General features: G+C 71.1%; 42 protein-coding genes and 4 pseudogenes (1 of these 46 running past the window's edge). 16 read left to right on the forward strand and 30 right to left on the reverse strand.

Annotated elements, in window-relative coordinates:
- Nucleotides 1-243, reverse strand: a pseudogene (locus ACFQ79_RS18700) (hypothetical protein); the annotation flags it as partial.
- 1137 nt (nucleotides 244-1380) lie between these two features.
- Here ACFQ79_RS18700 and ACFQ79_RS18705 point away from each other — a divergent pair.
- Nucleotides 1381-2796, forward strand: a complete 1416-nt coding sequence (locus tag ACFQ79_RS18705) for a carotenoid oxygenase family protein (RefSeq protein ID WP_383584821.1) — start codon at nucleotides 1381-1383, stop codon at nucleotides 2794-2796.
- Between the two features lie 173 nt (nucleotides 2797-2969).
- Here the strand turns inward: ACFQ79_RS18705 and ACFQ79_RS18710 are convergent, their stop codons facing one another.
- From ACFQ79_RS18710 to ACFQ79_RS18785, 16 genes are all read right to left on the reverse strand, one after another.
- The gene (locus tag ACFQ79_RS18710) at nucleotides 2970-4187 is read right to left on the reverse strand and encodes an LCP family protein (RefSeq protein WP_383584703.1); all 1218 of its coding nucleotides are present in this window, start codon (nucleotides 4185-4187) and stop codon (nucleotides 2970-2972) included.
- Nucleotides 4188-4460: 273 nt separating this feature from the next.
- Nucleotides 4461-7838, reverse strand: coding sequence for an ATP-binding protein (locus ACFQ79_RS18715; RefSeq protein ID WP_383584705.1), 3378 nt, complete (start codon nucleotides 7836-7838; stop codon nucleotides 4461-4463).
- A gap of 89 nt (nucleotides 7839-7927) precedes the next feature.
- Entirely contained in the window at nucleotides 7928-10870 is a 2943-nt protein-coding gene (locus ACFQ79_RS18720) for an FG-GAP repeat domain-containing protein (RefSeq protein WP_383584707.1), read from the reverse strand.
- A complete protein-coding gene (locus ACFQ79_RS18725; protein WP_383584710.1) occupies nucleotides 10870-13473 on the reverse strand; it encodes a S8 family serine peptidase in 2604 nt (867 codons plus the stop codon). Before ACFQ79_RS18725 ends, ACFQ79_RS18720 begins: the two co-directional genes overlap by 1 nt.
- Before the next feature lie 155 nt (nucleotides 13474-13628).
- Nucleotides 13629-14105, reverse strand: coding sequence for a hypothetical protein (locus ACFQ79_RS18730; protein WP_383584712.1), 477 nt, complete (start codon nucleotides 14103-14105; stop codon nucleotides 13629-13631).
- Nucleotides 14106-14273: 168 nt separating this feature from the next.
- Nucleotides 14274-15764 carry an amino acid permease gene (locus ACFQ79_RS18735; protein ID WP_383584715.1) on the reverse strand — a complete coding sequence of 497 codons (1491 nt, stop codon included), beginning with the start codon at nucleotides 15762-15764 and terminating at the stop codon, nucleotides 14274-14276.
- A gap of 133 nt (nucleotides 15765-15897) precedes the next feature.
- On the reverse strand, nucleotides 15898-17676 hold the full coding sequence (locus tag ACFQ79_RS18740) for a hypothetical protein (RefSeq protein WP_383584717.1): 1779 nt from the start codon (nucleotides 17674-17676) through the stop codon (nucleotides 15898-15900).
- A 121-nt stretch (nucleotides 17677-17797) separates the two neighbouring features.
- Entirely contained in the window at nucleotides 17798-19051 is a 1254-nt protein-coding gene (kynU, locus tag ACFQ79_RS18745) for a kynureninase (RefSeq protein WP_383584824.1), read from the reverse strand.
- A gap of 61 nt (nucleotides 19052-19112) precedes the next feature.
- Nucleotides 19113-20213 carry a 4-hydroxy-2-oxovalerate aldolase gene (gene dmpG / locus ACFQ79_RS18750; RefSeq protein ID WP_383584719.1) on the reverse strand — a complete coding sequence of 367 codons (1101 nt, stop codon included), beginning with the start codon at nucleotides 20211-20213 and terminating at the stop codon, nucleotides 19113-19115.
- The gene (locus tag ACFQ79_RS18755; protein ID WP_383584721.1) at nucleotides 20210-21124 is read right to left on the reverse strand and encodes an acetaldehyde dehydrogenase (acetylating); all 915 of its coding nucleotides are present in this window, start codon (nucleotides 21122-21124) and stop codon (nucleotides 20210-20212) included. The genes dmpG and ACFQ79_RS18755 overlap by 4 nt, the downstream gene beginning before the upstream one ends.
- Complete coding sequence (locus tag ACFQ79_RS18760; RefSeq protein WP_383584723.1) at nucleotides 21121-22143, reverse strand: amidohydrolase family protein; 1023 nt, start codon at nucleotides 22141-22143, stop codon at nucleotides 21121-21123. The genes ACFQ79_RS18755 and ACFQ79_RS18760 overlap by 4 nt, the downstream gene beginning before the upstream one ends.
- Nucleotides 22140-22712: a 3-hydroxyanthranilate 3,4-dioxygenase gene (locus tag ACFQ79_RS18765; protein ID WP_383584726.1), complete on the reverse strand. Its 573-nt coding sequence runs from the start codon at nucleotides 22710-22712 to the stop codon at nucleotides 22140-22142. Before ACFQ79_RS18765 ends, ACFQ79_RS18760 begins: the two co-directional genes overlap by 4 nt.
- Nucleotides 22709-23182, reverse strand: a complete 474-nt coding sequence (locus ACFQ79_RS18770; protein WP_383584727.1) for a RidA family protein — start codon at nucleotides 23180-23182, stop codon at nucleotides 22709-22711. The genes ACFQ79_RS18765 and ACFQ79_RS18770 overlap by 4 nt, the downstream gene beginning before the upstream one ends.
- Nucleotides 23179-23922, reverse strand: a complete 744-nt coding sequence (locus tag ACFQ79_RS18775) for a 2-keto-4-pentenoate hydratase (RefSeq protein ID WP_383584729.1) — start codon at nucleotides 23920-23922, stop codon at nucleotides 23179-23181. The genes ACFQ79_RS18770 and ACFQ79_RS18775 overlap by 4 nt, the downstream gene beginning before the upstream one ends.
- Nucleotides 23919-24746 (reverse strand): 2-keto-4-pentenoate hydratase, encoded by an 828-nt coding sequence (locus tag ACFQ79_RS18780; protein ID WP_383584731.1) that lies wholly within the window; start codon nucleotides 24744-24746, stop codon nucleotides 23919-23921. Before ACFQ79_RS18780 ends, ACFQ79_RS18775 begins: the two co-directional genes overlap by 4 nt.
- Nucleotides 24731-26146, reverse strand: a complete 1416-nt coding sequence (locus ACFQ79_RS18785) for a 2-hydroxymuconic semialdehyde dehydrogenase (protein ID WP_383584733.1) — start codon at nucleotides 26144-26146, stop codon at nucleotides 24731-24733. The genes ACFQ79_RS18780 and ACFQ79_RS18785 overlap by 16 nt, the downstream gene beginning before the upstream one ends.
- A 183-nt stretch (nucleotides 26147-26329) precedes the next feature.
- On the opposite strand from ACFQ79_RS18785, the gene ACFQ79_RS18790 reads away from it, so the two are divergent.
- From ACFQ79_RS18790 to ACFQ79_RS18800, 3 genes are all read left to right on the forward strand, one after another.
- A complete protein-coding gene (locus ACFQ79_RS18790) occupies nucleotides 26330-27256 on the forward strand; it encodes a LysR substrate-binding domain-containing protein (RefSeq protein WP_383584735.1) in 927 nt (308 codons plus the stop codon).
- A 252-nt stretch (nucleotides 27257-27508) separates the two neighbouring features.
- Nucleotides 27509-28873, forward strand: coding sequence for a hypothetical protein (locus tag ACFQ79_RS18795; RefSeq protein ID WP_383584738.1), 1365 nt, complete (start codon nucleotides 27509-27511; stop codon nucleotides 28871-28873).
- Between the two features lie 31 nt (nucleotides 28874-28904).
- Nucleotides 28905-29246: a CU044_2847 family protein gene (locus tag ACFQ79_RS18800; RefSeq protein WP_383584740.1), complete on the forward strand. Its 342-nt coding sequence runs from the start codon at nucleotides 28905-28907 to the stop codon at nucleotides 29244-29246.
- A gap of 68 nt (nucleotides 29247-29314) precedes the next feature.
- Here the strand turns inward: ACFQ79_RS18800 and ACFQ79_RS18805 are convergent, their stop codons facing one another.
- Nucleotides 29315-30289 (reverse strand): helix-turn-helix domain-containing protein, encoded by a 975-nt coding sequence (locus tag ACFQ79_RS18805; protein WP_383584742.1) that lies wholly within the window; start codon nucleotides 30287-30289, stop codon nucleotides 29315-29317.
- A gap of 199 nt (nucleotides 30290-30488) precedes the next feature.
- On the opposite strand from ACFQ79_RS18805, the gene ACFQ79_RS18810 reads away from it, so the two are divergent.
- Nucleotides 30489-31094: a hypothetical protein gene (locus tag ACFQ79_RS18810; protein ID WP_383584744.1), complete on the forward strand. Its 606-nt coding sequence runs from the start codon at nucleotides 30489-30491 to the stop codon at nucleotides 31092-31094.
- Nucleotides 31095-31517: 423 nt separating this feature from the next.
- On the opposite strand, the gene ACFQ79_RS18815 is transcribed toward ACFQ79_RS18810, so the two are convergent.
- Nucleotides 31518-32258: a class I SAM-dependent methyltransferase gene (locus ACFQ79_RS18815; protein WP_383584746.1), complete on the reverse strand. Its 741-nt coding sequence runs from the start codon at nucleotides 32256-32258 to the stop codon at nucleotides 31518-31520.
- A gap of 64 nt (nucleotides 32259-32322) precedes the next feature.
- Between ACFQ79_RS18815 and ACFQ79_RS18820 the strand changes: the two are divergent.
- Nucleotides 32323-32537: pseudogene (locus tag ACFQ79_RS18820) on the forward strand (DUF5713 family protein); the annotation flags it as partial.
- Between the two features lie 40 nt (nucleotides 32538-32577).
- Here the strand turns inward: ACFQ79_RS18820 and ACFQ79_RS18825 are convergent.
- The 3 genes from ACFQ79_RS18825 to ACFQ79_RS18835 form a co-directional block, all read right to left on the reverse strand.
- The gene (locus tag ACFQ79_RS18825; protein WP_383584749.1) at nucleotides 32578-33129 is read right to left on the reverse strand and encodes a DinB family protein; all 552 of its coding nucleotides are present in this window, start codon (nucleotides 33127-33129) and stop codon (nucleotides 32578-32580) included.
- Between the two features lie 119 nt (nucleotides 33130-33248).
- A complete protein-coding gene (locus tag ACFQ79_RS18830; protein ID WP_383584751.1) occupies nucleotides 33249-34757 on the reverse strand; it encodes a hypothetical protein in 1509 nt (502 codons plus the stop codon).
- A gap of 236 nt (nucleotides 34758-34993) precedes the next feature.
- Nucleotides 34994-36685, reverse strand: a complete 1692-nt coding sequence (locus ACFQ79_RS18835) for a thiol-activated cytolysin family protein (RefSeq protein WP_383584753.1) — start codon at nucleotides 36683-36685, stop codon at nucleotides 34994-34996.
- A gap of 644 nt (nucleotides 36686-37329) precedes the next feature.
- Here ACFQ79_RS18835 and ACFQ79_RS18840 point away from each other — a divergent pair.
- Nucleotides 37330-39114, forward strand: a complete 1785-nt coding sequence (locus ACFQ79_RS18840) for an N-acetylmuramoyl-L-alanine amidase (RefSeq protein ID WP_383584755.1) — start codon at nucleotides 37330-37332, stop codon at nucleotides 39112-39114.
- Between the two features lie 140 nt (nucleotides 39115-39254).
- Here ACFQ79_RS18840 and ACFQ79_RS18845 read toward each other — a convergent pair whose 3' ends face one another.
- From ACFQ79_RS18845 to ACFQ79_RS18855, 3 genes and pseudogenes are all read right to left on the reverse strand, one after another.
- Complete coding sequence (locus ACFQ79_RS18845) at nucleotides 39255-39986, reverse strand: SOS response-associated peptidase (RefSeq protein ID WP_383584757.1); 732 nt, start codon at nucleotides 39984-39986, stop codon at nucleotides 39255-39257.
- 237 nt (nucleotides 39987-40223) lie between these two features.
- A pseudogene (locus tag ACFQ79_RS18850) lies at nucleotides 40224-40781 on the reverse strand (GNAT family N-acetyltransferase); the annotation flags it as partial.
- Nucleotides 40782-41148: 367 nt separating this feature from the next.
- Entirely contained in the window at nucleotides 41149-42033 is an 885-nt protein-coding gene (locus ACFQ79_RS18855; protein WP_383584759.1) for a hypothetical protein, read from the reverse strand.
- Nucleotides 42034-42515: 482 nt separating this feature from the next.
- Here ACFQ79_RS18855 and ACFQ79_RS18860 point away from each other — a divergent pair, with 482 nt between their 5' ends.
- The gene (locus ACFQ79_RS18860; protein ID WP_383584761.1) at nucleotides 42516-45467 is read left to right on the forward strand and encodes an MDR family MFS transporter; all 2952 of its coding nucleotides are present in this window, start codon (nucleotides 42516-42518) and stop codon (nucleotides 45465-45467) included.
- A gap of 396 nt (nucleotides 45468-45863) precedes the next feature.
- On the opposite strand, the gene ACFQ79_RS18865 is transcribed toward ACFQ79_RS18860, so the two are convergent.
- Complete coding sequence (locus ACFQ79_RS18865) at nucleotides 45864-46577, reverse strand: TetR/AcrR family transcriptional regulator (RefSeq protein WP_383584763.1); 714 nt, start codon at nucleotides 46575-46577, stop codon at nucleotides 45864-45866.
- A gap of 124 nt (nucleotides 46578-46701) precedes the next feature.
- Between ACFQ79_RS18865 and ACFQ79_RS18870 the strand changes: the two genes are divergently transcribed.
- The 3 genes from ACFQ79_RS18870 (at nucleotide 46702) to ACFQ79_RS18880 (ending at nucleotide 49391) form a co-directional block, all read left to right on the forward strand.
- Nucleotides 46702-47964 carry a saccharopine dehydrogenase family protein gene (locus tag ACFQ79_RS18870; protein WP_383584765.1) on the forward strand — a complete coding sequence of 421 codons (1263 nt, stop codon included), beginning with the start codon at nucleotides 46702-46704 and terminating at the stop codon, nucleotides 47962-47964.
- A gap of 491 nt (nucleotides 47965-48455) precedes the next feature.
- A complete protein-coding gene (locus ACFQ79_RS18875) occupies nucleotides 48456-49025 on the forward strand; it encodes a TIGR03086 family metal-binding protein (protein ID WP_383584767.1) in 570 nt (189 codons plus the stop codon).
- A gap of 156 nt (nucleotides 49026-49181) precedes the next feature.
- Nucleotides 49182-49391, forward strand: a complete 210-nt coding sequence (locus tag ACFQ79_RS18880) for a hypothetical protein (RefSeq protein ID WP_383584769.1) — start codon at nucleotides 49182-49184, stop codon at nucleotides 49389-49391.
- A 31-nt stretch (nucleotides 49392-49422) separates the two neighbouring features.
- Here ACFQ79_RS18880 and ACFQ79_RS18885 read toward each other — a convergent pair.
- Together ACFQ79_RS18885 and ACFQ79_RS18890 are read right to left on the reverse strand one after the other, a co-directional pair.
- Nucleotides 49423-50125 (reverse strand): annotated as a pseudogene (locus tag ACFQ79_RS18885) (IS5 family transposase); the annotation flags it as partial.
- Nucleotides 50126-50157: 32 nt separating this feature from the next.
- The gene (locus ACFQ79_RS18890; RefSeq protein ID WP_383584772.1) at nucleotides 50158-50745 is read right to left on the reverse strand and encodes a DinB family protein; all 588 of its coding nucleotides are present in this window, start codon (nucleotides 50743-50745) and stop codon (nucleotides 50158-50160) included.
- Between the two features lie 672 nt (nucleotides 50746-51417).
- Here ACFQ79_RS18890 and ACFQ79_RS18895 point away from each other — a divergent pair.
- On the forward strand, nucleotides 51418-52758 hold the full coding sequence (locus ACFQ79_RS18895; RefSeq protein ID WP_383584775.1) for an NAD(P)/FAD-dependent oxidoreductase: 1341 nt from the start codon (nucleotides 51418-51420) through the stop codon (nucleotides 52756-52758).
- A 135-nt stretch (nucleotides 52759-52893) separates the two neighbouring features.
- Nucleotides 52894-53334: an SRPBCC family protein gene (locus ACFQ79_RS18900; protein WP_383584778.1), complete on the forward strand. Its 441-nt coding sequence runs from the start codon at nucleotides 52894-52896 to the stop codon at nucleotides 53332-53334.
- A gap of 53 nt (nucleotides 53335-53387) precedes the next feature.
- On the opposite strand, the gene ACFQ79_RS18905 is transcribed toward ACFQ79_RS18900, so the two are convergent.
- Complete coding sequence (locus tag ACFQ79_RS18905; RefSeq protein ID WP_383584827.1) at nucleotides 53388-53732, reverse strand: UBP-type zinc finger domain-containing protein; 345 nt, start codon at nucleotides 53730-53732, stop codon at nucleotides 53388-53390.
- Nucleotides 53733-54037: 305 nt separating this feature from the next.
- On the opposite strand from ACFQ79_RS18905, the gene istA reads away from it, so the two are divergent.
- The 3 genes from istA to ACFQ79_RS18920 all read left to right on the forward strand — a co-directional run bounded on the left by istA (nucleotide 54038) and on the right by ACFQ79_RS18920 (nucleotide 57118).
- Nucleotides 54038-55714 carry an IS21 family transposase gene (gene istA, locus ACFQ79_RS18910; RefSeq protein WP_383584780.1) on the forward strand — a complete coding sequence of 559 codons (1677 nt, stop codon included), beginning with the start codon at nucleotides 54038-54040 and terminating at the stop codon, nucleotides 55712-55714.
- Nucleotides 55711-56553: an IS21-like element helper ATPase IstB gene (istB, locus tag ACFQ79_RS18915; RefSeq protein WP_383584783.1), complete on the forward strand. Its 843-nt coding sequence runs from the start codon at nucleotides 55711-55713 to the stop codon at nucleotides 56551-56553. Before istA ends, istB begins: the two co-directional genes overlap by 4 nt.
- A gap of 88 nt (nucleotides 56554-56641) precedes the next feature.
- On the forward strand, nucleotides 56642-57118 hold the full coding sequence (locus ACFQ79_RS18920; protein ID WP_383584786.1) for a DUF1877 family protein: 477 nt from the start codon (nucleotides 56642-56644) through the stop codon (nucleotides 57116-57118).
- 520 nt (nucleotides 57119-57638) lie between these two features.
- Here ACFQ79_RS18920 and ACFQ79_RS18925 read toward each other — a convergent pair.
- Nucleotides 57639-57671, reverse strand: the 3' portion of a protein-coding gene (locus tag ACFQ79_RS18925; RefSeq protein ID WP_383584830.1) for an alpha/beta hydrolase. It continues 1320 nt past the right edge of the window; 33 of the gene's 1353 nt are visible here — the last part of the coding sequence; the start codon falls outside the window, past its right edge; its stop codon occupies nucleotides 57639-57641.

Below are 57671 nucleotides of genomic sequence, written 5' to 3' on the forward strand. Positions count from 1 at the left end.
GGCCTGGGCCTCGCGCTGGACGGTGTCCTCGGCCGCGGTACGGGCCTCCCACACGCCGGCGATCGCCAGTCCGAGCACGATGGCGTACACGACGCCGACCATCATGACCATGTACTCCAGCACGTCCGGTGTCTCGGAGGTGTCTTCGTCGACGGCCACGCGGCGGTGCCGCAGGACGGTCGCCGTGACGACGAGAACGCAGACCAGGACCGAGGCCAGGGCATAGACGAGCCATTCCGGCATTGCACAACTCCATGACGAGCGAGGCGATGTGTATGAGATACGGGGGCGGACGCGCCGGGCCGGTCAAGGGCCCGGCGGCCGGACGAGAGGCGGACGGTCAGCCGCGGCCGCGGCGACGCGACCCGGGCCGCAGGGCGGCCGCGGCCAGAACAGCCGGCAGGGTGATCACGACCGTGGACATGGTCATCGAGAGCTTGGCCGGAGCGGGACGGGACGGACCCCCCGTGTAGTGCGAGCGCGGCTCCCACCGGAACTCCTTGGGCGCCGGAGCGGGGGTGGTGATGCTCGGCTCCTGGGGCGCCTGCGGTGCCCACACGGGGCCGGGTGCCGGGGGTGCCGGGGCGGCCGGTTCCGAAACCGTGGGTTCCGCAACAGCGGGTTCCCGAGCGGCTTCCGGTGGCGCCGGCGCGGAGGGCCTCGGCGGCGCCGGCTCGGGGACCGACAGGGACGGAGGCGGTGGTGACGGCCGCGACGGAGGAGGCGGAGCCGTGGGCGACGGCGGAGGTGACGCCGTGGGCGACGGGGGCGTCGGAGCGCACGTGGGGTGCGGGGCTTCCGTCGCCCCGTCGCCGTAGCCCATGCCGACCCATACGTCCGGGGCACACACCACCAGGTGATCGTGGGTGGGTGAGTGGTCCATGACGACGGACACGTCTCCGTGGTGCGGCAGCGGGCACAGTGCCGCCGCAGCCCCGAGACCGATGCTGATCCAGCCACCCACTCGTCGTTCCTCCCGGTGACGGCCTGACGTCGGACGCGCGTTCAGGGCGCGAGAGGGCGGTTGAACCACTGCCTCTCGGAGCTGCCACTGCGGGTAACGATCATGAGCCCGGCGAGTCACGGATACGGGACGTGCCGCCTGCCATCGGGGTGAACGCATCGCCACCTGGCCACACCCCTACGAACGCTTCGGCCGGGGTTCGAGCTTCTTCACGGGGCATGAGGCGGCCAGCCGTGGAGAGGCGTGTGCAGGACCGCACGCCTCTCCGCCGGGCGCTGGCACCGAGGTCCGTGCCGGGTTTCACTGGAAGGTGCTGGAAGGTGCTGGAAGGGTGCCGCACCCGCGCTCCGGGAGGTTTCGTGAACACGCACACACCGCCCCGATTCGACCCCACCCGCGTCCCCCACCTGCTGGGCATGTTCGCGCCGGTGACCGAGGAGGTCGACGCCGCCGAGCTGGAGGCCGAGGGCGAGATCCCGGCCTCCCTGGACGGCCTGTACCTGCGCAACGGGCCCAATCCCCGCTTCACGCCGATCGGCTCGTACCTGTACCCCATCGACGGCGACGGAATGCTGCACGGGGTGTGGCTCTCCGAGGGCCGCGCCCGCTACCGCAACCGCTTCGTGCGCACCCCCGCTCTGGAGGCCGAGGAACGGGCGGGGCGGGCCCTGTGGGGCGGCCTGGAGTCCATGATCCTGCCGGATGCCGAGCAGGTCGGACCGGAGCTCGCCGGCACCTTCCGGGAGCTGCCCGACATCAACGTCGTACGGCACGGGGGCCGGCTGCTGGCCCTCGCCGAGTCGGACTGCCCGTACCGGATCGGCGCCGGGCTGGAGACCCTCGGCCGCGAGGACTTCGAAGGGGCCCTGCCCAAGGGGATCACCGCGCACCCGAAGACCGACCCGGTCACGGGCGAGATGGTCGTCTTCTGCTACGGCCTGGAGCCGCCGTACCTGACCTGGTCGGTGATCGGCCCCGACGGCACCGTCACGCGCGGGCCCACCCTCGTCGACGGCGTGGACGAGCCGATGATGATCCACGACATGGCCCTGACCCGCCGCTACGCCGTCCTGGTCCTCGCGCCCGCCTTCTTCGACCTGGACGCGGCGATGGCGGGCGGCTCGTTCCTGGCCTGGCGGCCAGAGCGGGGTACCCGCGTGGTCCTGATCCCCCGCGACGGCGGGCCGCCGCGCTGGGCGGCCGACGAGGCGTTCTGGCTCTGGCACACCGTGAACGCCTACGACGACGGCCCCGGCGCGGACGCCCCGGTGGTCCTGGACTACGTGCAGTGGAGCCGGCTGACCGTCGGCCGCGCACCGGGGGCGGCGCAGGACCCGGTCAGCGGAGGTCTGGCGCGGGCGCTCATCGACCCCGCGGCAGGGACCATGACCCGCACCCTGCTGGACGACTCCCGGGTGGAGTTCCCTCGCATCGACGACCGCCTCATCGGCCGTCGCCACAGGTACGCCGCTCTGGCCACCTCGACCGGACGGACGGACCTGCTGTCGGGTGAGTACGACGCCGTGCGCTTCCACGACGTGCGGACGGGGGCCGCCCGGGTCTGGGACGCCGGGGACCTGTCGGTCGGCGAACCGGTCTTCGCCCCCGAGCCGGGTACCGACTCCGAGGAGCGCGGCTACTGGCTCACCTTCGCCACCGACCGCACCGACGGGTCGAGCTGGTTCCTGGTCGTGCCCGCCGAGGACCCCGCCTCCGGGCCGGTGGCTCGCGCCCGCATCCCCGTCCGGGTCCCGCTCGGTCTGCACGGCTGCTGGCTGCCCACCGAAGGCGGCCGTGCCACCGAGCAGGGTGCGCCGCCCCCGGTGACGTGACGGAGCCCGGGGGTCGCTGACGGTGAACGAGGGCGCGCGCCGCTGCCGCCGGCTCTCCATCGTCGCGACGAGCGCGAGCCCGCCCGCTCCCGCCCTTGTGCCCGCATCGCCTGCACAGAGGTCCGCCAGTGGGGCGGGGCGCGGGTTGAGCCGGCGCCCCTCAGCCGGGAGCCTCAGTGGGCGGTGGTGGGAGCTTGTGTGTTCCGCCGGCTGTCGGTCAGGCAGCCGAGGCGGTCGCCGGTCGTAGGGGCGCCGTCGATGACATTGCGGTCGTAGGTGACCGTCTTGGCGTGGACGGGGCGGGTGCCGACGGTGACGTCGAGGTGGGCGTCGTGGCCGGGAACGACCTGTCGGCGTGCGGCGGGCAGCGCTGCCGCGAGCGTCGCGGCGTCGCTCTCCCGGCCGGGTGCGTAGCGGATGACCGGCGGTCCGGCGGGGCGGGTCTGCGGGGCCGAGGCGGAGGTGTCGGTGACGACGAATCCTCCTGAACGCAGCGCGGCGGCCACGGTGGCCTCGTCCACCCGCACCTTGATTCCGGCGGGGTTGGTGGGGGCCGGCGTCTCGGGGGCGGGCTGGATGCGCCGGTCGCCGGTGATCCGGCGGTCGGCCGCGAGTGCCTCCCACAGAGCTCGGGAGCGTTCCTCGTGCCAGACGAGGGTGGAGCCCACTCCGGGGACCCGGTGGTCGAACAGGCGCAGCGGGACGGTGGCGAATTCGGTGCGGGCGGCGTCGAGGCGGCCCAGTGCGAGTGCGATGCGGATGAGATCGGCTTCGTCCGTGTTCGGGCCGGGGCGCACGGATGTCAGGAGGGTGCGGACGGTTCGGGTCGCGGCGGCGGGGTCGGCCAGGGCGCCTTCCAGGGTGAGGCTCTTGAGCAGGTCGGATACGGTCCGCTGCTGGCGTCGCATCCGTCCGAGGTCGCCGGACCGTTCGATGTGGCGGGCTCGGACGTAGCGCAAGGTCCGGTTTCCGTCGGCGTTGTGGAAACCGGGGGTGAGGTCGAGTCCTGAGTTCTCGTCGCGCAGTGTCTTGTCGGTGCAGATGGTCGCCCCGCCGAGACCGTTGACGGTCTGTTCGAAGCCGGTGAACCCGGTCTCCAGGAAGTGATCGATCCGCAGTCCGGTCGCCTTCTCGACGGTCTTGACCGTCAGCGGGCCGGCCCCACGCTTGTACGCGCCGTTGATCTTGGCTCGGGTCCCTGCGGCATCGGCGTAGGCGACATAGGAATCCCGGGGGATCGAGACCACGCTGGCGCGTCGGCCGTCTCGGGACAGATGGACGAGCATCATCACGTCCGTGCAGTTGCACCCCGCGCCGCCGACGTGCAGCCGGTTCTTCTCTGCCTTCGACAGGCCGGCCCGGCTGTCGGTGCCGACGACCAGGATGTTCATCCCCCTCTCCCCCGCCGGAGGGGCCGAGGAGACTCCAGCCCACGCCGCACCGGACACGATCGTCGCGGCCAGGGTCACAGCGGTGACAGGACGGAACACGCTCACTCCCGGGATGGTCGACGCGGCCCGGCACCCACGGACGGCGTCGGTTCCGCGATTCGGACCCCGACGCTAGCGGCAGCGGCCGACTCGTCCCCGCTCACACGCCGCAGCCGTTCCGGCCGTGGCGCGCATGAGCCCCACACGGCCGTGCTTCCTGCCGGCCGAACCGTGTCATCGCCGTCCGTCACGCGGTGTGCGTGCCGTGGGATCGGTGCTCCCGGTCCCGTCCGGCAGGCCCCTGGCCCATGCCGCCCGGCGGGTTCCCGCCGGATACGGCAGGGACTCGGCGGACGACTCGGCCCGGTTCAGTTCCCGTGCGCCCTCCGTTGCCCGGGCGAGGCGGGTCAGGGACGTGCCCAGGGCGATCCGTGCCTCCACCTCGGCGAGTCGCTCCCCCGTGCGTTCGGCTCGTGCCACCTCCGCGCGCGCGAGGCGCTGCGCGGTGTCGGGCCGCCCCGACAGGAGTTCCGCCCAGGCGGCCAGGACGGGTGCGTCGTCCGCGTGCCCGTCCAGGGCGCGCAGCGCGTCGTCCGCGCTGTGCGTGGACAGGGCCAGTTCGGCGCGTGCGGTGCGCACCTCGTGCTCCGCCTGCCGGTCGCCGAGTGCGGTGGCGACCCCTTCCGCGCGGTCCACGAAGACCGCGGCCTGCTGGATCTCTCCCAGGAAGACCTGTACGCGGGCCATCGTCGCGAGGGCGTGCGGGAGGCACCAGGCGTCGTACGCCTCGGCGCCCGAGACGGCTTGTTCGGCCAGGGCTCGGGCCTGCTCGGGCTCTTCGAGCAGGAGCCGGAGTTCGGCGAGGTTGGCGCGTTCGAACGCGGCGGCGACGGGGTCTCCGGACTGCTCGGCCAGGGCGAGTGCACGGGTGCCGATGAGGACGGCCTCGTGCAGCCGGCCCGCCCTCCGCGCGTTCTCACGCAGCGTCGACAGGACCGAGCCGAGCAGCGTCGGGTCCCCGTAGGCCTCGGCCGGTGCCAGTGCCTGGTCCCCCGCCGCGCGGGCCTGGTCGAGGCGGCCGGCGAGCCCGAGGCTGGCAGCCTGCAGCGCGAAGGCCCGGGCCGTCAGACCCTGCCCGCGGGTGCCCGGTACGTTCCGCGCGGCCGCGAGGGCGTGCCGGGCCGCTTCGGCTCCCGCCGCGTAACGGCCCTGGACACAGCGGACGACGGTCAGGGCGAGGAAGTGACTGGCGGCGGGCTCCGGCGCGGTGGCCACGGTCACCGGGTGCGCGCGCAGCATGCGGCGCCCCGCTTCGGGCGCGCGGGTCTTTGCCATGGCTTCGGCGAGCAGTGCCGCAGCGAGCACCGCGTCGTCGTGGTCGCCGCGCCGCTCGAACTCGGCCAGGGCGCGCCGGAGTACCTCGGCGGCTTCCTCGAAGTGTCCCATCCTGCGCAGGACATGGCTGTGGGCGAGCCGGGCGCGGGCGGCGTCGACGTCGAGGCGGGCGACGAGGTCGCGGTAGTAGCGGTCGGCGGTGTCGTTGGCGTACAGCGCGGCGGCGCGTTCGGCGGCGCGGCGCAGGTACGCGGCCGCGCGGGCGTCGTCCGCGCGGGCGAAGTGCGAGGCGAGCGCGTCGACGGCGTCCGGGCGACGGCGCAGGACCGCCTGGGCGAAAGCGGCGTGCAGTCCGCGGCGGCGGACCGCCGACAGCTGCTCGTAGCAGGTGAGGCGGACCAGCGGATGCCGGAAGGCCATCCCTGCCTCGGGCCGCCCGGCCACCACCACCTGCCGTTCGTCGACGAGCGAGGCGGCGATGGCCCGCTCCAGCGCGTCGGCCGCCGCGGCGCCGGACACCGGCGGGTGCAGCCCGTGCTCGGCCACGTCGAGGAGCTCGGTCAGCGCCGCCTCCCCGCCGGCCACCGAGAGCGCCTCGACGACGCGGCGCGCGTCCGTGTCGAGCCGCAGGAGCCGGTCCGCCACCAGCTCGCGCACCCCCTCGGGGGCAACGTTGTCAGAGCTGTCGTCCGTCAGGCCGCGTGCGAGCTCCAGGGCGAACAGCGGGTTGCCGAGCGAGAGCTCCCACACCCGGTGGGCCCGTTCGTCGCGCGCGACGTCCACGGCCGCGTCGCGCAGCACCGCAAGGCACGCCTGCTTGTCGAGGCGCCCCAACTCCTCGCGTACGGCGAGACGCTGGCGCGTCAGCGAGGCCATGACCGAGCGGCGCGGGTCGCCTTCGGGGAGTTCCTCCTCCCGGTACGTCACCAGGAACCGCAGCGCCGTCCGGCGCTCCGCGGCGCGTCGGGCCAGATGGCCGAGCAGTTGGTAGGAGCCGGTGTCGGCCGCGTGGAGATCGTCCAGGACCACCAGCACCGGGCGCGCTGCGGCCAGTTCGCCGAGCAGGGCCGCGCCGGCCCGGAACAGCCGGTCCCGCTCGTCCTCGGGGCTGCGCTCGACTTCGGCCCGTACCCGCCCCAGCGACGGCAGGAACGCGGCCAGTTCGGGATGCTCGGCGCCCACCCGGGCGCGCTCCGCCGCGTCCCGGCCGGCCAGCCATCCGTCCAGCGCCTCGGCGAACGCCCCGTACGGCGTGTGCCCCTCAGCGTCGTGTCCGCCGCCCCACAGCACGGCGGCCCCGGACCGTGCGGCCTGCAGTGCCGCCTCGCGGGCCAGGCTGGTCTTGCCGACGCCCGCCTCGCCGGTGAGCAGCGTCACCGGTGGCCCGTCGGTCGCGCGCAGCCGTGCGAGCGCCTTGTCGCGGCCGCGCAGCGGCGCCGCGGCCGGGGTCCGCAGCGACACGGGCAGCGACGGCGGGGAGAGGGATGGCCCAGGGGCGTCGGTGAGTGCCATCCGGTGCAGCCGCTCCGTCTCGGGCCCCGGCCGCACCCCCAGCTCGGCGTCGAGCGCCTCCCGGCACACGTGGTACTGGCGCAGTGCGAGCCGCCGCAGTCCACGGCGCAGGAACGATTCCATCAGGATCCGGTGGGCGGCCTCCTCGACCGGGTTGTCCGTCAGGACCTGCTCGGCCGTGGCAGCCGCCTCCTGGTGCGCGTCGGCCGCGAGCTGGGCCTTCGCGAGCGCGAGCAGCACCAGTTCCCGGAGCCCGGAGAGCCGGTCCCGGCGGCTCGTGGCCCACCGCGCGTACCGGTCCTCCGGCAGCAGCTCGCCGGTGAACCGCCCTGCCGCGTCGGCGAGCGCTGCGGCGTCCCCGGAGGCCAGCGCGGCCAGTGCCGTCTGTTCGGCGTGGTCGGTGTCGATCCACACGGTCCGCGGGTCGAGCAGCAGGAGCGAGCCGTCGGACACCAGGTACGAGGACGCGGCACGCGGGGCCAGCTCCGGTTCGAGGGCGTGGCGCGCGGCGTGCAGGGCGACCCGCAGGCTGCGCAGGGCGGCCTGTGGATCGACATCGGGCCAGCAGACGTCCACGGCCTGGTCCCGGTGGAGCCGGTGGCCGGGCGTGACGGCGAGCAGTTTGACCAGGGTGCGGGCGCCGGGCCGCGGCCAGCGTTCGGCGAGGGCGGGTCCATCGTCGCGGGTGGCGCGAAACCCGCTGAAAAGGTGCAGGCGAAGCAGTGGAGCGGAAGGTTCCGCCCGGTTCGCCTGTCGTCCGCTCATGAGGGCGCCACTGTAACCGAGCATGCCGAGGGCCCCCTGGGCGGTGTGCCCGGAGGGCCCTCGGATCAGCGGTTCACGTCAGTGGGTGCTCAGGAGAGCTTGTACGTGGTGACCTGGTGGATGCCGTTGTCGGGGAGGTAGTACCCGCCGCCGAACTGGCCGACGGTGCGGTCCCGGCCGGAGTCGTCGCCGTTGAGGGTGAGCACCTCGTCGACGCCGTCACCGTCGAGGTCGGCCGCGAAGTGGTTGCGGGCGCCCATGAGGGTGCCGATGCTGCCCACGGACGGAGCCCAGGTGTCCTCGGAGTCGAGCGCACTCGGGTCCCAGAGGTACAGTCCGGCCTCGGCACCGGCCACCAGGAGCTGACGTCCACCGGGACCGGTCAGGAAGCCACCGCCGTACGACTGCGGTGTGACGAGCTGCGTCGTGTCGTCGCCGTTCGCCCGGTACCGCCGGAACGACGACGTGCCGCCCTCGTACAGCTCCCCGTCCTTGGCGAAGTAGCTGTTGTGCGTCCACAGGCCGCCCGCGAGCCCGGAGTGCAGCACCTCGCCGGTGCGGCCGTCGCGGATCTCGAAGAAGTTCTGCGGGCTGAGCGCGTCGGTGTCCCACTTGATGGGCGCGCTGACCGCCCACAGGTAGATGACCGCGTGCCCGTCGGCGTAGGGGATCTCCGAGGAGGCGAAGACGCCCTCGTTCGGGATGGCGGTGCGGATGCCGCCGACCGCCGTGTCGGGGGCCTTCGGTGCCGCCGACCAGCGGACCTTGCCGTCGGCGGCGTTCAGCGCGACCGCGTTCGTCACCGGGGCGTCGAGTTCGAAGGCGTTCAGGGAGGCGTACGAGGCGTACACCCGGCCGTCGTTCACCGAAGGGTCGGCGAAACGCACGTCGCCGGCATCGGCGGGGGCGCTGTACGTCCACAGGGCGTGGCCGTCGCCGTGGTAGGCGCGCAGCGCGTCCGTCGGGACGAGGAGGTCCAGCTCGCCGTCACCGTTCAGGTCGGCCAGCGTCGTCGAGCGGACGAACTGGCCCTCGGGGGCCTTGATGGTCGCGAGCGTCCTGCCGGTACGCCCGTTGAGGACGACCGTCGCTGTGTCGGCCGCGACCACGATCTCGGGCCTGCCGTCACCGTTGACGTCGCCGGTCCGGATGTCGTGGACCGAGCCCGCGACGGTGGCCTGCCACAGCTTCCGCGGCTTGCCGCCGTCGACGAGGGACGGACCCGAGTAGGCCCACACGCCGTTCGACGAACCGCCCATGATCAGGTCGGACGTGCCGTCCGCGTCCAGGTCGGCGGACTCGGCGTAGGAGATGTCGGCCTGCAGCGGTGTGACGCTCTCCGCCTTGCCGTTGCCCAGCCTGAACGTGCGGATGTTCTGCGACTGGTCGATGACGCGCACGTGGCTGCCCCGGCCGTCGGTGAAGACGTCCTGGTACATCGGCGCGGCGGCGACACCCTTCGACTGCCACGCGACGGCGCCCCTGCCGGAGAACACGGTCAGCGAGGCGTAGCGCAGGCCGCCGCGGTTCTCCGGTTCGCCCATGCCGTGGTCGTGCTGGGCGGAGGCGACCAGGGAGCCGTCGGCGACTCGCAGGCTCCAGACGCTGGGGCCGTCCTTGCCGTTGCCGGCGTCGCGCTTGACCGTGCTCGACCACAGGACCTTGGCCGCGTCGGTGCCGTCGACCGCGCGGACGGTGCTGGCGTTGATCCACAGGTTCTCGTCGAGCGAGGACTCCGCGACGGCGTACTCGGCACCTTCCTGCGCGCCGAGGTCGCCGACGGTCAGGGCGGTGGGCACCACGTTCTCGCGGCTGTCCAGCGTCGCGCGCAGCCCGTTCCTCAGGTCGTACGCGGCGACCTCGTACCGTACGGCGTCGGTGGCGTCCGCCTGCTCGATCGCGACGATCCGCCTGCGGCCGGCGTCCACTCGCAGCTGACGGGCGTACAGCATGCTGTCGGTCTGCCAGGTCACCGAGCCGTCCGCCGTGTCGAGGACGAGGGTGCGTCCCCGGCCCGCGACACCGGTGGCCTTGGCCAGGTTCCAGGACACGACGACCTTGCCCTTGCCCAGGTCCTGGATGTCGCCCCAGTTGGCCCGCCTGGCCTCTCCGGTGTCGTACGTCCAGGTCTGCGCCGGTGACAACGTGCCGTCGTCGGCGGAGGTGAAGCGGATGCCGGTCAGCGTCATGGTGGCCGCGGCCGGGACGCGCGGGTCACCGCTCATCCGGGGCGCGTCGGCGACCAGCAGGGTGCCGTCGACGATCTTCACCAGGGAGGCGCGGTTGTACAGCTTGGACCACACCGTCCGGCCGGTCCTGCCGTCGAGGACGGTGACGAACGTACCGGTGTTCAGGGTCGAGCCCGGTACGACGAACGGACGCGGGTACGGGGTCGTACCCACCTGCGCGGAGAACACCAGGTCCGGGCTGCCGTCACCGGTCAGATCACCCGTGGAGTAGCCGGAGTCGGAGTTGGCCGAGAACGGCGAGACCGCGTTGTAGCCCATCAGGATCTGCGCCGGGTACGGCTCCACCCGCCAGACCTGGGTGGGCTTGACCTGCCAGTCGGTGAAGAAGGAACTGCCGGTGCGCGCCCATGTCTCGCTGCCGTCGGCGGCGTGGCGCTGCACGTACCCCATGCTGTTGACGGTGAAGTAGTCGCCCTTGGTGCCGATCGGCACCGTGGCGCCCATGCCGCGCACGCCTTCCAGCGTGGACTTCGCGGTCATCGTGACCTTGGTCTTCGGGTCGACGGCGTCGGTGGCCGCGTCGGCCGCGAGGCTGTCGGTGGCCGCCTTGGGGGCGCCGTCGTCCTCCGGGCCGACGACGCTGTCGGCGCTGTCGGTGGTGGCGCCCTCGTACGGGTCGAGTGCGGCGTGGGCGGCCAGCGTCTCGGCCTCGGTGCTGCTCAGCCGCATCACCGGGCCGCTGTCGTCGGCGGCCTGGGCGAGCGGGGCGGCGCTCAGGCACAGACCCGCCGCGACCAGGGCGGAGGCGAGTCGCATGCCCCGCCGAGAGAGGTGCGTTCTCATCACTTGGCTCCCTGCGAGATGCGGACGGCGGTGCCCGCGGTGAGGACCGGCTGGTTGTAGGCGTACTGAAGGGCGTCGGCGCCCGACTGGTCGGCGATGCCGACGGTGGCGCCCGCGCCCTTGTCCGCGACCGACTTGTACTGCAGGGTCACCGCGCCGGTGGCCTCGTCGAAGACGATCTCGAAGGTGGAGCGGCCCGACGTGCCGTCGGCGTAGGCGGCGTCGTTCCAGACGACGGCGAATCTGCGGTTGCCGGTGGTGCCGGTGGTGGCGGTCTGCACGGACGACTTCCGGTCCAGCGTCAGGTCGTCCCACAGCGGGGCGATGACGCCCCTGACGCCGTTCGCGCCGGTCGTCGGCAGAGCGGTGTTGCTGTAGTCGCCGACGCGCGCGGACAGGAAGTTGAGCAGGCCGTCGGTGGTGACCGAGGCGGAGGTGTACGAGACGCCGTAGTGCTTCACCGGGAAGGGCAGGGTGATCTTGGCCGAGTCCTCGTCACCGCTCAGCGCGACCTTCTTGGAGCCGGCGATCCACGTGTACGCCACCGGGGCGCAGCTGTTGCCCGCCTTGTCGGTGCGGTGCGGGACCCGTACGTCCTGGGTCAGGTCTGCGGTGCCGACGGTCGCGGTGCCGTTGTGGACGCCGTTGCACAGGACCGGGGCGGCGGGCTTCACGATCAGGCCATAGGAGCCCTCGGCGACCTTGGCGAAGGCGTACCCGCCCTTGGCGTCGGTGGTGACGGCGGGGAGCGGCGAGCCGTTCAGCTCGACCGTCGCACCCGGCAGCGCCTTGCCGGTGACGTCGAGGACGGTTCCGGAGACCTTGTGCGAGGGGGCCGCGGTCAGGGCGAAGTCCTGGGTGAGCGGCACGCCGGTGGTGAGCTGGACACCGGAGACGGCCTGCGGCGCGTAGCCGTAGCCGCTGAGCGCGAAGTCGTACGTACCGGGGGCCAGCGACAGGCGGTAGGTGCCGTCGCCGCCAGTGGTGACCGTACGCGCGCCGGAGGCGACGCTCGTGGCCTTGACGCTCATGCCGGAGAGGGCGGCGCCGGTGGCCTTGTCCGTGACCTTGCCGGTGACCGTCACGGCGGTGTGCGGGGCCCTGTCGACGGAGGCGAGGATGTCGAGCTTGCCCTCGCCCCAGACGTTGTTCATGCCGGCGGTGCCGCCGCAGTGGGTGTCGTCGACGTCGCGGGCGCCCTGGTCGAGGAGCGCCCGGGTCTCGTCGATCCTGCCGATGAGCGAGGGGGCCGCCGACCAGAGCAGGGCGACCGCGCCCGCGACGTGCGGCGTCGCCATCGACGTACCGTTGATGGTGTTGTACGACGAACCCGGCCAGGTGAAGCGGACGTTGACGCCCGGAGCCGAGATGTTCGGCTTCATCGAGCCGTCGACCAGGGACGGACCGAAGCCGGAGAAGTTCGCGATCTTGCCCGAGGCGTCGTACGCGCCGACGCCGTAGGCCGGGGCCTGCGAGCCGGGGGCGTGCGCGGTGGAGCAGCTCGTGCCGTCACCGTCGTTGCCCGCGGCGAAGGCCTCGAAGATGCCGGCGGCGGCCCATGCCTCGACGATGTCCTGGTAGAACGTCGTGTCGCCGCCGCCCCAGGAGTTGTTGACGATGTGCGGCGCGAGGTCGGGGCGCGGGTTCTGGCCGTTGTGGTCGGTCGGCGCGAGGATCCACTGGCCGGCGGCGAGGAGGGACTCGTCCGAGCAGGAGGACGACTCGCAGCCCTTCGCGGCGATCCACTTGGCGTTCGGCGCGACACCGACGCCGTTCCTGCCGACCATCGTGCCCATGGTGTGGGTGCCGTGACCGTTGTTGTCGCACGGGACGGCGGTGGTGCCGCACTCGCCGGTCGGGTCGTACCAGTTGTAGTCGTGGGTGAAGCCGCCGTTGCCGTTGTTGCCGCGGTACTGGGCGACCAGGTCCGGGTGGTCGTACTGGACGCCGGAGTCGACGTTGGCGATGACGATGCCCTCGCCGCGGTCGTCGTAGCCGTTCCAGACGTCGTCGGCGTTGATGTCGGCGATGCCCCACTCAGGGGCGGTCTCCGCACCGGCGGTCACGGCACCGGCGGCCACGGCACCGGCGGTCACCGCGCCAGTGCCGGACGGGGCCGTGCGCGTCGTGGTGATCCTGCTGTCGGCGGACTCGACGCCGTCGAGCGCGTAGTGCTGCTCCTTGACGATCGAGGCGACGTCCGGACGCTTCGCGAGCCGCTCCACGAGGTCCTGGCCGCCCCGCACCTTGACGGCGTTGGCGATCCAGTACTCCTCGTGCCCGACCTTCTCCTTGTCGAGGAAGGCCGTCAATGAGCGCTGGCTGGACTCGGCGTGCGCGCGCAGCTCCTTGTACGCGGCCTTCGCCTTCGCCGCGTGCGTCTTCTGCTTCTTGGCTCCGGACAGGTCGGCCTGGTCCTTGAGTACGACGAAGAACGATGCCTCACCGCCCTCGTCCACGGCGTCGAGCAGGGCGGCGTCCACCGTGGCGGTCGGCTCGACGTCGGCCGCGACGGCGGGCGGGCCGGTCAGTGCGGCGGCGGCGACCAGAGCGGCCGCCGCCCAGGCGGCGGATCTGCGCAGGGGGGATCGTGGCAGGTGCATCGGGGTGCTCCTCCGGGAAGGTTCGGGGAGCCCGGACGCTAGAGAACCGCCGTTACTCGGGAATTACAGCGCTCGACCAGGACGTCTGGCCTGCTGTTCTTGTGCTCGCGCACCAGGCGGCGGGACCAGCGCCCGGTGACATCGATCCCCGTCCGCTACGACGGCCAGCTGACCTCACCGTCACGCACCACCAACGGCTCGGCCTGCCGTGACTCATGGAACCGCGTCCATCCCACGTCCACACCGCCGTCGAAGCGTCGGTGGCCCTCGCCGGCCTTGGTCGCAAGCCAGCTGACGAGTTCGCCCGTGAGGTCGAACTCGTCGGGGTGGATCTCCTGACGACTGGTCAGAGCCCATGCTCCGGATCCGGTGCGCTCCCGGCGGAGGAGGACCGAGACGAGTGCGCCGTCCACCTTGAGCGCCTCGCCGTGACAGCTCAGGAGGGGCTGAGGACGGCTCTCGAGGACGAACTCGCCGTCGTCGTCCTCCTCCCAGAAGGGGAACTCGGTCACGATGCGGAGGGTCTCCGGCTCGGGGCCGAGTCCGAGGTGCCATCGGAGCTCGGCGAGCTCGTCCCCGGTCAGCTCGTCGCGCAGGTCGAGGGTGAGCGTGAGCTCATAGATGTCGGACATGAGCGCACACGCTAGCGGCCGCATCCGACAGGGACTCTCGCGGGCGGCCCGGCCCGTGGGTGGCTGCTGCCGTTCCACGGGCCGGGCCGGGTGTCAGGAGGCCGGAGTGACGGACTCCGGCGCGCCTCCCCTCGATGACGGCGGGCCGGAGTCCCGGTCCGTCGTTGCTCAGGTCCGCCGGGCCCGGCGAAACGAGGTCAGGGCGTAGCAGCCGAGGAGGACGACGGTGAAGGCGAGACCGATGCCGGCCGCCTGGCGCATGTCCGGGACCTCGACCGCGGTGGCGGCGACGGCCAGCACGCCCACCCCGGCCACGACGGCCAGCTTGCTGCCCCCGGGGACGCTGAACCCCGTGAAGTCCTCGGGGTGCGAGTCGCGGTGCCGCCGGAAGGCGATGTACGAGGCGAGGATCAACAGCCAGACGAGCAGCACCGCGAAGAGGGCGATCGACATCAGGATGCCGAAGATGCCGCCGATGTCGTAGAAGGCGAGCAGCGCGGCGGCCGCGATTCCCAGGGTGGAGGCGGCCAGGGCGTTGGCCGGGACACCGCGTGAGGTGAGGCGGGCCAGGGGCGCCGGGGCGAGGCCGTCGTCGCCGAGGGAGTGCAGGAGGCGGGAGGCACCGTACAGATGTGCGTTCGCGGCGGAGACGGCCGCGATGAGCACGACGACGTTGGTGAGGGTCGCGGCGGCGGGGACGCCGATGTCGGAGAAGACCCGCACGAACGGGCTCGCCTCGACACTGCCGTCGCCTGCGGCCAGGCGCCGCCACGGGATCAGGGCCACGACCAGGGTGATCGCCAGGACGTAGAAGACGCTGAGCCGCCAGGCGAGCTGGCGCATCGCGGTGCGGATGGACCGCTGCGGGTCGGTGGCCTCGGCCGACGCGATGGCGACGACCTCGAATCCGGCGTACGCGAACATCACCACGGACATGGCGATCCAGACGGACTTGGCGCCCTGTGGCAGGAACCCGCCGTCGTCGGTGAGGTGCGCGAAGCCGGTGGCCTCGGTGTCCGGCAGGCCGAAGAAGATGAGGAACGCGGCACACAGGATGAACGCGCAGAGGGCGGTCACCTTGATGGTGGACAGCCAGAACTCGGTGGTGCCGAAGGACTTGACGTTGATGACGTTGACCGCGAGCACCACCGCGGCGACGGCGAGGATGGCCGCCGACATCGGCACGCCCGGCCACCACCAGCGGATGTAGAGCGCGGAGGCGACGACCTCCGTACCGATGACGACGACCGCACTGAACCAGTACATCCAGCGGGTGACGAAGCCGGCCCACGGGCCGAGGTACGTGTGGGCGACGGCTCCGAAGGAGCCCTGGACGGGATGCGCGGCGGACATCTCGCCCAGCAGGACGGCGATGACCGCGACCAGGACGGCGCCGATGGCGTACGAGAGGATCACCGCGGGGCCCGCGGCGGATATCGCCGATCCCGAGCCGAGGAACAGGCCGGTGCCGAGCGCGGAGCCCAGGCCGATCATCGTCGTCTGGCGGGGAGTGAGGGAGCGGACGAGGCCCGTTCCCTTCGATGGCTGGCCGTTCTCGCCGGAAGGCGAGGTGGCGGTGGATGCCGAGGAAGGCGTGGAGGCGGCGGCCGAGGCGGGCGGCGACGCGGGGCCCTGGGCGGGTCTTTCCGAAGCGGTCATGACAGGAGTCCTTCTGTACGGGGGCGGAGCGGGAAGGTCCCGTGGAGGGGCGGGAGGGGGGCGAGGGGGGCAAGGGGGCCGACGGAGGCCGGCCCCGCCAGCGGGCCGCGGGCAGCGGGCCGCTGCCCGCGGGTCAGAACTCGCTGTTGCGGAAGGGCTTCTCGGGCCGGTTCAGGTCGGGCCTGCCCAGGACCTTCGGCGAGGACAGCGCGTAGATGCCGTGGTTGGTCAGCACCCAGGCGATGTTGCGGTCCCACTCCACGTACACCCCGTGGGTCTGGTTGCCGTACGCGTAGTCCGGGGTGTCGCTGCCGTACGCCTTCGGGACGAAGTAGGCGTCGATCTTCGGCGCGGCCGGGTCGGAGACGTCGAAGAACTGGACACCCGCGTTGTAGAAGCCGTAGCCGAGCACGCCCGGGGTGTGCCGGCCCGGGTTGGTGTAGGAGCCGGTGCGCTTGGGGCCGAAGCTGCCGCGGCGCTGGCAGAAGTCGGTGAAGCCGGCCGACGGGGGCGGGGTCGGGCGCGGAAGGACGCCCACGACACGGGGGTTCTTCGGGTCCTTCGCGTCGATCTGGTAGACGTCCTTGTAGGGCTCGTAACAGTCCTCGGTGAGGGGGTAGCCGGAGTAGTAGACGATCCCGGTCCTCTCGTACTGCGAGACGTCGATGTTGTCGCCTTCGGTGCCCGCGACGGACGGCGGCAGGTCGAGGTGGCTCACGGTCCTCAGGTCGGCCGGGTTCGAGATGTCGAGGACGGTCAGGCCGTAGCCGCCCATGGCCGCGAACGCGTAACGGCCGCCCTGCTCCACGGGCTTGGGGATGAAGAGCGGCATCCGCGCGCCCATCCAGCTGGTGCGGTTGCCGCAGCGCGGGTTCTTGCGGTAGGCCGCGTCCTCGCCGGTCCGCTGGCCCGGCAGGTGCCAGGTGTCGAGCAGCTTCGGGTGGGCCGGGTCGGCCATGTCCCAGGACTGGTAGCCGGCCGAGTGCAGGTTGGTGGGGTACTCGGTGCGGGAGTACGTGTCGTCGGGCGCCGTCGCGATGAACATGTACCGCTGACCGGTCCAGTACGGCGTGTCGAGCGAACCGGAGCCCTGCTGTGCCGTGCCGGGGTCGCTCCCGAGCGGGTCCTTCTGGGTGGCGTCGGTGGAGACGGTCGCGAGGAGTCTCCAGTCCTTCTTGCGGGGGCCGTCCAGCCGGAAGACCTTGAAGCCCTTGAGTCCGGGCTTCTCGCGCAGCTTCCTGACGCCCTCCGGGTTGTTGTACTTGTCGTGCGCCGGGTCGTCCGTGAGCTCCTGGATCTGCCGCTTGTCCTCGAAGCTCTGCACCATGACGTAGGCGTCGAGCTTCTTGCTCCACTGGATGGTGGAGGCGCCCCAGTAGTCGTTGGCCGCCCAGGTGCCGTTGGACCGCGTCTCGTCGCCGTCCACGTCCTGGCGGCTCATGCGCTCGACGACCTTCACCTTCTTCACGTCGGTGATGTCGTAGACGCGGCCCTCGGAGCGGTCGTACTGGAACATGTAGCGGCGGCCGTCGAAGTCGACGATGTTCTGCCAGGTGTGGAAGTGGTCGGGGGTGAAGTCCGCGCCCTCGTAGGCGGCTTCGACCTTCATGTTCTTGATGTACGAGCGGGTGTCGTAGTCCTTGTTTCGGCCGGGGAACGCGTGCTCGTGCTCCTCGTCGACCGGTGTGAGGGCGGGGTGGCGGAAGGTTTCGTCCAGCTGCATGCCGTACGCGCCGGGGTCCGCCGGTTCGGGGCGCCGGTCGGCGCAGACCTCCGGGATGTTCGGATCGGCGGCGGTGGTCGCGGTGACGATCGCGGTGGTGGCGCCGGAACTGCCCGGCACGAGAAGGGTCGCGGCGGTGGCTGCGGCGACGGCCGTGGCCAGGGTCGCTCTGGTGCGGAGTGATCGCATGGACTGTCCTAGGGTCTCGGCGGCGGAGAACGGACGTATGAAGGGGATGCCGGTCGCGCGGTGGTCGGGCGGGTTGCGGTGACCTCGGGGATCGCGCGAGCCGGGTGTTCGTGCGAAGCGGTCAGGTGACCGTCGGGCGCTGCTGGTACGCGGCGGCCCGGTGCGCACCCGTGACCGCGATGTCCCGCAGCTCGCGCACGGCGTGCAGAACGTCCGCGTGGGTGAGGTAGAGGGCGTTGAAGCCGAAGCGCAGGAGGTCGGGGGCGCGCATGTCGCCGATCACGCCGCGTGCGGTGAGCGCGGCGACCAGCGGGTACGCCTCCGGGTGCCGCAGGGCGACCTGGCTGCCGCGGCGTCCGGGCTCGCGCGGGGTGGTCATGGTGAAGCCGAGACCGTCGAGGAGGGAGTCGGCGCACTCCTGGAAGAAGCCGGTGAGGGAGAGGCTCTTGGCACGTACGGACTCCATGTCCACGCCGTCGTACGCCGTCAGCGCCGCTTCCAGGGCGACAAGGGAGAGCAGGGCCGGGGTGCCGATGCGGGCCCGGGTGATGCCCTCGGCGGGGGCGTACGTACCGGACATGGCGAACGGCTCCGCGTGCCCGTGCCAGCCGGTGACGGGGTGGTCGAAGGCCTGCTGGTGGCGGGCGGCGACGTAGGCGAAGGCCGGAGCGCCGGGTCCGCCCGAGAGGTACTTGTACCCGCAGCCGACCGCGAAGTCCGCCTCCGTCGCGTCGAGTTCGATCGGCAGGGCGCCCGCCGCGTGGCACAGGTCCCAGTGCGCAAGGGCGCCCGTGGCGTGCGCGGCGGCGGTGAGCGCCGCCATGTCGTACAGCTCGCCGGTGCGGTAGTCCACCGGGGCGTAGGCGGCGACCGCGACGTCCGCTCCTTCGGCGGCGAGCACCGCGGCCGCCTCGCGCGCGGGTACCCGGCGGACCTCCAGGTCCAGCAGCCGGCCGACCGAGTCGGCGATGTACTGATCGGTGGGAAAGTGGTCGGGGTCGGTCAGGAGCAGCCGCCGTCCGGGGCGCAGCCTGGCCGCGGCGAGCAGCGTGTTGAACAGCTGCACGCTGGTGGAGTCCCCGGCCACGACCTGGCCCGGAGCCGCGCCGATCAGCCGGCCGATGGCATCGCCGGTCCGCACCGGTGCCTCCCACCAGCCGTTGGCGTTCCAGGAGCGGATCAGGTCGGTTCCCCACTGCCGGTGCACGGCGTCCTCGACGGCCGGGGGTACGGCGGCGGGCAGCGCGCCGAGGGAGTTGCCGTCGAGGTAGACGGTCCCCTCGGGGAGGAGGAAGCGGTCCCGGACGTGGGCGAGCGGGTCGGCGGCGTCCAGCGCGGCGGCGTGTTCGGTCTGTGCCGCGGTGAGCTTCTCCACGGCTGCCGCGCCAAGGTTCTCGTGGGGGATGTTCTCGTTCGGTGTCCTGTTCGGCACGAGGTCACTCCGTCGGTGCGAGAGAGGCGGCGGGCAGGGCGGCCGGCGCGGGGGCAGGAGCGGGGCCAGGGGCGGGGGCGGAGGCGGGGACGGGGGCGTCCCGCTCGCGGGCGAGGTCCAGCGCGATGTCCGCGAGCAGGTCCTCCTGTCCCCCGACGAGTCGCCGCCGGCCGGCCGCCACGAGCAGGTCCCGGGTGTCCAGACCGTGCCGCAGGGCGGTGGTCTCCGCGTGCCGCAGGAAGCTGGAGTACACCCCGGCGTAGCCCAGGGTCAGCGTCTCCCGGTCGACCCGTACCGGACGGTCCTGCGTCGGCCGTACGAGTTCTTCCGCGGCGTCCATCAGCGGGAACAGGTCGCAGCCGTGCTCCCAGCCCATGAGGTCGAAGACCGCCACGGTCGGCTCCAGCGGCGCGTTCCCGGCTCCGGCCCCCTGGCCCGCGAGCGAGGCGTCCACCCGGTGGGCACCCGCCTCCACCGCGGTGACGCTGTTGGCCACGCCCAGGCCGAGGTTGTGGTGGGCGTGGATGCCGATCTCGGTGGCGGGGTCGAGGACGTTGCGGTAGGCGCGGACCCGGTCCCGTACGCCGTCCATGGTGAGCCGGCCGCCGGAGTCCGTGACGTAGACGCAGTGGGCGCCGTACGACTCCATGAGGCGTGCCTGGGCGGCGAGTTCGGCCGGGGGTGCCATGTGGGACATCATGAGGAAGCCCGCGACGTCCATCCCCAGCTCCCGGGCCAGGCCGATGTGCTGGGCGGAGATGTCCGCCTCCGTGCAGTGGGTGGCGACGCGCACGGAGGTGACGCCGAGGGCGTGGGCGCGGCGCAGGTCGTCGGCGGTTCCGACGCCGGGCAGCAGCAGGGTGGTGAGCCTGGCCCGGTCGAGCACCTCGGCCGCCGCCTCCAGCCATTCCCAGTCGGTGTGCGCGCCGGGGCCGTAGGTGACGGAGGAGCCGGAGAGGCCGTCGCCGTGGGCGACCTCGACGGCGTCGACGCCGGCGGCCTCGAGGGCTGCCGCGATGGCCCGTACCTGGTCGAGGGTGTAGCGGTGCGCCACGGCGTGCATGCCGTCGCGAAGGGTGACGTCCTGGACGTAGACCGAGGTCATCGGGCCGGACTCCGTTCGGCCAGGCGCTCGGCGGTGCGCAGCGCGGCGGAGGTCATGATGTCGAGGTTTCCGGCGTAGGCCGGGAGGTAGTGGGCGGCGCCCTCCACCTCCAGGTAGACGGAGACGAGCAGTCGCCCGCCGCCGGCGAGCCGGGTGAGCGGGTCGCCGGCGGGCAGTGTGCGGAACTGCGGTTCCTGCTTGAGTCGGTAGCCGGGCACGTAGGCGGCGACGGAGGCGGCCATCGCGTGTACGGAGGCGGTCACCCGCGCCGTGTCGCAGTCGTCGACGACGCAGTGCACGGTGTCGCGCATCAGGAGCGCCGGCTCAGCCGGGTTGAGGACGATGATGGCCTTGCCTCGGGACGCGCCCCCCACCTGTTCCAGGGCGCGGGCGGTGGTCTCGGTGAACTCGTCGATGTTCGCCCGGGTGCCCGGGCCCGCCGACCGCGAGGCGATCGAGGCGACGATCTCGGCGTAGTGAACCGGTGTCGTGGCCGAGACGGCGGCGACGATGGGGACGGTGGCCTGGCCTCCGCAGGTGACCATGTTGAGGTTGGGGGCGTCGAGGTGTTCGTCGAGGTTCACCGGCGGGACGACGTACGGTCCGAGGGCCGCCGGGGTGAGGTCGACGATCTGCTTTCCGTACGGTGCGAGGGCGGCCGCGTTGCGGTGGTGGGCGGCTGCCGAGGTGGCGTCGAAGACGAGGTCGATGTCGTCGAAGTCGTCGAGCGCCAGCAGCCCGGCGACTCCGTCCGCGCTCGTCCGCACCCCGAGTCTGCGGGCCCGTGCGAGTCCCTCGGACGCCGGGTCGATCCCGATCATCGCCGCGGCGGTGACGTTCCCGGCCCCCCGGACGATCTTGATGAGGAGGTCGGTGCCGATGTTGCCCGACCCGATCACGGCTGCCTTCATCGGACGGCCTCCTTGAGGAGAGGGGTGAGCCCGAAGAAGCGGACGGCGTTGCCGCCGAGGACGGCCTCCGTCTCCTCCGGGGTGAGCGTGCTCTCCCGCACCAGGCGGCCGATGTCCTCCTCGCCGAGCGGGAAGGGGTGGTCGGAGCCGAGCAGCACCCGTTCCGCGCCCATCACGTCCACGAGCAGGCGCAGCGCCCCGGGGTCGAAGACGGCGGAGTCGACGGAGAAGCGCCGGGTGTAGTGCGAGGGCGGGTGGGGGCTGTCGGCGCGGACCAGGTCACGACGGTGCCAGGCGTTGTCGGCCCGGCCGAGGAGGTACGGGAAGCTGCCGCCGCCGTGGGCGAAGAGGAGTCGCAGCGAGGCCGGCAGACGTTCGAAGGCGCCGGAGAGGATGAGCGACAGGATGGTGAGGTGCGTCTCGGAGGCCATGCCCGCCAACCAGGCCAGCATGTAGCGGGAGTAGCGCGGGCCGGTCGGCAGGTCCCAGGGGTGGACGAGGACGGCGGCGTTCTCCTCGTCGCAGTGCGTGAGGAACTCCAGGAGCGCGCCGTGGTCGAGGTCGCGGTCACCGAGGTGGTTGCCGATGTGGACGCCGTGGAAGCCCTGCCGCATGGCCTCGCTGAGCATGGCGCAGGCGGCCTCGGTGTCCTGGAGCGGCACCTGGCACAGGGGGGCCAGCCGGTGCGGGGCGTGCGCGCCGTACGCGAGGAGACGGGAGTTGACCGTGTGGCACCAGTCGGCGGCGCGCCCGGAGTCCAGCCCGTAGCCGAAGAGCAGCGGGGTGCTGGAGAGCACCTGGATGTCCACGCCGAGCCGGTCCAGGTCGGCGACGCGCTCGGCCGGGTCCCACAGGGTGCGGCGCACCGGCCGGTATTCGGCGGACCCGGTCATCATCATCCCGGCGTCCGGGCCGTCCGTGGTCCGCAGCCAGGGGCCGTCGTCAGAGCCGGTGATCCGGCGCGATTCGGCGCGGCCGATCTCCGGGAAGACGTGGGCGTGGATGTCGACGACGGTCATGCGTCGCCCGCCTCGTCGCGGCGCGTGCGCGGGCGCAGCTCCTCCGGCCAGTCCTTGCCCGGGTGCGCCGCGCCGCAGTTTCCGCAGGTGCGCGCCGCCTCGTCGCCGTAGAAGGAGTCGAAGACCGGCGGGAGGTCGTCGACGATCGAGGTGAGCTGTACCTCGCTGCGGTGCACCAGGTGGTGGCACTCCATGCAGTACCACTCGAAGGCGTCCTTGCTGCCCTGCGGGCGGGCGAACTCGACGACCAGGCCGACGCTGTCCTCCTCGGGCCGCTGCGGCGAGTGCCGCACGTGCGGCGGGAGGAGGAAGACGTCTCCCTCGCGGATGTGGATGTCGCGCGGCGGGCTCCCCTCCTCGTCCATGACGCGGAGCACCATGTCGCCCTTGAGCTGGTAGAAGAACTCCTCGATCGGGTCGTCGTGGAAGTCGGTGCGGCGGTTGGGGCCGCCGACGACCGTGACCATCAGGTCGGCGTCCTGCCAGATCTGGACGTTGCCGACCGGCGGCTTGAGCAGGTGGCGGTGTTCCTCGATCCAGGAGTGGAGGTTGAACGGTCGCATGGTCATGGGCGCGGTTCCTTGTTCCGGGAGAGGGGGGCTTCGGTGGGGCGCGGTGCGGTGGTCCCGGGTTCGGTGGTCCGGGGGATGTGGGCGACGGCGCTGATCTCGATCAGCAGGTGCGGGTGGGGAAGCTGGTGGACGGCGACGGTGGTGCGGGCCGGACCGCTCTCGTCGAAGTACTCGGCGTAGACCTCGTTGTAGCCGCCGAAGTCGTTCATGCCGACCAGGTACGTGGTGACGGACACCAGGTCCGCCAGACCGCCCCCCGCCGCGGCCAGCAGTCGCGCGATGTTGTCGAGTACGGCCCGGGTCTGGGCGCGGATGTCGAGGTCCGTCACCCCCATCGCGTCGGCGCTCGCGCCGACGAACGTGCCGTCGGGGCGGCGCGCGCTGGTACCGGAGACGAAGACGAGGTCACCCGCGCGCCGGAAGTGGGGGAACCGGCCGCGCGGCGGGGCGGCACCGGGGACGATCACGCGTCCTCCCCGGTGGTGAAGCGGACGCTGCCGAGGCCTGCGACCGTGGCTCGTACATGCGTTCCGGGCGGCAGGGGTACGGCGGCGGTCGCCGCGCCGGCGAGGATCGCCGTGCCGGGTTCCAGCGCGCCGGCGAGCCGGGCCGCGGCGGCGAGGGCCCGCAGGGGATTGCCCAGGACGGCCGCGGTGGAACCGGTCTCGGCCAGGCGCCCGTCGAGCTCCAGCAGGACACCGAGGTTGTCCAGGTCGCCCGGCGCGCTCCACGTTCCCACGGCGTAGCGCGCGGCGGAGGTGTTGTCGGCGATCACCTCGGGGAGCGAGAACCGGAAGCCGTGGTAGCGCGAGTCGATGACCTCCAGCGCCGGGGCCACCGCCGCGACCGCCGCCATGGGGTCGCCACCGGGGCGCAGCGTGTCTCCGAGCAGGAAGGCCACCTCGGGCTCGACGCGGGGGTGGATCAGACCGGAGGTGTCGATGCGCCCGCCGTCGGGAATCTCCATCCGGTCCGTCAGCCGCCCGTGGATCAGGTCGGACACGCCCATCTGCCGCATCTTGGCCAGGCTGGTGAAGCCCAGCTTGAAGCCGGTGAGCCGTTCGCCGCGGGCCAGGCGCCGGGCGACCAGCGCCTCCTGGACGGCGTACGCCTCCTCGGTGTCCTTCGGTCCCTCTCCGCCGCCGGACAGCGGGCGGCCGTCGCGCGCCGCCGCGTCGAGCGCCTCGGCCAGTGCCGTGGTGTTCATCGGGTGTCTCCCTCCCGCCCGGCACGCCCGAAAGCCGCGCGTACCGAACCGAGGCCGTCGATGCGGGCTTCGAGCACGTCTCCGGGCTCGACGGTCGTCATGGGGCCGAGTGCGCCGGTGAGCACGGTGTCCCCGGCCCTCAGCGGACGGCCGAGGCGTACGAGCGTGTCGGCCAGCCACACGGCGGCGTGCAGCGGATTCCCCAGGCAGGCGGCGCCCGCGCCGGTGGACACGGGCTCTCCGCGCCGCTCGAGGACCATGCCGGCGGTCCGCAGGTCGAGTTCGCGCAGCGTCACGGGGCGGGTGCCCAGGACGTAGGCGCCGCTGGAGGCGTTGTCGGCGATGGTGTCGACGGCTGATATGTCCCAGTCGCGGATCCGGCTGCCCACGATCTCCACGGCGGGGAGCGCGAAGGCGGTCGCTCTGATCACATCGGCCACGGTGTGCCGCTCGTGGGTGAGGTCGTGCTCGAGGACCAGGGCGACCTCGGCCTCTGCCCGGGCCTGGAGCACCGTTCCCCAGGGGATCTCGGCGCCGTCCGGCACCGCCATGTCGTCCGTGAGACGGCCGAAGTCCGGCGTGTCGACGCCGAGCTGGGTCTGGACCGCCACCGAGGTCAGCCCGATCTTCCAGCCTGTGACCCGGCGTCCCTCGGCGCGCCGGCGGTCGCCGAGGGTGGTCTGGACGGCGTAGGCGGCCGCGAGGTCACCGGGGGGCAGCAGGTCGCGGACGGGGTCGCAGGGAACGCCCGTGAGGCGCGCCGTGTCGAGGCGCTCGGCGGCGCTCGCCACCGCTTCGTCCACCGTGTTCACAGTTTCACGCACACATTCATCGGTTCGGAGAAGAAGTCGAGGGAGTGGTCGCCGCCCTCACGGCCTATGCCGGAGGCCTTCACGCCGCCGAAGGGGGTACGGAGGTCGCGGAGGTTCCAGGTGTTGACCCAGGCGATCCCGACGTCGAGGGCAGGCGCGACCCGGTGCGCACGGCTCACGTCGCCCGTCCACACCGTGGCGGCCAGCCCGTACGGCCCGGCGTTCGCGAGCGACAGCGCCTCCTCCTCGGTGTCGAACGGCGCCAGATGGACGACGGGCCCGAAGATCTCCTCCCGTACGACCGGGTGGTCCTCCGGAAGGCCGGCCAGCACGGTCGGTTCCACCCAGAAGCCGCCGTCCCGCTCGTCGGAGAAGCGCGGTGCCCCGCCTCCCGCGAGCACGTCGCCGTCGGCCGAGGCCTTGTCGAGGTAGCTCAGCACCTTGTCCCGGTGAGCGGCGGAGACCATCGGTCCGTATCCGCTCAGCGACCGGGCGCCGGCGGCCAGCGCCTCGGCGAACGCGTCGAACACCGGCCGCTCCACGTACACCCGCTCGGTGCACAGGCACACCTGCCCGCTGTGGGTGAACGACGAGCGGAGGGTGCCTGCCACGGCCTGGTCCAGATCCGCGTCGGCGAAGACGAGCCCGGCGTTCTTGCCGCCCAGCTCGAAGGAGACGGGGGCCAGTCGCGCGGCGGCGGCCCGCATGATCGACCCGCCGGTGCGCGACTCGCCGGTGAAGGCGATCGCGTCCACCCCCGGGTGCTCGGTGAGCCACTGCCCCGCGGCGTCCGCGCCGCCGCCGTGGACGAGGTTGAAGACCCCGGCGGGCACGTCCGCGTCCGCCATCACCTCGGCCAGCAGACAGGCCGTGCCCGGTGTCAGCTCGGAGGGCTTGGCGATCACCGTGTTGCCCGTGGCGAGCGCCGGGGCCACCTTCCAGGTGAGCAGCAGCAGCGGCAGGTTCCACGGCGAGATCACCGCGACGACGCCGAGCGGCTTGTGCACGGTGTAGTTCAGCGCGCCACGGCCGTCCGGGGTGGTCGTGTGCCAGGACCGCTCGCCGCGCCCGGCCAGGAGATCGGCGTACGAGCGGAAGTTGGCGATCGCACGCGGGATGTCGACCGTCGAGGCGAGCTCACGGGGCTTGCCCGTGTCGGCGCACTCGGCGGTGACGAACTCCTCGAAACGCCCCTCGATGCCGTCGGCGATCCGGTGCAGGAGCCGCGACCGGTCCGCCGGGCTCCAGGACGCCCACGGGCCGCGCAGTGCCTCCCGCGCCACACCCACCGCACGGTCGACCAACTCCCGCGGAGCCGAGGGCGCTTCGCCGTCGACGGTCCCGCGGGCCGGGTCGATGAGCGGGAACGGGACGCCCGAAGCGTCGAACTCGCCCCCTACGTAATGCCGCACAGGTGAGCGCACCTTGCAGACCTCCGTTGCCGGGCCGGGGATTCGGTTCTGGTCCCCCGGCGTGTGCCGGTATCGTGCACCCACCGAGCCATACCGAACCAATGCCAAAAGGCACTTAGTCCATACCGATTCGGGTATGCATGCCTCCGGCTCGGCCGACCGCTCCCGAAAGGAGCCCCGGCGGTGGACCTCCTGGACGGCCGACTGAAGTTCCGGCACCTCACCCTGCTCGTCGCGATCCACGAGCACGGCAGCGTGGGGCGGGCGGCCGAAACCCTCCACCTCACCCAGCCCGCCGCCACCCGCACCCTCCGCGAACTGGAGGGCATCGCCGACCTGCCTCTGTTCGTCCGCATGCCGCGCGGCATGCGCGCGACGCTCTACGGAGAGGCACTCGCGGAGCACGCCCGCGCCGTGATCGCCGAGATGCGCCGGGCCGGAGAACATCTCACCGGGCTGCGCCAGGGCCGGGAGGGCACCGTGACCGTCGGCGCGCTCCTCGCCGGCACCAACGTGCTGCTCCCCCGGGCCATCGCACAGCTGAAGCGCGAACGTCCCCGGGTCACCGTCGTCGTACGGGAGGGCACACCGGACGCCCTCCATCCGGCACTGCTCTCCGGCGAACTGGACGTCATCGTCGGCCGGGTGGGACCGGCCCCCAAGGAGGGGGACGGACTGCGCCAGCGGCGGCTCTACCGCGAACGCATCCGGCTCGCCGTCCGGTCCGGTCACCCGCTCCTGGAGAACACCGGCGTCACGCTCACCGACACCCTCGACTTCCCCTGGATCCTCCCGGTCGAACAGACCGCCCTGCGCCAGGAGCTGGGCGCCCTCTTCGCCGACCGGGGCCTCGCGCTGCCCGCCGACCGGGTCGAGTGCACGTCCATCCTCACGATGCGCGCGCTGCTCCTGCAGACGGACATGGTCGCGCTGCTGCCGGAACTGGTCCTGCGCGCCGACGAGCAGCTCGCCGCCCTGCCGGTCGAACTCCCCTCGGTGGGCCGCACGGTGGGCACCACCGAGGCGGCCCACCGCACCCGCACGCCGGCTCTCCAGGCCCTGCTCCACCACCTCGACCACGAGGCGGCCCTGCTGCGCGAGACGCTCTGACGTCTGGTCGGCGAGCACCCCGGCACTGTCGGGGGGAGTCGGATGCCCGCCATGATCAGGATGCGGCGGGTGGCGTCTCGTCAGAGCAGGGCGGCGCAGCCGTCGGCTGCGAACCCGAACTCTGCCGCCCCGCCGCTCTCGCCGCTCTGGCTGACGGGAAGGTGCCGATCACGGCCGGCGTTCCACTGCACACGTTCTGCTACCGACCAGGACAGACGGTATGCATGGCAGCGTCCGGGCCCCGGTGCGCTGGTGGACCCGAGAAGCGGGCTGCATCATTGTCATGTAGGCAATTTCGGCTGTTCTCATCTGTCGGCCGCGGCTCTGCCGCTCAGCTGCCCGTGGTCATCCGCGGCGAAAGACATAGCTGCCCATCGCCGGCTCTCCGAAGCCTACGAGCGGGCGACGGATGCCGAGGCCACCAGCGACTGGGCCGCCGCGATCGGCACGTACACGGAGATCCTCCAGACCGACCGGGGGTACCGGGACGCCGTCGCACGACGCGAATCGTGCCAGGCCCGACAGCGCATCGCGGATCTGGAGACCGAACTGCGCCACCACGCGGATGCGGGCCGGTGGGAGGCTGTCCTCGAGACCAGCGAAGACCTCCGTAGGCTCGACCCGTCCGCCGCCGACCCCGACGGTCTGTCCACCCGCGCCCACCGGGCCCTGCAGGAGGCGGAACACGAGCGCCGCTATGCCCAAGCCCGTACGGCGGAGGACGCCGGCGACTGGGCCGAGGCCTCCGCCCGCTACAGCGAACTCGCGGCCGACGGCGGATATCGCGACGCTGCTCAGCGACGCGCCCGCGGTCACAAGATCGCCGGGCTGCGCACCGCACTGCACGAGCAGGTAGCCGCACAAGAGTGGGTGAAGGTACTGGGCACGATAACCGAGTTGACGGGCGTGCAGGCGGATGCGGCGAACGAATACGCCGCACTGGCCGACCTCGCTCGGCACGAGATTGCCGTCGCCCCGCGCGAGCTGACCAGCATCGACTTCGATGACGCCGTCCTTTCCCTGTCGTGGAGCCCGAGCGGCCAGAGCATCGCCGTCGCGGGGAGAAGCCGCTGGGTCCGCGTCTACGACATCGCCGGTGCGGAGCGATTGAAGGTGAAGGGAGGAGGCGTGCGCTCCGACGTGTCCGCGGTGGCGTTCAGCGCGGACGGCCGCCGGATCGCCACCGGCAACGCAGGCCGCGCTGCGCGGGTGTGGGACTCCGCCGATGGACGTCTGCTGCTCGACGTACGCCACGCCGCCCGCCTGAACGCGGTGGCGTTCGACCCGCGGGGCGCCCGGATCGCCACCGGCAGTTCGGATGCCACAGCCCGGGTGTGGGACGTCATGGGCATCCGCGAGGACTTGCCCGAGCTACGCCACGGAGGCCACGGGTGGGCCTTCGTGAAAGCAGTGGCCTTCAGCCCGGACGGTGCCCGGATCGCCACCGGCACTTCGGATACCACGGCCCGGGTGTGGGACGCCACCACCGGTCAGCGCCTCCTCGAGGTACATCACACCGCCGGCGTGAACACGGTGGCCTTCCACCCCGACGGCACCCGAATCGCCACCGGCAGCTCCGACCACACCGCACGCCTATGGCCGGTCGGCGACCTCTAGCGCAGGAACGGCAAGGGAAGTGAACTGCGGAATGGGACATCTGGTCGAGTTTCCCACGGCGGATGGCGCCACTGTCCTGATCGAGGTCAGGGAGCCGGCAGCCGGGATGGTGACCCGCGGAATCCGCGACACCGCGGTGACCGAACGGGCTCAGAAGACCTTCGAAGAAGCCGTGCGCTGTGCGCGGCCCGCAGTACAGGGCGTGGTCGCTCAACTTCGTGGCATCGCCGAGTCGCATGATGAGATCCACGTCGAGTTCGGTCTCGACCTGCACGCCGAGGCCGGTGCCTTCATCGCCGCTGCCAGCACCACCGCCAACTTCACCGTGGCCGTCACCTGGCATCAGAACAAACCCCGTCCGACGACCGGGTAGTGCCCTCCGATGTCGACGACATCGTGCCGCTGCTCCGCGCGCCGCAAGCGGTTCAACCTGCGTTTCCGTCACCCGGGCAGGGCCTGTCTGCGGAAGTCGCTCGGCGGCATCCCGTACGCGCGGCGGAAGGCTCTGCTGTAGTCCGCCTGGTGACGGAATCCCCACCGCTCGGCGATCTCGCCGATCCGGCGGTGACCGAGGCCCGGGTTCGCGAGGTCGGCGCAGCTGCGTTCGAGGCGGAGCCGGCGGATCGTGGCGGCTACCGTCTCCGGCTCATCGCGGAACAGCAGGTGGAGCAGCCGCACGGAGATGTGGTGGTGGGCCGCGACGGCGGCAGGGCCGAGGCCGGGATCGGCGAGGTTGGCCTCGATGAACGCGCGGACCCGGGCCAGGAGGACCTGGTGCCGGGTCTCGTGGGCCGCCGGGACCGGGCTGTCGGTCCGGGCCGCGAGGAACGTCGCGCAGAGCGCGAGCGCGACGGCGCCCAGCCGGTGCAGCTCCTCCGGCTCGCACCGGCCGGCCTCGGCGCGCAGTCCGGTGAGGTACGAGGCGAGCAGCGCTCCCGACCCGGTGCGGGCGGGCAGGGCGGTGCCCAGGAGCCTGTCGACGCGGTCCTGGGGCAGCGGCAGGGTGGCTCTGGGAAGGCGCAGGAGGCTGACGTGCGAAAGCCTGCCGTCGTCCCGGAACTCGCAGCTCAGCGGGTGAGAGGTGTCGAAGATCGCCATGTCGCCCGCGGTGAGCAGGGTGTTGTTGCGGCGCTGCTCGATGCCGATCGGGCCGCCGTGGACGAGGAAGAGGAAGTACTGCTCGGGGTCCGCGCGCCGGATGTGGGCGGCGGCCCGCCGGGCGGTCATCGGGGAGAAGGCGAAGCCGGCGACCTCGGTGTCGGTCAGCCGGATCGACGTGGCGGTGCCGCGGAAGCGGTCGGCGTACGGGCTGGCAATGGCCACGGGCATGACGGCGTCGCCGACCATCCGTGACCACCACTCGAAGCCGTCGCGTGCGCCGACTCTCGTGGTGGAGACCGTGGTGATCCCGTTCACGCTCCCCCCTCCGTGATGTGGACACGTCCATCGTTGGGGCTGGTCGGCCTGCGGGCCTAGGTCGAAGTCGGTCAACCGGCCCCGCGGTCGTGCACTCGGCGCGAAAGGAACGTGCGCGCGACGCCAACGACGGGAGCGGCCCGCGCCCCCCACAGTGATTGCTCCGACGCATGACCACGGACGAAGCAGAGGTGACCCGATGATGAAGCCGAAGCAGAGATCGTTACCGACCGGAGGGTGGGCGAAGGCCCTCACCGCCCTGATGATGGCCCTCCTGGCCCTCCTGACCATCCCCGCCGCCGCGGGAGCGGCCGATGCCGCGCGGGGCGCCCGCGCCGACTTCGCGGCCCAGGCCAGAAGCGCGGGGCTGAGCGGCACCGAGGCGAAGGGCCTCCAGGCCCGGGTCGACGGCTACCTGGCGAAGACGCCCGGGACACAGGTCGGCGCCAACAAGATCGTCCTGAAGGGCGGCGGCGAACTGGTGCTCACGCTCCCCGGCGAGCGGAACGCCCGCGACCTCACCGCCCCGGACGCGGGGATCGGCGCGGCCGCCGGCTGCCCGTACACCTATGTGTGCGCCTACCCGTACGAGGACTTCGCCGGTGACGAACTGCGCCTGTACACCTGCAACTACCGCAACTACATCCCCTGGAACGGGACCGGCTCCTGGATCAACAACCAGCGCTCCACCCTCTACGCCAAGTTCTACGACTCGAACGGCAACCTCGGCTGGACCTCGCCGGGCGGCTACAGCGAGGACCGCCACGCCCCCTGGGGCTGGGTGTGGTGGCTGAGCCCCTGCTGACGGCGGAGGGGTAGAGCGACGCGGCGCGCCCGGGGGGCGCGCCGCGTTCGGCCGTCGGGCGCGGTCTGGGCAGCTGGTGGCTTGCAACCTACGGAAGGGCCCGCGCCCACGTGGGTGCCGGGTCTCGTCGCCCGTCCCATCGTCGCCGGCCGTGCCCCACTTGGGCGCTCACACTGGCCCAAAGCCCGGGGTCGGCCGCTCGATCCCCGACGGCCTCACCGACCGCCCCGCCGAGTTGGTGGAGGTGGTCCGGCCGCACCTGCGGGAGAGGTTCCTGCGGGCCGAGGTCGGGAGATCCTCGGCGAACTTCATGGATCGGGTCGTGGCGTCGGGCAGTTGGACGGTTGGGCAGTTGGGCAGTTGGGCAGTTGGGATCAAGGCGTGGTCAGCGAGGGATGCGTACGCGTGTCGGCGTGGTGGAACCTAGGGCTTGCGGGCTACCCAGAGCAGTTCCGCCGGCCAGCGGTGTGCCCAGTCGGGTGGGTCGGTTTCGTTGTAGCCGTTGGGTGTTCCGAGTTCGGGACGCGGCTCGATGAGGTCGTCGATGATGAGACCCGCGCCACGCAGGACCCTGACCCAGTCGCCGTAGGTGAGCTGATAACTGGTCGCGCCGTCGTCTTCGGCGATGGCGTTCAGCCCGAAGTAGTCCTGCTGCAGCGTCTTGGTCACACGGCCGGCGGCTTCGTCGTAGCAAGCTTCGAACCATGGGCTGGCGACGTTGAACACCAGGCGTCCGCCCCGGCCCAAGACGCGTGCGGCCTGCGGGACGGCCAGGCGCGGGGGCGCCCAGCTGAGCCCACCGAAGTCGCAGAACACCAGGTCGAAGCTGTTGTCGGCGAAGGGGAGTCGCTCGGCGGCCCCTTGCACCAGCGGGTAGCGGACCGCCCCCATCGCGCGGGCCGCTGCGGAAAGTTGGGCTTCGGACACGTCGAGGCCGACCACTGCGGCGCCCTCGGCGGCGAGCGCCCTGGACCACTGGCCGGCGCCGCATCCGAGTTCGAGGACACGCTTGCCGGTGACGTCGCCCAGGGCGTGCAGGTGCGCGTCGGGGATGGAGTACATGCCCCACAGCCTGGGCGCGGCGCCGATCTGCGGGTCGTGCTCGCGCTGGTAGGCGCTGCTGATCTCGTTCCAGAACCGCCGGTTGGCGGGGATGCTGTCCACCCGCCGACTCCAGCACTCCCTGCCGAGGGCGGTCAACACGATTTAGTTGCCAGTGGTGCTGTGCATGGAGGCCGAGCGGCGGTCGGACCTGGAGGGCTTGTACGCACTCACGCAGGCTGCGACGGAGGAGTTCAACCTGCTGGACAGGGAGTTCGTGGCGGCCGGGAGCGGGATCGAGACGGTGGCGCGGGAGTGGTCTGTGACGAGTTCCGCTTCGTCGCGTCGGCATCCGGGTTCACGGACGCGGATCTCAGCGGGAACTCGCCCTATCCGCGGTGAGCATGGTGACGGCGGGCCACCCCGCCACAGCGTCCGCGTTTCATCTCGGCGGGTCCTCGCCAGTGAGCCCGTCAACGGATTCGCGAATGAGGTCGGCGTGTCCGGCGTGGCGGGCGTACTCCTCGACGAGGTCAAGGAGAACACGACGGAGGTTGGGGCGTTCCCCGCTGCGGGTCGTGTAGACGCCGAGCTGGTCAAGCCCGCCCGTGCTGAGCGCCTCGTCAACGATGGCACGGGAGCGGGCGACCGATTCCTGCCAGAGGGCGAGCAGTCGCTCCGGCGTATCCCCGGCTGCGGAGCGGTAGTCCCAGTCGGGAGTGGTCTCCCAGTCGACCGCGTCCCAGGGAGCACCGACGGGCGTGCCGAGCCACAGCCGGGCGAAATGACTGTCCTCCACGTGCGCCAGGTGCTTGAGCAGGCCGCCCAGCGTGATCGTGGACGTGCCGAGTGTGGCGCGAAGGCCGGAGGCGTCGAGGCCGGAGCACTTCCAGGCCAGCGTGGCCCGCTGGCGTTCGAGGGCGCCGAGGATGGCTGCTGCCTCGGTCCCGGCGAGTGGGGGTTCCGGCCATGCTTCTGCTGCGGTCTCAGTCATGGCCGCAGACCTTAGCGAACGTGGCGGACACGTCGGCCGGCGGGTGAACTGCAACCAATCGAGCACTCGAACCACGAGATCCGGCGGACAGCGCCTGGCCGTCCGGCGGGTGTCGTCTCTCAACGTCGGGCCGCCGCCGGTGGGGTGGCGGTGCCGCTCAGGCAGTGGTCCAGGAGTGTGTGCATGCGCGGGACGGGGAGGGACGGGTTGGCTGCCGCGCCCTCTGCGGTGCGGAGATCGGCGAGGAGGGTTTCCAGCGTCTTGGGTGTGAGGTTCGGGTTGGCGGCGGCTGCCCGGCGTACCGCATCGTCGGGGTCTTCCAGCGGAGGCTCGGGCAGGGTGGGGTCGGCCGCGGCCAGGGCGCGGATCTCGGGGTCCGGGTGACCGATGAGGTGGGACCAGCCGCTGCGGGGGAACGCGCGCAGGGTCAGCAGGTGCGCACGGTGGGCCGGGCGGGTCACGTAGACGTCCAGAAGGAGGTCCGGCGGAGCCAATGGATGGTGGCAGGCCAACCGGATCCGTACCTCCTCGTCGTCGTCCGCCGCCAGCGTCCCGACGAGCTGTGCGGGCAGGCCGGACCAGCTGGCCGCAACCCGGCGGAGCACCGGTTCCTCTGACGCCGCGCAGGTGGCGTACCAGTCGGGCGACGGCTCGACGGCCGGCTGCGTGATCGGGCAGGTGCAGTCGGGACCGTGATCGACGACCTTGTGCACTTCATGGAATTCGGCCCAGGTGCGGATGGAGGGCTGGAGGCGGGCACGCAGCCGTACGTCCTCGTCCGGATCCTGCCTCAGCTCCGCCGCCGCCTCCGGTGCCAGGTCGGGCCGGGTGGCGACCAGCCTGCGGATCTCCACATCGGGGTGGCGGGCGAGGCGGGCGACGGCGTCGGCCGGGGTATGGCGGTTCCGGGCCAGCGGGTGCACCTCGCCGTCCGCGAAGCACTGCTCGACGACCGCGGGCGACAAGGCGCAGGTGCCGAGAACGAACCACGTGTCACGTGATCCGATGGACGGCAGCTGGGCCTCCACTGCCTCCGGGTCCAGTACCCAGCTGCTCTCCCGCGCCGCCTTCCGCACCGCGGGGTCGGGGTCGTCGAGCAGGGCATTGCGCTGCGCAGCGGTGAGCGACCGCCATTGCGAGGCAGCGTACAGACGGAGTGCGGGGTGGGCGTGACCTGCCATGTCCCGCGGAAAGGACAGCGGGACCCGCCGGGAGGACCAGAGTTCCCCGGCGATCTCCTGTGCGGTGACCCTGTTGTCCTCGCCTCCGTCCTGGGCGGTCAGGAAGGTGACGAGGACGTCGTCCGGCAGGGGCCTGACCCAACGGGGCTGGAGCCGGGTGCGGGTGCCGCCGGCGAGATACGCACGGACGAGTCCCGAAGGGTCCGATGCCAAGGGAGCGAGTCGTACGGGGTCGACATGCAGGTTACGGGCGAGGGCGCGGCGGATCTGCTCGACCGGGTGGCGCAGGGCGGCGTCGATGACGGCGGCGGGCAGGTCGCGGCCCTCGCACATCAGCGCACCGGTCTCACCGGCTGTTTCGTCCAGGAGACGTATCAGCACGTCGGCGGGCGCTGCCACGTTGAAGGCGATTCCGCGCAGCCATAGTTCACGAAGAGAGTCGGACACCGTGGCATCCTGCCACCTCTACTTCTGAGACCGTCCGCCCGATGGCTCCCTCGTCGGCACTGACCGCCGAGTCCGTCCGCAGGACTGCGGACCACGTGGTGAGGGCCTCTCATGCCGAGACACCTGCGTCCTGATCCTGAGTCGACGGAGGAGCCACACCAGGCCCGGAGTTGCTCGCGTCCCGCCGCGGCCGACAGGCCAGGGGAACGATGACTGGTACCCGGAAGGGGCCTGGCCTAGAGCAGATCTGCCTTGTAGTGGAACCGGTTGCCTTTGGGCAGTTCGACGTATCCCGAGGCGGTGGACCGGTCGCCTGTGAACCACCCGAGGCTCTCGGGACTGACGTTGGGGGACCCCCAACCGTCCATTCGCTCACCCGGCAGCCTGAAATCGGCGACGGTATAGCCCTCCGGGTCGCTGGGCGGGTAGTCGAGGATCGCCGCAGCCGGCGTCCTCCCCTTCGATTCGATCCGGTTGCCCTCGATCTCGACGCTGAAAGTCCCGTGCTTGTCCTCCCCTCGCCAGTACTCGTCGATGGTCAGCATCACTTCGTCGCCGCCACCCCATGCGACGGCGTCATACGCGGTCGTCTCGCTCATGGTGGCGGCCTCGCCTTCGAGGGTCTTCAGGACGTACCCGATGACCGAGTACTCGTCCATGTTGTGGATCTCGCCGAAGTAGTCACTGATCTTGCCGTCACCGAGGAGGCTCTTGATGAGGGTGGGGTTGCCACCCATGGCCGAGACCTGGATGTCCGACTCGCCGATGACGCTCTTGTAGCGGGCCGTGACTTCGGCGCTCAGGTTGGCGAAGGCGTTGTAGCTCGCAGACAGCGCAGCGTTGATCTCGGTCTCGGTCGCGCTGGACGTCATGGTGAAGAAGACGATCCGGCCGTAGACGACGTCGGAGACGATCATCGGCGGGTTGTCGGGCCCGAGCTTCTTCATGTTGATCAACCGCTTGAGACGCTCCTCGGTGAAGGTGTCGTTGATGAGGGCGTTGGGGCTTTCGAAGACGGCGGAAGCGATGAAGGCCCGCTCGTAGAGGTAGACGACGAGGGTGTTCTGGTTCTCCTTGCGCTTGGCCTCGACGTTGAGCGACCCGGAGAACGTCATGTACTTGGCGGAGATGCCCAGCGACAGGGCGGCCTCCGTGCTGCTGTAGGCCTCGGCCTTCTTGAAGACGACGGTCGGCGAGGTGTTCTTCTTGCCGGCCACCATCCTCTTGATCGCGTCAAGTACGAGGCCGTAGTCGGGCGACTGGACGGGCTCGCTCGGGCCGCCGCCGAGGGCGTCGATCGCAATCCGTAGCGGGGCACGCTCGCTGGTCTCGATCTGAGCGAAGGCCATGTCCCCGTTCTTGATGATCTTCTGTGACTGGACGATCGATCCGGGCCAGATGGTGCCGGCGGTCTTGCCGGAGGTGAAGATGTCCTGGGGGGTCGTGGTCATCCTCCATGGCCGGGTGACGCGCTTGACGCCCTTGACCACGTCGGTCGTACTGTCCCCCATCGGCTTCTTCTCGTCCGGCTCCTGGGGGGCGAGTTCAGTCCACGGCTGCCATCGGGTCGCCAGGTAGGAGGCGAGGTCCACCTTGCCTCCGCGCTCGCCGACTCCCAGAACGGAGTTGGCCACCCGCTCACCATCGGACAGCGCGACGACCGCGTACTCTCCGTCCTCGGTCCGGCGGCTCACGTCGGGCAGCGTCAGAGAGGCGACGTCCGCCTTCTCGTCGACGACCCTTCCCGGACCGCCGTCCAGGAGCCGCACCAGTTGGTAGCGGTCCGCACCGTCCACATGCCAGTCCACGAACTGCGAGCCGTCCGCGGCCTGGTCGAGCCATGCAGGCGCACGGTCCTCCTGCACCAGCCAGGCCGGCGATTCCAGGCCTTCGGCAGTCTGTCCGGCCCACGATTCCTGATCTGCCATGACGACCTCCACCATTCCTGTCGGCCGGCAGCTCGGAGCCCGCCGGACCTCTGGCTGCATAGGTAGCGCTCCACTCACCATGTCGTGGGCGGCATCGCCACGGGCACGCCCAATTCACCCGAAAGGCATGCGAGTGAACCTTTCTTCGTGCGGTGCCATGGCCTGCCTCCCCCCCACGGCAGCCGTGCCGCCCTCGCCGGATCGACTCCAACGGGGGGCCGGCCGCACCTCAGCCGGATTCCACGGCGTTGATCCCGCAGGCACCGCCGGGGGCCAGAGAGAGCTCACCGTGCCGAACATCACCGCATTCAATCGCCAGAGCTCCGCCCGGATGGGTCAGAGCCTGGGCTCGCTGGTCCGGTGCGGTGACGGGGCCGCCGGTGTTGGGCGTGTCGGTGGGGCCGGGCGGCCCCCGTCCAAAGGATTGTGACGGCCGCAGCGTCGGCCCTGGATCCGAACCACGACCGCCACGGCGAAATGGACATGGTGTGACCAGAAGACACAGGCGACACCGGAGTCTCGGTGCTGCGGGAGTGGCGGTGGCCCTCATCTGGGGATGTGCCACTGCTGGGAATGCCCGGCCCTCCGACACGGCATCCGGCGACTTCGAGCGGGCGGCCGAACAGGCCGCAGCGGAGTTCGGTGTGCCCAAGGAAGTACTTCTCGGCGTCAGCTACGAGTCCTCGTGGTGGGAGGCCAATGACGGCCGCCCGAGCACCAAGGGCGGCTACGGTCCGATGCACCTGACGGACACGACGTCCGGGGGAACGTACGACCATCGCCCCGGCGAAGGGCCGGTGGACGCCACCGGCACCGACGACCCGTCCGAGCACACGTTGCAGGCAGCCGCCGCGATGATCGGCGTCGCCCCCTCGACGCTCAAGCGCGACGAACTGCAGAACCTTCGAGGCGGCGCCGCACTGCTCGCCTCGTACCAACGGCAGATCACCCGTGAGATGCCCGCCGACCCTGGCAGCTGGTACGGGGCTGTGGCGCACTACAGCCAGGGCGCCGACACCGCCGTGGCCGGACGGTTCGCCGATGGCGTGTTCGCAGCGATCCGCACCGGCAAGCAGAGGGTGCGCAAGGACGGCCAGAGGGTCTCCTTGGCGGAGACGCCGTCCGTCCGTCCGACGAGGTCACAGCTCGCGTCCCTGGGGCTGCGGACGGCGTCCGCGGCGGCGGTGCCGGAGTGCCCCAGTGAGCTGAACTGCCGGTTCGTTCCCGCTGCTGCCTCGAACTACCAGGTGTCCTCGCGGAACTCGAACGGCATGGACGTCGACTTCATCGTCATCCATGACCTCGAAGGGTCCTACGACGGGGGAGTCAGCTGGTTCCAGGATCCCGTCAGCGGGGTTTCCGCGCATTACGTGATGAAGGCCGACGGCAGTGCGGCGACGCAGATGGTCGCCACCAAGGACATCGCCTTCCACGCCGGGAACTACTGGGTCAACCTGCACGGCATCGGCATCGAGATGGAGGGATACGCCGCCCAGGGACCCACCTGGTTCACTCCCGCCCAGTACAAGGCGACTGCCACGCTGGTGCGCTACCTGGCTCGGCGCTTCGATGTCCCGCTGGACCGCCGGCACATCATCGGGCACGACAACGTCCTTCCGCCGCGGCCGGCCCGCGCGCCGGACGCGCACTGGGACCCCGGCCCCTACTGGGACTGGGAGAGGTTCATGACTCTCCTCGATGCCGATCAACCCCAGGAGCGCAAGGCCGAGGGGGAAGAGACGGCCGCGAACATGACCAGCGCCGGCATGACGGGCGCCGGCGTGACAGGCGCCGGCATCGGAATCGGAGAGGCGGTCAGGATCGCCCCGGCGTACAGCAAGAACGCGCAGACGGTGACGGTGTGCGCTCCGACGTGCCGGTCCCAGACACAGCCTTCGAACTTCCTCTCCGTGCGCACGGAGCCCCGCGCCGACGCTCCGCTCGTCTCCGACCTCGCCCTTCGCCCCGACGGGTCGGCGGGAAGCGACCGCATCGACGACTGGGGATCCACCGTGGTGTGGGGGCAGGAGTTCGTGGTCGCCGACGTGCGAGGGGACTGGACGGCCATCTGGTTCGGTGGACGGAAGGGATGGATCCACAACCCGGCGGGCGTGAACACCCGCCCCGCCCCGAACGCGCGCATCGTCCGTCCCGCGAGCGGGGCGACGTCCGTCTCCATCTACACGACGGCCTACCCTCGCGCCACCGAGTACCCCCGGGGATTGCCCGCATCGGCACAGACACGGTTCAGCATGTACGCGTTCCCCCCAGGGCAGGCGTACGTGGCCGCCCGCACATCGGTGGACGCCGACGACTTCTTCCCTGCCACGCCCACGCGCCCGGAGGCCGTGGTCATCGGTGACCAGAAGTACGACGTGATCCAGTACAACCGGCGCCTCGCCACCGTGAACACCGCGGAGACGGACTGACGGCCCCGGAGCCGGCCCGCACCTCGGAGTGAGCCACGGCGGAATCGCGGCAGCAGCACCGTGGCGTGCTGCCGGGCCGGCCCCCTACGCCAGAGCGCAGGGGGCCGGCCCGTGGCTCCCCGGACGGCGCGGGGGGCCGATCAGGTGGCCGCGTCGAGGAGGTGGGCTCCGTTGTTGCGGACGTTGTTGACGGCCATGGAGACGGGCCGGGCGTCGAGCCGGCCGTCCGCGGGGCGGGTGAGCAGGGCGCGGAGGTCGTCGGTGTCGTGGTGCCGGGGGTCGAGCCACGTGTCGTAGTGGTCCGGGGTGAGGGCGAGCGGCATGCGGGGGTGTACGCGGCCGGCAGCGTCGGTGGCCTCGGTGGTGATGATCGTGCAGGTGGTGAGCCACGCGTCGGGGTCGTCGTCGCCGGTGACGTCAGGGTTGCGCCAGTACTCGTAGAGTCCCGCCATGGCCATCACCTGACCGTCGGTGGGGTGGATGAAGTACGGCTGCTTACGCGTCTTGCCCGTCGTCTCGTCCTTCACCGGCTCCCATTCGTAGAACCCGTCGGCCGGCAGAAGACAGCGGCGCTTGGCGAACGCTCGTCGATAGGCGGGCTTGTCGTGCACGGTCTCCACCCGGGCGTTGATCATCCGGGAACCGACCTTCGAGTCCTTCGCCCACGACGGCACCAGACCCCAGCGCAGTGCCCGTAGTTCGCGGCGTACCTCGTCGGCATCCCGCTTGGAGCGTTCGAGGATCGCGTAGACCTCGTCGGTCGGCGCGACGTTCCAGCTCGGACTCAGCCTCTCGGCCGGGTTCCAATCGGTGACCTGGAAGAGCCGGGTCAGGTCTTCAGGGCTGCGTGTCGAGGTGTATCGGCCGCACATGAGGCCACTGTGCCACGACTACATCGTGGGGCGGCGCATCCCGGCATCATGCGCTGCCACGGGGCTCTTGCCTCGGTGCCCCTGGCCCGGAAAGCAGGAGAAGCTCTGTGCGGCCGACGGCGACGTTCAGTTCGGCAGACCGGGTCAGGGTGCCTCAGTGGGGGTTACGGATCGAAGGGCGGGCAGGTCTCGGTCCTCGCGGCCGGCCGGGACCGAGGTGGGCAGGTCGCGGTCCTCGCGGCCGGCCGTCGGCCGCCACTCGCGGCGGAGGAGGCCGAAGACCCAGGAGTCGGAGACGTCGCCGTTGACGACGCAGTCCTCTCGGAGGGTGCCCTCGCGGACGAAGCCGAGCTTCTCCAGGACCCGGGCGGAAGCCACGTTGCGGGTGTCGGTCTCGGCCTGGACGCGGTTGAGGTCCAGGGTGTCGAACGCCCATCGCAGGACGGCGTGCGCGGTCTCGGTGGCGTAGCCGTGGCCCCACGCGGCGGCGTCGAAGACGTAGCCCAGGGACGCGCTGCGGAAGTCCGGGTTCCAGCTGGTCAGGCCGCACCAGCCGATGAACGAGCCGTCGGAGACGCGGTCGACGGCCACCCGCGCTCCGGAGCCCTCCCCCTCGATCGTCCGGCAGGTCGCGATGAAGCGCTGGGCGCGTGCCGGTTCGGTCCACGGCGGGGAGTCCCAGTAACGCAGCACGTGGGCGTTGCTGTGCAGCGTGTAGAGCGGTGCCGTATCGGCGTCGGTGAACGGCCGCAGGCGCAGGCGTTCGGTGTACAGCTCGGGAGTGGGCAAGGTCATGCGGAGCATCATGCCGCTCCACGCTCACCCCGATCATCCGATTTTCCGGACGGTCGGCTCGATGTCGTGCCACCCGATCAGGCCGACGGCCTCGCCCTCCGGTCGAGCGATGGCTCAGATCGCGCTCAGCTCGGCCTGCCAACGCTCGTGCATCCACCGACCCGGCGAACCTGTGCGGTCGCAGCACTGGGTCCTGCCCGGAAGGGTCCTGCCCAGAAGGGTCCTGCCCGGACGGTCATGCGAGACGGAGAGGGAGGGAGAGCCGGAGAGGGAGGGAGAGCCGGAGACGGAGACGGATGCGTCCGTTGATCTGGTCGATCCGCTCCCGGATCGTGCGTCGGCCCTCTGGGGCGGGGCCGGCGGTTCATCAGGAGCGGGCGATCAGCTCGCCCACCGAGTGGAACAGCATGTAACCGCCGCCCCAGCACCCGGCGGTCGCGACGACGAGGAGGATCAGCATGAAGAAGATCTTGTCGCCAAGGCCTGGCTCCCAGTGCGTCGACGGGTTCCGTGGGTCGTAGGTGACGTCGATCCGTCCTTCCTCGCGCCCCTGCTTGGTCACGAAGTGCCTGCTGCCGTCCTCGGCGTTGAAGCCGTAGACGGTCTGCCAGTCCCCGTCGTCGTCCTGCGCATGGTGTGAGACCTCGGCCTCCACCGTGATGCCCCTGCGGTGGAGGACCCGCCATTCCCAGATCAGCGCCCCGACCCCGTACACACACATCAGTCCCAGCGCCAGCACCACCGGACCTGCCAGCCAGAGTCCCACGGCGTCCTCGGTGGGCATCCCCGCCTCACTGTCGGCCGGCGGCAGCAGGAGGAGCGCGACCGCCCCCGCGAGGTACACGGCGGCGAACGGCCCGAGCACGATCAAGGCCCTCGCCCGCTCGGACCAGAAGGACTCGGACCGCTCGACCTTCACCTCCGGTACGGGACGGGCAACCGCAGTACCGGGGCGGCGTTCCGGAAGCGCACGGCGCAGATTCTCCGCGAAGGCCCGCACGGTGGCGGAGTTGGGGCCGGTCACCCGGTGTTCTGGGGGCGTGGAAGGCCCGGTGGAGCCGGCCGGGGCGGTCAGCACGACCACCAGGTCCCTCTCGTTCGGCCCCGCCACCTCTACCCGTTCCACGACGGCCAGCGGTATGTGCCGGGTCTCGCGTCGGGAACGCAGAACGAGGGCTCCGTCCGCCAGGCGGGCGGTGGTGCCGCGTCTGCCCTTGAGTACCTGTGGCGAAGGCGTGTTCGGTGAGGTCACGGCGCCACCGTACGACACCCGGATGACCTGCCTCGCCGGTGCGTCGTCCCCCTTGTCCACGATCAGGCGAACTCCGGCCTCGGCGCGTCGACGGGATGCGGAGAGTCTTTCCAGCAACCGGGTCTACACCAAGGGTAGTTGCTCTACTTTGGATCTCCTCATCCAATCGACGGGGGAACACCACATGGCCAGGGACGAGACAGCGCGCCTGCGCACCGAGCGGCAGGCCACGCACGCAGCCGCTCTCGCCGCACAACATGGCGTGCGCAACAGGGTCGACAGGCCTTCGACGAAGCAGGGTTGCGCGTCGAAGAGCGTCCTGCCGTATCGCCGCTCCGTCAGCGGCCCCGCCTCGGGTGCCCGCTCGACGCCGATCGACCCTACGCCGATCGACCCTACGCCGATCGACCCGACGGGGAACGCCCTGGACACAGCGTTCGGCCACAGGCTGAGCCCCCGTGTGAAGGGCTGACCTCTTCGCGATGGAACAGCTGACGGAGCAGGACCCCACACACATCGGCCCCTACCGCCTGATAGCCCGTCTCGGCGAGGGCGGAATGGGCCTGGTCTACCTGGGCCGGTCCGATCTCGGCCGTACGGTCGCGGTGAAGGTCGTACAGGCAGACCACGCCCAGCATCCCGAGTTCCGCAAGCGGTTCGCTCGCGAGGTCGCCGCGGCCAGGCGGGTGGGCGGCAACTGGACGGCTGCCGTCCTGGACGCGGACACCGAGGCGGCCGTGCCCTGGGTGGCGACCCAGTACATACCCGGCCCCGACCTGACCACCGTGGTCGGCAAGGAGTTCGGTCCGCTGCCCGAGTACTCGGTGCACACCCTTGCCCATCGTCTCGCCCTCGCTCTGCAGACCGTTCACGAAGCGGGTCTGATCCACCGTGACCTGAAGCCCTCGAACGTTCTGGTGACCGTCGACGGCCCTCGGGTCATCGACTTCGGGATCGCCCGAGCGCTCGACAGCATCGGCGGGGACAGCCTGCTCACCCGCACCGGCATGCTGATCGGCTCCCCCGGCTTCATGTCTCCGGAGCAGGTCCGGGGGCACGAACTCACCCCGGCCAATGACATCTTCTGCCTGGGCGCGGTCCTCGTCTACGCCGCCACCGGACGCCTTCTCTTCGGTGCCACGGACACCGGGCTGAACGCGCACCTGTTCCGGATCGCCGAGGAGGAGCCGGACCTCACCGGCGTACCCGACTCACTCGTCGCTCTCGTGCGCGCTTGTCTGAACAAGGACCCGGCGCAGCGGCCCACGCCTGCCCAGGTGATCGAGCACACGGCTACGGACCGGGCCGAGGAGTGGCTGCCCGGGTCGGTACTGGCCCACCTGGGCCGTCGGGCAGCAGAGCTGCTGGACTTCACCCCGCAGGTGCGAGGCGAGCACGGGCAAGGCGCGCAGGTGCGAGGCGCGCAGCCGGACCCGCGGGCCCAGGCCGCCGCCTCAGCCGCACCGCCCCTGCCGACCTCGTATCCCCCGGCGGCCTCGATTCCCCTGCCCACCTCGTACCCCCTGCCGCCGGCCTCATCACCGGCTCCGTACACCCCGAACCCTTACGATCCGACCGCCCCGGCGAACTCCGGCCCCGTGGCGGGATTCGGACCACCGGCGGCCACGCTGCCCGGCCCCCGGCCCCCGGCCGCGCCCTCCGGTCAGGCGGACGGTGACGAAGGTCCCCACACCAGGCGCGGGTGGGGCCTTGCGATGGCCGTGGTCGCGCAACTGGTCGTAGTGCTCGACATGTCGACGGTCACGCCCCGGCTGCTGCTTGAGATCAGCTCCGACATGGGCCTCGACCATGCTTCCGAACAGTGGCTGTACGTCGGCTACGCCCTGGCCTTCGGCGCCCTGCTGCTCGTCGGCGGGCACCTCGCGGACCTCATCGGCCGCAAACCGACGCTGATCGTCGGCCTGACCGGTTTCGCGGTCAGCACCGCGGTCGGCGCGGTGTCCCCCGGGCCCGCCGCGCTGGTGTGGAGCCAGGTCCTCAAGGGCGTCTTCGCCGCCCTGATCACCCCGGCCTCCCTCGGCCTGGTCGCCACCCGGTTCTCCGAGCCGAGGGCACGCGGGAGGGCCGTCGGGCTCTACTCCGTGGTCGCCCTCGGCGGTTCCGCACTGACCATGTTCCTCGTGGTGCCGCTCACCTCTGTGGCCTCCTGGCGCATGTCCATGTACCTCACCGTCCTGCTGGCCCTCATCGCCCTCGTCGGCACCGCCACCCTGGTACGTGACCGGTCCGGCCTTCGCGATCGCGCCGGCTTCGACATGCTCGGTGCTCTGTTGAGCACCTTCGGCGTCGGTGCCCTCGTCTTCGGCTTCGCGAAGTCCGGCGCGTTCGGATGGGGGGCTCCCATCGCGTTCCTGCCCGTCGTGTGCGGCATCGTCCTGATCGCAGCCTTCGCCCGGCGGCAGTCGAAGGCCCGGAACGCGATCCTGCCGACCTACCCGGCCAGGACCCGCGACGGTGTCGGCGCCTCGGTCACCTTGTTCATGATCGGGCTCGCCCTGTCGACCGTGACCGCGCCCCTCGACGATTTCCTGAACGCCAACATCGGGACCGTACCCACGGTCGCGGCCTTCCTTCTGATGACCGCCTCGTTCCTCGTGGGTTCCCTGCTGATCGCCCCCAGGCTGCTGCCTCGTGTCGGGCCGCGCACCCTGCTGGTATCGGGTCTGCTCGTCGCGGCGGTCGGGCCGCTCGTCCAGCTGGCCATGGGCGGCTCCGTGTCCGGCACCTACCCCAACCTGCTCTGCCTCGGCCTCGGTGTCGGCACGGCCGGCACGGTGCTCTACTCGACCGTCATGGAGGGCATCGCCGCGCATGACTCCGGCGGACGGGCCGCTCTCGTCATGGTGAACCAGCACCTGGGCGTCGAGCTCGGATTCGCGGTGCTCGCCGGAGCTGCCGGACACCGAGCCGGACTCCTCTTTCTGGGCAACGACCCCCTGCTCCAGTACCTGGAGGTCGGTTCCCTGCTGGTGGGAGCGCTGGTCGGAGGACTGATGGTCAGGGCGAGGCCCTCGGAGAGCGACGCGGGCAACGCGCCGTCGCCGTACCCGGCGGACTGGTCCGCCCCCACGCAGACGGCATCGGACCGCAGCGGAGCGAGCGGTCTGCTGCTCGTGGTGAACGGCCGCGTCGAGCGCATACCGACGGAGTTTCGCGGGATGGAGCTGGTTCAGGAGATCAGCCGCCTGCTGCGGGCCGAGAACGTCACCATGACGAAGCTCGGCACGGACCTGACCCTCTGGCATGCCGTCGGCGCCGGGACGCCCAATCCGGTCGCGAGCCGTCTCATGGCCGAGCACGGCTTCGGGCCGGTCACCGGGGCTGCGATCGCAGCCGGGCCCGTGATCGGCCACATCCCGTTCCCCCTGGGCAGTCACGCGGCCGAGGGCCTCGCACTCCGGCTGGCACAGTAGCCGGCCGGTGACCAGTACCCTCCCACTCTTGGTCGTGGGGACGTCGGCGAGCCCGATCACGCTCGATGTGGGCGGTGCGGGCGACGTCCGCAGCGTGTCCACGGCCGTGGTCTCACACGGGCGCACCGTGGACGCCGTGAACACTGTGAACACTGTGCACAGGGCAGGAAAGCGATCAGGTGATCCGTGCGCCGCGCAGGGCTCGACGCTGTCGGCAGAGGCCCTGTCCGCTCAGCCGGCAGAGGCCTCGTCCGCCCAGCCGGCAGAGGCACGTCCGCTCAACTGGCGGCGTCCCCCGGCCGCCAGCTGGCAGAGCCCGGGCCGCTCAACCGGCAGAGGCCCGTCCGCTCAACCGGTGGCGTCCCCGGCCGCTCATCCGGCGGCGTCCCCTGCCGCTCATCCGGTGGCGTCCCCGGCCGCCAGCTGGCGCTCGGCGCTCTCCAGCAGCATGTCCAGCGCGACCGGGTACGCGCTGTGGGGCATGCGCTCGGCCAGCAGCCCGGCCGTGGCCGCGATGTTCGGGTACGTGTCAGCCGGCAGTCGGGCATACGTCGACTCCCACATCTCCTCGTCCGCCTCACGTGCCTTCGCCGTCAGCGCGAGGGCGCCCGCGTCGAGCGCCGCGAAGGCCAGGCACTGATCGATGTAGGCGTGATAGATCCGCACCGCGTCCGCATCCGCGAAACCCGCACCGCGAAGGCTCCCGAGGATCGCCTCGTCGGCGGCGATCTCCCGCGGCCGGCCGGTCACCCGGCTCGCGGTCAGCAGTGCGGCCTGCGGATGGGCGAGGTAGGCGCCGTGGATGCGCAGGCCCAGTGAGCGCAGATCCGCACGCCACTGCCCCGTCGCGGCCCAGCCGGCCAGCGCCCGGCCGATCAGCTCCTCACCGATGGCGCGTGTGAGCCCGTCCATGCCGTCGAAGTACCGGTAGAGGGTGCTGGGGTCCGCCCCCAGCGCGGCACCGAGCCGCCGGGCGGACAGGCCCGCACTCCCGTGCTCGCGCACCATCCGCAGCGCCGTCTCGACTATGAGCCGCTCGGACAGCACCGTCCCCTGCCGCGTGGGGCGCCGCCGCCTGCGGGCCCCCTCAGGGACCACTTCCTTCGCCATCGCCGCACTCTTCCGTGTCGCCGTCCGGGTCTGCCGCCTTATGCCAACATCATTGACCTTAACTCGGAGCACCGGGTTCCATCAGCCCCCTGAGGCACCCGCCTCACCGAGAAAGGACTCAGCCATGCGTGTTCTGCTTGTGGGCGCCGGCGGCGTCGGGAGTGCGATCACCAAGATCGCCGCCCGCCGCGGCTTCTTCGACCGCTTCGTCGTCGCCGACTACGACCTGGGCCGGGCCGAGGCCGCGGTCGCGGCCCTGGGCGGCGACGAGACACGGTTCAGCGCCTGCCGCGTCGACGCCTCCGACGAGGCGGCGGTCACCCGGCTGCTCACCGAGCGCGGGTGCGACGTCCTGATGAACGCCACCGATCCGCGCTTCGTGATGCCCCTGTTCAACGCCGCGCTGGCGGCGGGCAGCCACTATCTCGACATGGCCATGTCCCTCTCCCGACCGCATCCCGACGACCCGCACAGCGTCTGCGGGGTGAAGCTCGGCGACGAGCAGTTCGAGCGGGCCGCCGAGTGGGAGAAGTCGGGCCGCATCGCGCTGGTCGGCATGGGTGTCGAGCCCGGCCTGTCGGACGTCTTCGCCCGCTACGCGGCCGACGAGCTCTTCGACGACATCGAGGAGATCGGCATCCGCGACGGCGCCGACCTGTCCGTCGAGGGCTACGACTTCGCACCGTCCTTCAACATCTGGACGACGATCGAGGAATGCCTGAACCCTCCCGTGGTGTACGAGCAGGAGCGCGGGTGGTTCACCACCGCCCCGTTCAGCGAGCCGGAGGTCTTCGACTTCCCCGAGGGCATCGGCCCCGTCGAGTGCGTCAACGTCGAGCACGAGGAAGTCCTCCTGATCCCGCGCTGGGTCGATACCCGCCGGGTCACCTTCAAGTACGGCCTCGGCCAGGACTTCATCGACAAGCTCAAGACCCTGCACGCCCTGGGCCTGGACTCCACCGCTCCGGTCACCGTCCGCGGCCAGGACGGCGACCCCGCCCGCGTCTCGCCCCGCGACGTGGTCGCCGCCTGCCTGCCGGACCCGGCGGAACTCGGGGAGCGGATGACCGGAAAGACCTGCGCCGGGACCTGGGTCAAGGGCACGAAGGAGGGCCTGCCCCGCGAGGTGTACCTCTACCACGTGGTCGACAACCAGTGGTCCATGCGCGAGTACGGCTCCCAGGCCGTCGTCTGGCAGACCGCCGTCAACCCGGTGGTGGCCCTCGAACTGCTCGCCACCGGCGCCTGGTCCGGGCCCGGCGTCCTGGGCCCCGAGGCCCTCCCGCCACGCCCCTTCCTCGACCTGCTCACCGCGTACGGCTCCCCCTGGGCCCTCCGCGAGCAGGAGCCGACCCCCACGTCCGCCGACACCCCCGGCCGCGCCTGACGTCCCCCGGGCCGGTACCCCCGTACGCCGGAAAGCGAGTGGGTGCGCCCGCCACGCAGCGGTGAGCTGCTGTGGTCCCCCATTGCACCTGCGCCTGCACCTGCGCCTCCCCACCGCAGATCGGTCGACGACTCCCGGGGCAAGCCCGGCCCCGACAGGCGACGGCCGCTCCCCCGCGGAAGCCGCCTCCGGGACGCCGGGCGGTCCCCGCTCCCGGGGGGGGGCGGCTCGCGGGCGGGCGGCGGCGCGCGGGCGGGCGGGCACCGGCGGAACTGCACCGTAAACGGACACCTCCTCGGCGCGCGCCTCACCCCGTCTCGTACAACCGCCGCCCAGGCGACCACGGCGGCCGTGCCGCCCATCCGGAAGGCGGGCAGTTGAACCCGTCCGAGGACGTGGGAGACGTGGCAGACGTGGGAGACGTCAGAGACGCGGAAGACGTGTCGGAAAAGTTCAAGACCGACGTGGACGGGGTCCCTAGCGTGGGCGACATGAACGAGATCCACGCACACCTCGCCAGCAGCGCCGCCGAAGCCGCCCGGGTCACCCGTGGCATCAGCCCGGAGCAGCTCGCCGGCCCCTCAGGCTGCACCGACTGGACCGTCCGCGAGCTCGCCAACCACCTCGTCCTGTACACCGCACACGGCCTCGAGCACCGCGCCCTGCGCACCCAGCTCCCCGACGAGCTGGTCGCCCGCGACTTCACCAGCGACACCGACTGGCCCGAGCAGTACGCCGCCCAGCTCGACCGGGCACTCGCCGCCTGGGCGAAGCCCGAGGCGTGGGACGGTGACATCGACCTCGGCGGCGGCAACACCATGCCCGCCGACGAGATCGCCGCCATGCTCCTCGCCGAACTCGCCCTGCACGGCTGGGATCTGGCCCGCGCGACAGGCCAGGACTTCACGCTGCCGGAGGACACCGGCACGTACCTTCTCGACGTCGTCGAGCGCTACGCCGAGATGTACCGCGCGTACGAAGGCTTCGCTGCCCCGGCCCCGGTCGGCGCCGACGCCCCCGCCTTCACCCGCGCCCTCGCGACGAGCGGCCGCACGCCCTGAAGCCCGGTCCGCGTCGCGGAGTTCGACGGGTCGGCCATGTCCCGGAGTTCCTCGGAAACCGGACGCTTCGACAGATCGGCAGCCAGGGCCGGCGTCAGGGATGGGGGCGAGGCGGACCTGCATCACGAGCCTCGTGGTGAAAGCGGGATGCTGTGCGTGACGGCGACGCACTTCGCCCGTGGCGCGATGTTCGGCGTGCTCGCCCGGCTGGCGGCAGTCCTCGGGGCCTCGATCGTCCCCCAGGACGGTGAGGCACTGATCCTCCACGAGAGTGAGCGTCGTCTCCTTCCTGCAGAGCTTCAGGGAAACGCGGTTGTCATAGCTCCCACTGAGGACGCCTTGCAGGCGGCATTCCGCACGCACTGAGCGTTTCCGTCCCCCGATCCCGTCCTTCGGATCACGGGCGCGGCCATAGGCGGACGGTTGCTGCGGTAACGGTTCCGTGGAAGACGTAGGTTCGTTTGTCGTAACGAGTCGCGACGGCACGGGAGTTCTTGGGCCCGGTTGATAGTCCGTTCGACCTCGTTGCGACGCCGGTAGTGCTCACGGTCGAGGCGTGTTGGCCTACCACCCTGACTGCCTCGTCGTTGGCGGTTGGCTCGCTGGTCCTTCGGCTCCGGGATGGTGTGCTTGATGCGGCGTCTTCGCAGGTAGCTGCGATTACGGCGGGAGCTGTATGCCTTGTCGCCGCTTGCATGGTCGGGCCGGGTACGTGGCCGTCCACCCAACGGTCGTGGAACGCGGATCCGGTTCAGGACCTCGATCATCTGTGGGACATCACCCCACTGGCCCGGCGTGATCAACAGGGCCAGGGGGCGACAGCCGCCCTCGCCGGCGAGGTGGATCTTGCACGTCAGGCCAGGCCACGCCGGGACCGCCCGAAACTCTCATCGGGGCGGTGGTGCCGGGGCGTCGTTCCCTTTCGGGACCCGCGGCCTGGACTTACGGGCTCCGGCCGCGTGCTGGTGGGCACGGCAGGACGTCGAATCGACACCGACCATGCCCCAATCGCTGCGGCCCGCCAGACCGGCGTCAGCCTGGCCCCCTTGAAGCACCCGGCCCCACGTTCCGTCCGCCGACCAGCGGCGATGCCGTTCATAATCCAACAGTCACATGGTCCGCCGGACAGTGCCTAGGCCTTGAAAGGTTCGGCGGACGATCTCGCGGCCTGGTCGATCTTCGCCCAGTGGGCTGCACGGGCCTCTTCGTCGATCGGCTTGTCGAGTTCGGCGCGCAACCCGGTCCGGCCGTCGAGGCCCTCGCGCAGGATGTCGGCGTGCCCGGCATGCCGGACGGACTCGGCGAGGACATGGACCATGATGGCGAACAGATTCGTGTTGGAATGAGGCTCCGGCCACCACGGCACGTGGCCCGGGGCGTCGAGGGGCAGCTCGTTGATCGTCGCGTCCGAGTGTTCCCACGTGCGCCGGTAGAACCCGATGATCTGATCGCGGGTCTCGTCCTCGGTCGCCCAGAGATCGCTGCCGTCGGAGTCCTGCCAGCGGGGCAGCGGTTCCGGGGAAGGGCGGTCGAAGACCTCGCCGAAGTACCTCGCCTCAACGCTGGCGACGTGTTTGACCAGGCCGAGGAGGTTGGTCCCCGTCACTGTCAAAGGCCGACGGGCGTCGTATTCGGACAAGCCGTCGAGTTTCCAGAGCAGCGCCTTGCGGTCCCGCCGCAGTCTCCCGTGCAGGTTGCCTTTCGCGAATTCATCGATCATGCGGCATGAGCCTGCCATGGGCTGCTCGTGGTCTCAAGATCGCGCACGTGGTCCGCGACCGCAGGCAGGGCCGAGGCCTGGCCTCGGTCGCCGACCTGACCTGACCTCACCTCATCTGACCAGACCTGAGCAGACCTGGCCTGGCCCGGCCCGGCCTGGGTGCGAGCGAATGCGGCGCCCCGGCGGCACCCACTATCTGTGGCCGGCCCTGTGGCACAGCCTGTCCCACCGCCCGGACGTTCCACGTCACGTGCGGTGGGAACTGTTGATCGCCCTGCGTACGGGAGACCGTGTGCTGAGCCTGCTGGATGTGATTCCCAACGACTTCACTCCCCTGCCGAAAGTGACCTCACGCGAAGGGGGGATGCGGGTCCGGCGGCTCTTCGACCGCGCTCCCTCGGTCCGGGAACGGCTACTGCGAGAGGACGAAGTCCCGGGCCGGCTGTGACAGGCACCGCCGGCAGAAGAGCGTGCGCCCCCACGTATGCCGCAATCTCCGACCTCTACGGTCGCAACTCCCCTGCCCTCGCGAGGGCCTCTGCGACGACACCGGTCGGCGCGGCGCGCCCCGGACCGGCAGCGCCCGCTCCCGCGTAACGTGGCGGGCCCCGGGGGCGGTCCTGGACGGCCGGCGTACAGCCCGGGACGAGGGACGAGGAGTGACGGCCGGACATGGGGACGACGGACGACGAGCTGTGCGACGTGACGGTCGTCGGGGCCGGGGCCGCGGGGCTCGCCTGCGCCACGGACCTGTCCGCCGCCGGGTTGCGTGTGCGGCTGCTGGAAGCCGACGACACCGTGGGCGGGCGGATGCGTACGGACCGGATCGCGGGTTTCACCGTCGATCGAGGATTCCAGGTCTTCAACACGGCCTACCCGCAGGTCAAGCGCCGCCTCGACCTGCGGGCGCTGAGGCTGCGGCCGTTCACACCCGGCGTCCTCGTGCACACCGACGACGGGATGCGCCGATTCACCGACCCCAGTCGGCGCTTCCGTGAAAGCCGCGACCTCCTGCCCGGCCGGCTGGCCTCCGGCCGTGACCTGCTTGCCCTGGGCGCTCTGACGGCACGCGACGTCCTCGCACCGGCCGCCCGGCTGCGGGCGCGGCCCGACAGCACGACCCTCACAGCCCTGGCCGATGCCGGCGTGTCCCCCGACCTCGTGGAGACGTTCTTCCGGCCTTTCCTCTCCGGAGTCTTCCTCGAGGACGACCTGGAGACCTCGGCCCGCTTCTTCCACTTCGTGTGGCGGAGCATGCTGCGCGGCACGCTGTGCCTCCCCGCGGACGGCATCGGTGCGGTGCCCGCTCAGCTGGCCTCCCGGCTGCCCCCGGACGTGCTGCGGACCGACTCCCCCGTCGCCGCCCTCACTCCGCAGGGGGTGAGGCTGACCGACGGCGCCGAGGTCCGTTCCCCCACTGTCGTCGTCGCGACCGGGCAACGCGCCGCCGCCGAACTCCTTCCCGGCCTCGCCGTACCCCGTGGGCGGATCGTCACCACGCTCTACCACGCAACCGCGAATCCGCCCCTGCCCGAACCCGTTCTCGTCGTCGACTCACGGCGCCGGTTCCTGAACACCTGCGTCCTCACCGCCGTCCATCCTCGATACTCCCCAGACGGCCGGGCGCTGGTGTCCACCTCGGTCCTCGGTACGCCCGACGCCCAGGCCGTGGATGCCGTGGTCCGTGCCCTGGGCGAGGTGTACGACACGGATACGGGAGCGTGGGAGCTCGTCCACCGGGTCACCGTTCGTGACGCCCTGCCCGCGATGCCCGCACCCCACCCCCTGTCACAGACCACTCGCGTCGCGCCGGGCCGGTACGTATGCGGTGACCACCGAGCCACGGGTTCGCTCCAGGGCGCTCTCGCCTCAGGCACGCGGGCCGCCCGCGAGGTCCTGGCCGACGCGAGACGCGACACGGGAGGCAGCGCTGGACGCGCCACGGGAAGCGGCACGGGACACGGCACAGGACCCGACACGGGACCCGACACTGGACACGGCACGGGACGCTGACGTACAAGATTCTTCGGCTCGGCCAGAACGTGACAAAGGAGAGTGCATCCGTCTCTGGCCCGGTCGGGGAAGTGATGAGAGGCAGGCGTCCGGTACAGGCGCTCGCCCGGTCACGAGAGGGTGGAGGTCGGTACGGTGATCACGGTGGAACGGAGCTTCGTCGTCGGGCTGCCTCTGGACGAGCTCGTCGCGTACCTGGAGGACTTCAGCCGTACCGAGGAGTGGGACCCCGGGACCGTGAGCTGTGTGCGTCTGGACGCGGGGCCGGTACGGCCCGGGGCCCGGTGGCGCAACACCTCGCGCTTCCGTGGCCGCACCACCCACCTCGAGTACCGGCTCGTGGCGCGCGAGCCCTCGCGTCTGGTGTTCGTCGGGGAGAACAAGACCGTGACCGCAACGGACGATCTCGCATTCGAGGCCGCGTCCGCTTCGCTCACCCGGTTGAACTACCGGGCGTCGCTGCGGTTCAAGGGACTGGCGAAGCTCGCCACACCGTTCCTCAGGGCCGAGTTCGAGCGCCTGGGTGACGAAGTCGCCGCGCGCCTCCCGACCGCAGCCACACAACGGCGTCCGTGACGGAGTCCACCGCGTCTTCGGCTCAGCTCCTGCCAGTTCCGTTCAGCCCGGCTTCAGCGCCCGGTCGCCCGCCCGGTTCCCGGGGAGCTGTTTCGAGAAGGTGTTTCGAGGACGAGAAAGACCTCGTCCTCGAAACACCAGGCCCAGTCCTCGTCCGCCGCAAGGGAGAGGACGACGGGGTGGCCCGTCGACTCGTGATGGGCGTACGCGTGGCGGCCCGGCGAGCTGTCGCAGCACCCGACGTGCCCACACGTCGTGCACCAGCGCAGCCGCCGCCACGTTCCACCGGAGGCAAGGCACTCGACGCAGCCGTCGGCCGGCAGGTCCGGCACTGCAGGCACGGCCGCGGCATGCGCGCAGACACGTCCGTGCTCCGGGCGGCCGCCGTCATGCGCCACGGTCCAGACGGAGCGGCCTGCGCCGTGGTGCTCTTCCGGCCCTGCGTCACCGTCACGTCGGTTCATCGTCTGTCCCTTCCCCTTCACAAGGCCGGAAGGCAGCCAGGGCCAGGGCCCTGTTTTTATCGGGGTGAAGTAGAGCCACGACTCCGGCCCGTTCGGAAGCCGGTGGATCTCCGGCGAGATCGGGAGCCAGTTGGTGTGATGGTGTGGAACATGCCGCTTTCGGAGTAATCGAGCGGGGTTGCGCTGGTTGGCCGTCACGCTGTGCCTGTTGATCACGGTCCAGGTCAGGGAGACCGCTGGTGCACAGGTCACGTGAGTGGCTGTTCGAGAAGATCCGCCGGGTTCATCGCGAGCAGGGGCTGTCGGGGCGGGAGCTCGCCGTGCGGTTCAAGGTGTCGCGGAACACGGTGCGGAAGGCGTTGGAGTCGCCGGTGCCGCCGAAACGGAAGTCGCCGCCGCCGCGGCCGAGCGTGCTGGAGCCGGTGAAAGGCTTCATCGACGCGATGCTGCGCGAGGACCTGGAGGCGCCGGCGAAGCAGAAGCACACGATCCCGCGGATCATGGAGCGTCTCGCGGCGGAGCACGACTTCGAGATGGCCGGGCTGACGACGGTCTACGACTACGTGGCCAAGCGGCGGCCGCAAATCCGTGCGGAGGCTCTGGAGGGCCGCCGGCATCTGGAGGGCATGGTCCCGCAGGCGAAGAGGCCGGGCGAGGAGGCGGAGGTCGACTTCGCGGACTTCTGGCTGGACCTGGCCGGGCAGCGGCGCAAGTGCGTGCTGTTCACGCTGCGACTGTCGTATTCGGGCAAGGCGGTGCACCGGGTCTATGCGACCGCGTCCCAGGAAGCCTTTCTGGAAGGGCATGTGGAGGCGTTCGCGGTGCTGGGAGGGGTGCCGTCGGTCCACATCCGGTACGACAACCTCAAGCCCGCGGTCAAGCAGGTGCTGTTCGGCCGCTCGCGTCTGGAGTCGGCCAGGTGGGCGTCGTTCAAGTCCTGGTATCAGTTCTCCGCGTTCTACTGCGCTCCTGGCCAGGACGGCGCCCATGAGAAGGGCGGGGTGGAGCACGAGGGCGGCCGGTTCCGCCGCAAGCACCTGGTCCCGCCGCCTCAGGTGGAGTCGCTGGCGGAGCTGAACGAGCGGCTGGCCGCGATCGATGTCGCGGAGGACGCCCGGCACGTCCACGGCCGCCCGACATCGATCGGGTTCGACTTCGAGGCCGAGCGGGAGAAGCTGCGGCCGCTGCCGGCGGACGGCTACGACTGCGGGATCGACCTGACGCCGACGGTCGCGCGGAACTCCCGGATCACGGTGAGGCAGTGCTACTACTCGGTGCCGGCGAAGTTCATCGGCACGAAGGTCCGGGTCAAGCTGCGGGCGAACGAGCTGTGGGTATTCGACGGACACCGGGTCGTCGCCCGCCACCCCAGGCTGACCAGGCGTTACACCTACCACGACATCCTGGATCACTACCTGGAGATCCTGCTGGTCAAGCCCGGCGCGTTCGCCGGGGCCTCGGCGCTCGCCCAGGCCCGCGCGGAGGGCGGCTTCAGCAAGGTCCACGAGGCGTTCTGGGCAGCGGCGAAGAAGAAGGCCGGCGACCGCGAGGGCACCCGGATGCTGATCGAGGTGCTGCTTTTGCACCGTCAGCTGCCCGGCGAGGCGCTGGTGGCGGCGATGGAGACTTGTCTGCGGATCGGGTCGGTCTCCACCGACCTGGTCGCGATCGAGGCCCGCAAGGCGATGGAGGGCACCGACGCGGACGACGCCGAGCTCCTGGCCGGCCCCGGTGAGACGGCCGCGGACAGCGCGACGGTGTCGCCCGGTCAGGGCGGGGCACAGGTGATCTCCCTGCACGCGCGCCGGCTGCCGCCCGACCCACGCCAGGCACTGCCCGACATGAGCAAGTACGACCGGCTGCTGAGCCCGCTTCCCAGCCGCACCAGCCAGACCCAGAAAGGCCACGGCGCATGAGCCCGACCGTCACCGTCACCGACCAGGACGAGGAGCCGGAGACCGACAAGGTCCCTGCGCGCAGGATGTCGCTGCCCGGCGACCCTGAGGACATGCTCATCGACGAGGCATGCCGCGAGCTTCGCCTGCCGGCGTTCCGCGAGCGGTTCATCGACCTGGCCACCACCGCCCGGCGCGAGCAGGCCACCTACAAGCAGTTCCTGCTCGACCTGCTGCAGGTCGAGCTCGCCGACCGGGATCTTCGCCGTCAGCAGCGACTGCTGCGACTGGCTCGTTTCCCCAGGCCCAAGCGGCTGGAGGACTTCGACTTCGCGAAGAACCCGAACGTCACCCCTGAGGTCGTCGCGGACCTCAAGTCCCCCACCTGGGTCCGTGAGGGCCGCCCGCTGGTGCTGATCGGCGACTCCGGCACAGGCAAGTCCCACCTGCTGATCGGGATCGGCACCGCGATCGCCGAGGCCGGCCTGTCGGTCCGCTACACCACCACCAGCGCGCTGGTGAACGAGCTCGCCGAAGCCGACGCGGCCCGCCGCCTGTCCTCGGTCATCGCCCGCTACAGCAAGATCGATCTCCTCTGCCTGGACGAGTTCGGCTACCTCAACCTGGACCGCAAGGGCGCGAAGCTGCTCTTCCAGATCTTCACCGAGCGCGAGGAGCGCAAGGCCACCGCGGTCGCCACGAACTCGCCCTTCACGGAGTGGGACAAGACCTTCGGCGACGCCCGCCTCTGCGCGGCCATCGCCGACCGGATCACCTTCCGCTGCACACTGATCCAGACCGGCACCGAGTCCTACCGTCTCCAGGCAACCCAGGAATCTCTCTTCCCCCACCAGGACTGACGGGACCCCGGACCCCTACTCCCTCACTGTTTCGAAGACTCGTTAGTCTTCGGCCAGGGTTTTCCTAGCGGAGAGGGAGGAAGTCTCGATGGGGATGTCGGTGACCAAATGGCGTCTGACTGAGGACGAATTCATTCACGGGATAGATTTCCTGGAGAGCCGCTTTGAGGCAGCTCAGGATGAGGAGGACTGGGGAGAAGAGACTGATTTCAGTAACTTTTGCGAGATCGGGGAGTTGTGGGATCTCGTGAACGTCACGATCTCCGGGGTCCCCATTCCCACCCAAGGAGTGGGGAGCTTGGTGGTCCTGGGGGGTGACATGCTCGGAGAGGTCGGCGATCCGGGTGGGCTGATCACAGTGCTGACACGGCAGGAAGTTACCGAGGTCGCACATTTCCTCCGCGGCCTGTCTATCGACTCGATCGTCACGACGTGTGAGCAGCTCTCAGACCTGCCCGACTTTGTGATCAGCGAGGTCCGGCAGAAGCTGAGGGATCTCCAGCACTTCTACGCGTTGGCTACTCAAGAGGGGCACCTCATGGTCACGCGCGTATATGGGCCGTAGCGACTGGTTCACTGGATCCGTTCGCCCGTACCCCACTGAGAAATTCTCGGAGTACGTCGACACCACGACGAGGGCGAGGCCCTGGCCGCGACTTGTCAGGGAGGCGACCCGGGCCCGCACCGACAAGCTACCGACAGTCCCTCGCCAGCTCCCTTGGACACTCCGCCCGACCCGGCCGGTCACCCGATCAGTGGCTCCGAATCTCGCCGGAGAACACCGCCGACGGTCGAGTGCATCACCGCCACGAACGGCCTACACCTGGCTCCCATTCACACCGGAGCAGTGGCTCTCATACAACCCGATGAAATCAGCCAGGGCCCGGGCCCTGGCCCTGGCAAGGCCCGGGCGACGGCCTGGGCAACCAACCGGGAAGGCCGACACGTCGCTGTGGGGAATCCCTGTTGGCATGCGGCTGCGAGCGTGACCGGTCACAGGTCCATTCTCACGCACCTGAGCGACATCGTCAGGCCGCGTCGGCAGCGTAGACCCGGGCCCGACGACAATGCCGGGAAAACACCGCCTAGCCGTGCGTGCCGGCCGCCAGCCTGTCGAA

Source organism: Streptomyces sp. NPDC056480, from assembly GCF_042795405.1.
Lineage (GTDB): Bacteria > Actinomycetota > Actinomycetes > Streptomycetales > Streptomycetaceae > Streptomyces.

Coding starts and splice junctions, on each gene's coding strand:
- ACFQ79_RS18890 (WP_383584772.1), bottom strand. CDS start 50,745: ATGATCGATGAATTCGCGAAAGGCAACCTGCACGGGAGACTGCGGCGG.
- ACFQ79_RS18755 (WP_383584721.1), bottom strand. CDS start 21,124: ATGAAGGCAGCCGTGATCGGGTCGGGCAACATCGGCACCGACCTCCTC.
- ACFQ79_RS18740 (WP_383584717.1), bottom strand. CDS start 17,676: ATGCGATCACTCCGCACCAGAGCGACCCTGGCCACGGCCGTCGCCGCA.
- ACFQ79_RS18775 (WP_383584729.1), bottom strand. CDS start 23,922: ATGAACACCACGGCACTGGCCGAGGCGCTCGACGCGGCGGCGCGCGAC.
- ACFQ79_RS18720 (WP_383584707.1), bottom strand. CDS start 10,870: ATGAGAACGCACCTCTCTCGGCGGGGCATGCGACTCGCCTCCGCCCTG.
- dmpG (WP_383584719.1), bottom strand. CDS start 20,213: ATGACCTCGGTCTACGTCCAGGACGTCACCCTTCGCGACGGCATGCAC.
- ACFQ79_RS18765 (WP_383584726.1), bottom strand. CDS start 22,712: ATGACCATGCGACCGTTCAACCTCCACTCCTGGATCGAGGAACACCGC.
- ACFQ79_RS18760 (WP_383584723.1), bottom strand. CDS start 22,143: ATGACCGTCGTCGACATCCACGCCCACGTCTTCCCGGAGATCGGCCGC.
- ACFQ79_RS18895 (WP_383584775.1), top strand. CDS start 51,418: ATGGGGACGACGGACGACGAGCTGTGCGACGTGACGGTCGTCGGGGCC.
- ACFQ79_RS18735 (WP_383584715.1), bottom strand. CDS start 15,764: ATGACCGCTTCGGAAAGACCCGCCCAGGGCCCCGCGTCGCCGCCCGCC.
- ACFQ79_RS18705 (WP_383584821.1), top strand. CDS start 1,381: ATGTTCGCGCCGGTGACCGAGGAGGTCGACGCCGCCGAGCTGGAGGCC.
- ACFQ79_RS18715 (WP_383584705.1), bottom strand. CDS start 7,838: ATGAGCGGACGACAGGCGAACCGGGCGGAACCTTCCGCTCCACTGCTT.
- ACFQ79_RS18710 (WP_383584703.1), bottom strand. CDS start 4,187: ATGAACATCCTGGTCGTCGGCACCGACAGCCGGGCCGGCCTGTCGAAG.
- ACFQ79_RS18810 (WP_383584744.1), top strand. CDS start 30,489: ATGATGAAGCCGAAGCAGAGATCGTTACCGACCGGAGGGTGGGCGAAG.
- ACFQ79_RS18865 (WP_383584763.1), bottom strand. CDS start 46,577: ATGGCGAAGGAAGTGGTCCCTGAGGGGGCCCGCAGGCGGCGGCGCCCC.
- ACFQ79_RS18725 (WP_383584710.1), bottom strand. CDS start 13,473: ATGCACCTGCCACGATCCCCCCTGCGCAGATCCGCCGCCTGGGCGGCG.
- ACFQ79_RS18875 (WP_383584767.1), top strand. CDS start 48,456: ATGAACGAGATCCACGCACACCTCGCCAGCAGCGCCGCCGAAGCCGCC.
- istB (WP_383584783.1), top strand. CDS start 55,711: ATGAGCCCGACCGTCACCGTCACCGACCAGGACGAGGAGCCGGAGACC.
- ACFQ79_RS18845 (WP_383584757.1), bottom strand. CDS start 39,986: ATGTGCGGCCGATACACCTCGACACGCAGCCCTGAAGACCTGACCCGG.
- ACFQ79_RS18800 (WP_383584740.1), top strand. CDS start 28,905: ATGGGACATCTGGTCGAGTTTCCCACGGCGGATGGCGCCACTGTCCTG.
- ACFQ79_RS18835 (WP_383584753.1), bottom strand. CDS start 36,685: ATGGCAGATCAGGAATCGTGGGCCGGACAGACTGCCGAAGGCCTGGAA.
- ACFQ79_RS18870 (WP_383584765.1), top strand. CDS start 46,702: ATGCGTGTTCTGCTTGTGGGCGCCGGCGGCGTCGGGAGTGCGATCACC.
- ACFQ79_RS18730 (WP_383584712.1), bottom strand. CDS start 14,105: ATGTCCGACATCTATGAGCTCACGCTCACCCTCGACCTGCGCGACGAG.
- ACFQ79_RS18860 (WP_383584761.1), top strand. CDS start 42,516: ATGGAACAGCTGACGGAGCAGGACCCCACACACATCGGCCCCTACCGC.
- ACFQ79_RS18825 (WP_383584749.1), bottom strand. CDS start 33,129: ATGACTGAGACCGCAGCAGAAGCATGGCCGGAACCCCCACTCGCCGGG.
- ACFQ79_RS18920 (WP_383584786.1), top strand. CDS start 56,642: ATGGGGATGTCGGTGACCAAATGGCGTCTGACTGAGGACGAATTCATT.